Below are 57,671 nucleotides of genomic sequence, written 5' to 3' on the forward strand. Positions count from 1 at the left end.
CTGATCCCATCCCGAACTCAGAAGTGAAACGCAAACGCGCCGATGGTAGTGTGGGGTCTCCCCATGTGAGAGTAGGTCATCGCCAAGCGCCTAATTTAGGTTAACGTGTAGACGTTAACCTAAAGGAGCGGTAGTTCAGTTGGTTAGAATACCGGCCTGTCACGCCGGGGGTCGCGGGTTCGAGTCCCGTCCGCTCCGCCAACATTAAGAGATAAGCCTCATCGAAAGATGAGGCTTTTTTCGTTATGGTGTCGCGGATAATTCGTGTCAGTGACACTAACGCTTCGGGCTCGAAGCATGTGGTTATCGTCATACTCGGCCATCATGTAGACGAAATCCTTACCAGAATATGAAGCTTTCGCTTCAATGTTAAAAATCAAAACCTACTTTTTTGCCAATCTTTATTCCACTTTATCGATAGTGTTTCTTTCACGTTCTGAAAACCTCCTGTGCGCGACTTGGCAGTATTGACCTGTGACACTGATCTCGGACAAATTAAACGGTATAATGCTTTATGTCTTTCATGAGTAACGAAAATGAATTGTCGTCTTGGGTGTGGTGCTTGTTGTATTGCGCCTTCAATAAGCAGCAGTATTCCGGGTATGCCAAAGGGTAAGGCGGCGGGTGAGCGTTGTGTGCAATTGAGCGATGCCAATTTATGTTTGATTTTCGGCTCGCCTGATCGTCCTGCTGTTTGTAGTGATTTCGATGCATCTGAAGATGTTTGTGGTCATTCGAACGAAGAGGCGCTTTGGTTGATTACCCAACTCGAATCTCAGACCTCTCATTAAGTTTATCGCTGACAGGTGAAATATGCAGTTAACTCGTTATACCGATTTTGGCGTTCGTACCCTGATGTATTTAGCGGTTCAGCCAGATAGAACAACTTTATTTAGGATTGCTGAAATTACGCAGGTGTTTGATCTGTCACCAAATCATGTTTCTAAGATAGTGCATCATTTAGGCAAGATGGGTTACCTTGAAACCATCCGCGGTAAGATGGGCGGTTTCCGTTTGGGTAAGCCTGCGAGTGAGATTAACCTAGGCCAGTTAGTTCGAGTGTTAGAAAATTCACTCGCACCGATTGATTGCAGCAAACCTTACTGCCGATTTACACCAGCCTGTAAGCTTAAAGGCGTGTTAGCCCAAGCTGTTGAAGCTTATTTGAATGTGCTTGATCAATATACTTTGCTGGATATTGTGAGTAACCGTGATGAGTTAGTTGCCTTGCTGCCAGACTTTTCTATTTCAGTACTGCAACTGGATTAGTACCACTTTTAAGTGCAATACCGATGGGGAGCAAACTCGATGCTGGCACCAGATCAATCCCCTCGGTTTTAAGTCTGTGTAGGTTAGCCTCCAAGAAGCGCATAGTTTCCGGATAAGGATGGGCAATCGCCACCAAGCTACCTTGGGTATGTGCCTGACTTATCATTAAGTTAAATTGTCTCTCGAGTGCATTGGCACTAGTATCATTGTCTAGAAACAGTTGGCGTTTTAGTAAAGGAATGCCTAGCTTATCTGCGTTATCCCCAGCCTTAGTGAATCGTGTTGTCATACTATCGACAAAATACAGCTGCTTTTTTTTGAGTGTTTCCATGACCCAGAGCATGGGATCGTCCAGTTGAGTTAATAGACTCCCCATGTGGTTATTGGCACCTTTAGCAAACGGAACGCTGTTAATCGCATCAATAACACTGGTGCGAATTTGTGCCTCAGTCATCGTATTGGTTAACCCCCCCAGTCCTAACGTCTTACCATTAAGCGCCTGCATGGGAAGATGTAGCATAATTTCGTGGCCTTTTTGGTGTCCTGCGTTAGCGAGTTCTTTGCCAAGTGGGGTATGAGGTAATACGGAGAGTGTTACTGTGCTGGGCAGTGCCAGCACGGCTTTATCTGTATGACGATAACCTATGTCATCAATAATGAGGGCAATCTGAGCAGCATGACTTTGAGAAATGCTTAGGGCCAATAGGGCCAAGGAATAAAGTAAGCGCACAATTTCTTCTTATTCGTCATGGTGCTGTATCCATGCAATGGCAGAGGTCACTTGATGATCTTGGGCCAGTGATGCATGGGCTGATAGGGCGTCGATTATAGCTAAATTACCAACGCCGGAACCAGTTTCGGCGGCAATTTTTATGTCGGGGATGATCCCAATGTTGTGAATGTTTTCACCTCTAGGAGTATTGTACTGGGCAATTGTGAGTTTAATCGCGTTACCATCTTCTAAGATGGGGATCAGGCTTTGTACTGTACCTTTGCCAAAACTGGTCTCACCTAAGAGTTTAGCACGACCATTTTCTTGTAATGCGGCGGCGAGAACTTCGGATGCAGAGGCCGAGCCTTTGTTGATTAACACTAGCATAGGCACGTTAGTCAGCATGGTTTGCGGTGAGGCATAGTAGTCAGAGTTGGCGTCGAAGAAGCGGCCAGAGGTTGAGACTATGCGTCCTTTAGCGAGAAATAGATCCGCAATTTTAACCGCTTGGTCGAGTAGGCCGCCGGGATTATTACGTAGATCTAAGATAAGTCCTGTGAGTGGTTTGTTTTGCCATTGGCTGAGCGAGCGCACCATATCTTCGGTAGAGTTTTCTTGGAAGTTGCTTAATCTGACATAGCCAATATTGCCATCAAGCAGTTGAGTGCTGACCGACTCTATAGTGATATTGCTTGGCTTGAGTGACACTTTAAAGGTGGCATCGTCATTACTGTGTTTTAGCTCTAAGTTAATACTCTGATTATTGAGACTATGTCTTTTTATTTCAGTAAGGATATCGGCTAGATTCGTTTCAGTCGCCAGGGTGTTGTTAAGTTTAATAATAATATCGCCCGCACGTATTCCCGCTTGCTCTGCGGGAGAATGGGCAAAGGGGGCTATGATGCTGATGTGGTCTTTTTGGGCCGCGACTTCGAAACCGAAACCAAAATACTCGCCGCGATTAGAATCTTTAAGATCGAGTAATTCTTGATGATTCAAGAAGCTGGAATAGGGGTCGAGATGTTCAAAAATGCCTTTGATGGCGGCCTGCACTAGCTCTTCTTTGGGAACGGTTTTGATATAGTAAGTTTCAACCGTTTCAAGTACATCTTGTAGTAATGGATAGTCAAAGTTGTCGCGGTAGGATTTCGCGTTCTCTTGGCTGGAGAGGCTGATGGATAGGCCTAAAGTGAGACCTAATCCAACGCAACTGATATAGCGGATCATGTATTTCATAACGGTCCCCTGTGATAAGGGGACCGTTATGATTAGCGACAGTATTTCGCTGGATCGACGGCTTGCCCTTTATGCCTTATTTCAAAGTATAGGCCAGGCTCGCTCTGTCCACCTGAACGTCCGACTAAAGCAATCGCTTCACCGCTTTTTACCATCTCACCAGGGCTTTTTAGTAGGGTTTGAGCGTGACCGTAAAGACTCATATAACCTTTCCCGTGATCGATGACCATAACAAGACCAAAACCGCGTAACCAGTCGGCATAAATGACTTTACCACCTGAAACGGCTCGAATATTTTGCCCTTCTGGTGCAGACAACATAGTGCCTTTCCACACTACTTGACCGGAGCGTTGGCTACCAAAGCTAGCACTCACACGACCTTTTGTCGGCCATTTAAGTTTGCCACTTTGTTTACCAAAGCCTTCCATCGAGGGATTATCTTTCATGGCCCGCAGCGCTTGTTCAACGACGCGCTTTAAGCTGGCCTCTTCAATTTGCAACTGCTCAAGCTCTGCACCCTTAGAATTTAAGGTTCGTTGCAGCTCTTTGATGGTCAGTTGACGCTGATCTTGCTCTTGGCTCAAACGTTTAGCTTGTACTTGTTGTTCGGCGACGAGTTTGGTTAATTGCTTTTGCTTACTCGTTTGCGACACCTTGATCTCATCTAGCTCGGTCAAGGTTTGCTTTAATTCGTTGATTGACTTCATCCGCGCTTTATTGAGGTATTGGTAATAAGCCAACATACGCTCGATAGTGGCGGGACTTTGCTGATTAAGCATCATCTTAGTGTAATCGTGATTACCGGCAAGATAGGCGCTCGACAGCTGTTTCGACAGTGTTTGTTGTTGAGTCACTTTAAGCGTTTCTAACTCATCTTGACGTTGTTTTAGCTCGGCAAGTTTAGTGTCGATTTGCGCTAAGCTATTTTTGGTGCTGTTGACTTTTTTGGCAGCTGACGCAATCGCTTCTTCATCGCTACGCAGCAATGACAGCAGTTTTTCTCTTTGTTTACTGGTGGTTTTTAATGCGCTTTGTTGTTGATTTATTTGCGTTTGGATTGATTTTAACTCGGACTTACGCTTCTCCAAATCAGAAGCGTGTGCCGAGAAAGATAACATCATAAAGCCAGCAATAATGCTGGCTTTAACAAGGAGTCGAGTGCTCACTAGGTAACGGTTACTCTTTTATGTGGATTAAGGGTTTGCCCGTCATCTCAGCTGGAATGGCTTCGCCGATCAAGGTCAAGATGGTAGGTGCAACATCGCTGAGTTTACCACCTTCATCTATGGTCGCATCGCGTCCAACAAAGACGAAAGGCACGAGTTCACTGGTGTGGGCCGTGTGAGCCTGACCTGTGGTTTCGTCGGTCATTTGCTCGGCATTGCCGTGGTCGGCGGTAATAATACATTCTCCGCTCACTTTCGCCAGCGCATCAACCACACGGCCGATACAAGCGTCGACAGCTTCACAAGCTTTAACGGCGGCATCGAAATTACCTGTGTGGCCAACCATGTCACCATTGGGGTAGTTACAGATGATCACGTCGTACTTGGTTGATTCAATTGCTGCGACTAACTTGTCAGTCAGCTCAGCTGAACTCATCTCAGGCTGTAGATCGTAAGTTGCCACTTTAGGCGAGTTGATTAGGATGCGATCTTCTCCCTCGAATGGCTCTTCTTTACCGCCGTTAAAGAAGAAAGTCACATGGGCGTATTTCTCAGTTTCAGAGATACGCAGCTGAGTACGACCTTGTTTCTGCAGCACTTCACCTAAGGTATTCACTAAGTTTTCAGATGGATAAGCGATAGGTGCTGTGATGTCGCCAGCATACTCAGTCAAAGTGACGAAGTGCATTTTCGGCATAACAGCGCGTTCGAAACCATCGAAGTCTGGGTGAATAAAGCTACGGGTGATTTGACGGGCACGGTCAGCACGGAAGTTCATAAATATCAGTGCATCGCCATCTTGCAAGGTCGCAACTTGGCCGTCTGCATCTGTAATTGCCGATGAAGAGACGAACTCGTCATTCTCGTTACGCTCGTAAGCCGCTTCCAATGCAGTAACCGCATTGTCGTATTGGAATTTTGACTTGCCTTGGGTAATTAAATCGTAGGCTTGCGAGACGCGATCCCAACGATTATCCCTGTCCATTGCAAAGTAACGACCAATCATCGAGGCGATACGGCCATGACCTAATGTAGTAAACAGATCATCAAAATGGCTCAAGCTGCTCTTAGCGCTACGCGGTGGTGTATCGCGGCCGTCGAGGAAAGCGTGCAGATAAACCTTAGTTGCGCCACGGGCAATGGCCATACGGCACATAGCTTCGATATGCTCTTCATGGCTGTGAACACCACCGGCAGAAAGCAGACCCATAATGTGCACTGCGCCGTCGGCTTTAATGGCCGAGTCAACCGCATCGCACAGGGCTGGATTTTGTTCAAACTCATGATCTGCAATGGCTTTACTGATGCGAGTGAGTTCTTGATAAACCACACGGCCAGAGCCTAAGTTAATGTGGCCAACTTCAGAATTTCCCATCTGGCCATCAGGTAAGCCTACATCTAAGCCTGAACCTGAAATCAAACTATGGGGATATTGAGCGTTGAGACGGTCGAGTACCGGAGTATTGGCGTGGAAAATCGCATTGTTATGCGTGTTTTCACGGTAGCCCCAGCCATCGAGGATCAACAACGCGAGCGGACGTTTAGCTGTCGTCATAGTGATACCTTTAAGTTTTATAGAAGCGATAGAAATCTGAAATTGGTCAAATATTACTACGTTAGCGGGGTATGAAAAAGCGCTTTACCCCGATTAAGGTCATCGAATCACTAATTCGTCCGATTCTGTGGCTGGCTTGTAACAAGCACCTAGGCAATTGCGCTAAAAGTGCGATCTCGAACTGTGACTAAACTGCTGCAATCTGCCAAGGCAATCGGTATACTCTGTGCCCTTATCGAATTTTCGCCATTTATGCGGGCAATCATCATGCAAGAATATATCGAATTTTTTAAAGCTCACTCAATGCTCAGTCTGGCTTGGGTGGGATTATTTGTTGTGCTTGTCGCGAGTATCATCAAATCGAGCATGTCAAAAATCAAAAGTATTTCTCATCAAGAATTAACGATTATGGTGAATAGACAGGATGCTAAAGTGGTTGATGTGCGCTCGAATGACGAGTTCCGCAAGGGCCATATTGTTGATGCACTTAACGTTACGCTCGCCGATATTAAAAATAATCAGATATCAGCCCTTGAAAAGTATAAAGCCAGTCCCATTATATTGGTATGCAATGCTGGCATGACCTCGTCTCAAGCCGCTCAGCTTTTGAGTAAGCAAGGTTTTGAAAACCTGTACAACTTGAAAGGTGGTATGGGTGAATGGCAGGCAGCAAATATGCCTGTTTCAAAAAGCAAAAGATAAGTTGTCGGCGGCAGTTATGATTTAAGCTGCACTCAATCCACAGGATAGTGCAGTAATAAAGTCATCATTGTTTGGCATACTGATCCTACGGTCGCTAAGGGCTTAATGTAAGTTTTTAGACTGGTTCGATCGATACCCGAATATGGGTACAAGTTGGGATGATACCGAGATCTGATATAGGCCTTGAGTAACATAAGCCCCGAGCCAATTTACGTTCATATAGTAATTGGCTTTCAAATAATAATTGGCTTTCAACGAAAAGCCGATACAACATTGATAGGATAGGTAGGAAATTATGGCTGAAGTAGCAAACAACGAACAACAAGCCCCACAATTCAACATCCAACGTGTTTACACTAAAGATGTGTCTTTCGAAACGCCTAACAGCCCAGCGGTATTCCAAAAAGAATGGAACCCAGAAGTTAAGTTAGATTTAGACACGCGCAGCGCTAAATTAGCTGATGATGTGTATGAAGTTGTCCTGTCTTTAACTGTGACTGCACAAAACGGTGGCGATACCGCTTTCTTATGTGAAGTACAACAAGCCGGTATCTTCTCTATCACTGGTTTGACTGAGCCACAATTGGCCCATTCATTAGGTGCATACTGCCCTAACATCCTATTCCCATATGCTCGCGAAACCGTGGGCAGCTTAGTCGGTCGTGGTACTTTCCCACAACTGAACTTAGCACCTGTTAACTTCGACGCGCTGTTTGCCCAATACGTGCAACAACGTCAAGCTGCTGCGACTGCACCAGCTGCCGAAGAAGCTAACGCTTAATTACATGAAAAACTCTGCCGATATCACGGTATTAGGGGCGGGCTCTTATGGCTCCGCCCTTGCCATTTCTTTAGCCAGCAACGGTCATAAGACCTTGTTATGGGGACACGATCCTGTCCACATGCAAACGCTCGCTCAAGACAAGTGCAACCAAGCTTTTTTGCCTGGTATTGCGTTTCCTGATTGTTTACAGATCGAAGCCGATTTAGCCAAAGCCTTAGCTGCCAGTAACAATGTGTTAGTGGTCGTGCCAAGCCATGTGTTTGGAACTGTGCTTGAGCAAGCTAAACCGTTACTCCGTAGCGATGCGCGCATCGTATGGGCAACGAAAGGGCTCGAACCTGAAACCGGACGTTTGCTGCAAGATGTGGCCCGTGATGTGTTAGGTGAGCAATATCCGCTGGCGGTGTTATCTGGGCCGACCTTTGCGAAAGAATTAGCCATGGGTTTACCTACGGCCATTTCGGTCGCGGGCACTTGTCCTACGTTCACTAACGATCTCGTTGAGCTGTTACACAGCCCTAAACGTTTGCGGGTTTACGCCAACGACGATTTTACCGGACTGCAACTTGGCGGCGCGGTAAAGAACGTGATCGCGATTGGCGCGGGCATGTCCGACGGTATCGGCTTTGGTGCCAATGCCAGAACAGCCTTGATTACCCGTGGTTTAGTCGAATTGACGCGTTTAGGCGAAGCCTTAGGTGCCAATGCGGCGACCTTTATGGGAATGGCGGGGTTAGGCGACTTAGTGTTGACCTGTACCGACAACCAATCCCGTAACCGTCGTTTCGGTTTAGCCTTAGGTAAAGGCTGTGATGTGATGACAGCACAGGCTGAAATTGGCCAAGTGGTTGAAGGTTATCGCAATACCAAAGAAGTGTTTACGCTTGCGAAACGCCTCGGGGTTGAAATGCCGATCACTGAGCAGATTTACCAAGTCTTGTATCAAGGCAAAGCGCCGGTCGATGCTGCTAAAGAGCTGCTCAGCAGAGAAAAGAAATCAGAAACGCCTACGCAATAAACCGCGAGCCGTGATGATGCTGTAATGCCGAATAAAAGAAAGGGTGCTAAAATAGCGCCCTTTTTTGTGTCCGGACTTCTGGTGTGCAAGATGTATCCCCGGTCATCAGGGCCCTTGATGTTCCCGACATCAGACGGGCATTTCCTCCATCCCTGGAGGTCAGATGGTGAAAGAGGGGATTTGTGCCTAACGTTTGAGCTAATCTTTGCTCCGTTTAGCTGTTGCATGACTTGCTGGCTAAAGGTTAGCGAGTCAGCAAACTGCCCGTTAGCAGCCAATATCAATCAATTATCTGTGTGGAGTAAGAGCGTGAAACATCATGATGTCATTATTATCGGAGCCGGCGCCGCGGGATTAATGTGTGCAGCGACCGCAGGTTACCGAGGCCGTGATGTACTCGTACTCGACAATGCCAAGCAAGCCGGGCGTAAAATCCTCATCAGCGGCGGCGGGCGTTGTAACTTCACCAACCTTAAGGTCGAGCCCGCTAACTTCCTCTGTGGCAATCCCCACTTTGTTAAGTCGGCACTCGCGCGTTATCCGTCGCAGCAGTTTATTGAATTGGTCGAGCGTCACGGCATTGAATACCACGAACGTGATCACGGCCAATTGTTCTGCAATGACTCGGCTAAAGAGATAGTCACTATGCTATTGACTGAGTGTGAATGGGCGGGCGTGACGATTAAGCTGCGCACCGATATTCTGGCCGTTAAAAAGACCGAGACAGGGCGCTTTGAGCTCAACACCTCTAACGGCGAACTGAGCTGCGACTCACTGGTTATCGCCACGGGTGGCTTATCCATGCCAAAGCTGGGCGCCACGCCTTACGGTTATCAACTGGCCGAGCAGTTTGGCCTCAAAGTATTGCCAACTCACGCGGGTCTGGTGCCGTTTACCTGGCATAGTGAAGATAAAATTCGTTTCGAGCCCTTGTCGGGAATCGCAGTGCCGAGCCGCATTACTGCCAAAGATGGCACTGCATTTAGCGAAGCGCTGCTATTCACTCACCGTGGCTTATCTGGCCCCGCCATTTTGCAGATTTCCAACTATTGGAAAGCGGGCGAAACCATAGAAATTGATCTCTTGCCGAATATGGATTTGGCGCAATTGCTAGAACAACAGCTCGCCGCACATCCAAAACAAAGCCTGCGCAACACCCTCAGCCAATGGTTGCCTAAACGGCTGGTGGAAGTGTTATTCGATGAAGCCCTGTTGAATAAAGCGTTAAATCAGCTAGTGCACGCCGAGCGCGCAAAACTGGTGGATGATATACACCACTGGACAGTATTGATGAACGGCACCGAAGGCTACCGCACCGCAGAAGTGACCTTAGGTGGTATTGATAGTAATGAGTTGTCATCCAAAACCATGGAAGCCAGCAAAGTCGCAGGACTCTACTTTATCGGCGAAGTCATGGACGTAAGTGGTTGGTTAGGCGGGTTTAATTTTCAATGGGCCTGGGCATCTGGCGTGGCTGCAGGACAAGCGGTTTAGTTTGTTATTTAAGTAAAAGGCAATTTGCCATCGAGCTGGTAATTCTTAAATGTAACGTATTTTCTTTGCAGAGTATTATCAATAAATGGTTTAACGACTACGATACCTAAAATTGTTTGATCTAGAACTGTATCAGCTGATTGGAGTTATTTACGCTTACGTGATCGGTAAAGTTCTTTGCAGTGAACTGATTAGCAAGCATATTGTTTGTTACATGTACCGTTCTGTACGTTTTTTAGAATTTTAATGAACAATGTTTTCATGCCTCGATTTTATATAAGGTGATATTTCTTAGTGAACTTATCTACATATGCGTTTAAGATTTGGGCTCAGAAAGCAAAGTTTAGAGTATAAAAATGAAGGCATTACTTTCCATTAAACCTGAGTTTGTAGAAAAAATCTTTTCTGGTGAAAAGTTGTTTGAATACCGAAAAGCTGTTTTTAAGCGCCCAGAGGTCAAATCGGTCGTTATTTACTCAACTATGCCAGAAGGCAAGATTGTTGGTGAGTTCAAAATCGGTAGAATTTGGGCCAAATGCCCAGAAGAACTTTGGGAGCAAACGAAACAAGCTTCAGGAATTAACAAGCAGTTTTTTGATGAGTACTTTACTAATCGAGAGGTCGCATATGCAATTGAGATCACTGAGCTGAAAAAATACCATGAGCCAATTGATCCATATAAGAAAGATCGTAGTTTTAAAGCGCCTCAGTCTTTTAAATATCTCGATTTTTCATCAAATCTTTGTTTTAACTAAGATCTATAAGCCAGTATTTAGCTTATTTTTTTATGTTAAATAATGTAGAGCTACCTATGACTAAAATAATATTTTTTTCGGGTATTCATGGCGTTGGTAAGGGAACATTGTGTCGTACCTTAGAAGAGAAGCTTGGTTATCCAATCTATTCATGTAGCGACTTGATTAAGCAAAATTCTGAGTATGTTGAAATAGGTAAAGCAGTCAGCAGTGCAGAGAAAAATCAGTTGGCTCTGTTAGCCGGTTTAAAAAATATTCAGGAAGATATTATTTTACTCGATGGACACTTTTGTCTTGTCGGGAAAGAAGATCAGATAATTGAATTAGATTATGAGACTTTTGATGCTATTAATCCAGATAAAATAGTCAATCTAAGTTGTGACGAGGATATTGTACAACAAAGGTTAGTTGCTAGAGACGGAAAAGCTCTATGTGTTGAAGTATTGAAGTCGCTTCAATCTGCAGAATTTAGCCGAGCAACATTTTTCGCAAATACTAGACATATACCACTAAATAATTTTGTGTCTGGTAGTGATACAAATAAACTAATCGAGTGGCTTATAAAATGAAAGCACCACGAAAGTGGTGCTTTTATTTAGAAAAGTATTTTTTTATCTAGTTCAGATTGGTCGATGATAGTATCAAATTGCTTGTCAGTGAGTTTCAACACTCCCCAATAGTTGTTGCGATCTAAACCTGCAACATCCGCTAATTGTTTTCTGTTAGGACGCTTTGGCAATGCAGCGTTATATGTAAAATTAATCACGAATCGGTACTGACGCTTTTGGTAAATGTCCCGTAACTCTTTTTCTGTGAATACACTGAATTTGATGCATTCTCTAACGAATTCGTCTGCAGTTTTATATTTATCAATAGTATGTACGTCTTCAACAACGCAGAGTGATGTCGCAACACTTCTATGCTCGGCGGGACCCATATGATCACTAGTTCGATAAATAACTACTATGTCACCGCGCTTAAATTCTAAAACACCCTCCATTTTGCATATATAAATTTTGTGTATACTGTTTGAATGTGAGATATCCTTCACAATATTATCAGATTCGTTGTGTAGCTTAGAATCAGGAAAGAGTTTGGTATGAAAATCAGGATAGACACTAAGTAAATATTTATTTTTTCCTGTCGTGTTTACGAAGGGGTAATCTTTATCAACATCATTAACCCTTACACTCAGTTTTCGAAGCAATACATCTTCAACACCATTTGCTGTCTGTTTTTCACCGTATTTCGTAAATCCATATTTCTCAAACAATGAGACTAGGTACTGATGTTTTCCCCCGAAGACAGTCACATAAATATCATCTACAAGAGGATTACTAGCTAATGCGTAGTCGAAGATCTTTTTTAAATAACGATCGCCTCTACGAGTCTGCTGTGGGTTGAACTTAAACGTTCCTACTTTCATATGGTTCGTATTTGGTAACAATGGAGTAGTATCATTGCCAGGACCATTTTCTAATTTGAAGTATAAAAAACCTTCAATAGTACCAATATCGTTATAAAGAACTAAGGCGTTGTTATCAGCTTTTCTCTCAAACCAATCTGAAAACTCTTTATAATCTGCCTTAAGCGAATCAAAAAAAGGGTCTTCTAAATTTATGTCCGCGAATTTTAGGGTCCTTAAATTTTCCATTTCATGCTCCTAATCCATATGTTTCACGATGTCGTTATAGATAAAATAATGTATTTTGCAATTTTTTCATTCGGTCATTGGCTCAATGTCAAAGAATTACAGCAAATTTTCTGAAATGGTGTCGCGACTAAATAAAGCACAACATTAACAAGAATTGCTATTTTTTTGAATAGCCTAACAACATTTTAATCGAATGAAAAATTATTAAAATTATCTTACTGAATAACTGCTATAGCTAAACATACAAGGGACTACATAAAATGAAATACAAATAGGAATGAATTACTAATCTTTTCTAAATATAAACTAGAGTTAAATTACTGAGTAGTAGTGCTTTTATCAGAAATATTCTTTTCACACAGACTTGAAATCGTTACGATAAATTAATCGCTTAGAGCACCATAGCATTTTACATTTATCGTTCATTTACCACTTCCTATGATGTCGGTAAAAGGGGCATTTATCTCGCTAAATCCACTCAACCAATCGCCAGTTTGGCTTTTGCGTAGCGCAGTTTTTTCACCCTTGGATTTGCGAGGAAGTAGGCGAGCTAAATTAAGAAGGTACGGCGATTCAATGGCCATAACATTGCGCAAAGCGGCTGATTTTTAAGAATGAGTCTGTGGTTAACAAACTTATCAATGAGTTGAACTATATAGATGTCATGTATAGAAAACTTGAAAAACGATACGTGTTTTCTCCGTCATGTATATTTTTTGTGGAAAATTATACATATTGAATCTCTTAAGTATAAAAAAGAGCGAAATTTATCTATATAAACTCGTTTGTTTTACTTACTACTGGCGCCACTAAATATTTAGAGCAACTGGTCGAGTGCGGATTTTTAACTAAACAAAAAGTGGGGCGCGCTAATTATTACATTAACGTCCCCTTGTGGCTGTTGCTGATTGCCCACAGCTAAACTGATTGTAACTATGGTGTTTTTTGCAGTGCCTGCCGTCTAACCAATTGCTAATTTGGTTTCTGCATAGCGCAGTTTCTTGGTCCTTGGGCTGGCGAGGAAGTAGGCGAGTACAAGTGGGCCTAGGCGACCCATGAACATTATAAAAATGATGATGGCTTGACCTAGAGTAGTTAAGTTGCCTGTTAAACCTCGGGACAAACCGACTGTGCCCAATGCTGACACTGCCTCAAAGACGATATCAATTAACGGTGCGTTTTCACTTAATACCAGTACGAAGATGGCTAGCCAAGTGACGCCAATGGAGATCATGGTTAGCGCCAAGGCTTTACTGACGGTATCTTTGGGGATCTCGCGCTTAAATACATAAATGGCTTCATCGCGGCGTAAATAGCCATAAGTTGCCAAGATGAGCACCATAAAGGTGACCACCTTAATACCACTGGCGGTGCTTAATGAGCCGCCGCCAATAAACATCAATACCAGCATGAGTAGCGTTGTACCATCTTCGAGTTGGTCAATTGCTAGTGTATTAAAGCCTGCTGTGCGCGGTGTAACGGCTTGAAACCATGAGGCTAACCATTTCCCGAGTTCGCTTAAGGGCGCCAAGGTATTGGGGTTGTTGTACTCAATAAAGTAAATCGCAATCACGGCGACGGCGTTTAGAATCATAGTGCCTGTGATCATCATGCGGCTGTAAACACTGAGTTTTGACCAACGTTTGTTCCTACGAAGATCTATCCACACCGAGAATCCAAGGCCACCTATGATGAGCAGGCCCGTGATGGTGAGATTAATGACAGGATCGGCAACATAGGGCATTAGGCTGTCGGCACTGAGGGCAAAACCTGCGTTGTTAAAAGCGCTGATGGTGTAGAAAAAACCGTGGAATAAGCTGGTTTGCCAACCGAGTTCCTGACTCCAGTACACTGAAAGAATGGCCATGCCTACGGCTTCAACCAGTAAGGAAAACACTAACACTGATTTTGCCGTTGACACTAGAGTCGATGTATCTGTTTGATTAAAAGCCTCTTTTGCGACTGTTTGGTGTAAAAAACCAATTCTGCCGCCAATGGCGATCAAGGTGACAATGGCGAAGGTCATCAGCCCAAGTCCACCGCATTGAATTAACAGCGCTATGACGATTTGCCCAAAGGGCGTAAAAACAGTGCCAGTATCGACAACGACAAGCCCTGTCACTGTTACTGCCGAGGTGGCTGTGAACAGACTTTGTAGCCAAGTAATAGAAGATTCGGTTGCTATCGGCAGTTTGAGTAAGCAAGTGCCTAAGATGATCAACAATGCAAAGCTCACGCTTAGGATGAAGGGCGGTGCGCCTAACAGCTTTTTAGTCGACTTGGGTTTATGCTCAATCGCCATGATGGAGGGATGCCATTGAACCAAGTTACACCAACCTTGGCGCTAGGTATTTGAGCTCAGTACGGCTACCGCAGAGCAGTAAGGCGTCATTCGTTTGCAGGATAAATTGACTATCAATTTTGCTGAAAACCGTCAGATCCCGCTTAACCATAATGGCGGCGACTTTGCCTTTAGGATTGCGTATCACATTGCTTTTTGCATCATCTTTAACATCATCCTGTGCAGCGCCTAGGAGTTGGCTGACAGTAGTTTGATCAAGGTGAGGCTTGATATGGATTTCGACTACATAGAGACCATCACCAATCGGCAGGAAATTGTTCACCATAGGATAGTTGAGTGACTGGGCGACACGTATGCCCATTTCTTCCTCTGGATGTATGATGCGGGCGACGCCGAGTTTAGAGACGATAGTGTGATGGGCTTTAGTGCTGGCCTTGACCCAAATGACTTCTACTCCCAGATTTTTCAGTGCCAAGGTGCACAGCAAACTTGATTGCATATCTTCGCCAATTGCGACCAGAACGGCTTCACTGTTTGCGAGGTCTAGCTCACGTAGTGCGGCTTCGTCGGAACAATCACAAATAACCGCTTCGGTTAAGTCTTCTACGTATTTTTCCACCATTTTAGGGTCACTATCCACGCCAGTGACCGTGTGGCCTAAGTGGATCAATTCTAGGCTAGCGGCGACACCAAATCGCCCTAAGCCAATAACGGTAAAATGTGCCATTAAAATATCCTTTTCTATTTTATAACAAATGCTTATCTATTGTTTGTTAAGCGATAACCTAGGCCCGCTTCTGTCTTAATGAGCTGCTGCTCGCTGCTGTCATTGAGTTTTTTACGTAACTGACTGACTAAGATCCGCAGATAATGACTGTCTTCTTGATGGGTTTTACCCCAAATATCCCGCAGTAATTCAGTTTGTTTAACGAGCTGACCAGGGTGAGACATTAAGGTCTCCATCAGGGCAAACTCCTTTTTGGTTAAGGCGATTTCTTGCTGATCGAGCCAAAGCTGGTGGGTACTTTTTTGCAACTTAAGTGCGCCAAACTGCAGTAAATCACTTAATGGCGGTTCATCGACTAAATCGCGGACTAAAACCTTGATGCGAGCGATTAACTCCCTGATCCCAAATGGCTTGCTGAGATAGTCATTGGCGCCTGCTTCCAAAAGACGAATTTTTTCTTCCTCCTGATCGCGGGCGGTTAAGATAAGCACCGGCACTTTGTCACTCTGACGTAGGGTTTGCAGCAAGCTGATGCCATCACCATCGGGTAGGCCAAGATCGAGCACTAACACGTGTGGCTGCTGCGCGTGATATTGCGCTAGAGCTGACGCAATCGAGGCCGCGCCATGATATTCGAATCCTTCCGCTTCTAACGATATCCGCATAAAAGTGTGGATTTGCGCTTCGTCATCGACGACCAGCACCTTATAAGCCATTTATTCCTCTCCCTTTTTTATCGGCAATGCGATACGAATAAGGCTGCCATGAGCGACAGGTTCGGCGCTGATCTGGCCACCATGGGCGGTAATGATGCCCTTAGCAACAGCAAGCCCAAGGCCCGAGCCGCTATCGGTTGAGGGATGCTGGCGATAAAAGAGTTCAAAAATTGCCTGCGCTTGAGCGGGTTCTATGCCAAGACCCTCATCTTGGATATCTAACAGTAACGCATCGCCCTGCTGATACGCCTTTACTATGACTTGCTTATCAGAAGGCGAATAGCGCAGCGCATTATCCAATACATTAAAAATAGCTTGCTCAATCAATGAGCTGCATATCATCAGTGACGGTAGATCGGCGTCACTCTTGATGATAATGCGCGGCTGGGTGGCTGGAAAACGGGCAATAGCTTGGTGCAATACATTCATTATGGCGTCTTCACTCAAGCTAAATTTGAGTGCGCCGTGTTGTAACTTAGTGGCCTGTAATAGGTTTTCGATATATTGGTGCAGGCGATGGCTTTCGGCTGCTGCGCTATCAATCAACTCATCCTTTTGGTCTGGGCTGAGCTTAGGCATGTATTCCTTTAGGGTGGTGAGCGTGCCAATGATAGTGGCGAGTGGGGTGCGTAAATCGTGGGAAACCGACAGCAAAATACTGTTGCGTAACTGAGCTTGTTCGAGAGCATCTTGCTGGCGTCGATAGTGTTCGGCTAATTTGCTGGTGGTGAGGGCGACAAGCAGAAACACACTGAGATTGAGAATGTCCTCAAGATTAAACATCTGGAGTGAATAACGTGGTGTGGTAAATAGAAAATTAAAGCTGGTCGCCTCAAATACTGCCGCAAAATAGGCTAAGTTGGCGTTGCATTGTAGGGCTACGGCCACTACGGCCAATTGTAAAATCAGCAGTACGGCGATAGTCGAGTTTGAAAAGTGATCGATAAAGGCGCTGCTGAAAATGGCCGTCACTAGTACTATGAAGGTAAATAAAGTCGGGTGCGAACGCCAGTATTGTGTCATGGGAGCCGCTATGGATGAAGTCATGAATAGAAAGACGCATATAAAGAAAGTGCCTGTACTTTAGCAAAGGCATTTTAAGATAGCGCGTAAAAATGTCGTAAATTTTGTAACCTTGTGAGTGGCTTAGCTTGCACTTAGCTTAGGCCAGTCGAGCTTGTTCACATTACACTTTGGGTGAATGATAAGGCTTACCGCATACACTCATGTTGTAAGCCTTAACCCTGGCGCAGGCCATTACGTATGATGCCAAAGCGCCTATCCAACCACTAACCCTGAATTATTTACCTGCCTGTCATTGAGTTGCCCGTCATTGAGCTAAGCATCACCAAGGTATTGGTGGGGGCACTAAGCGTTTGCCACTATAGCCAGTAACAGCGGCGAAGCGGGGATCTTCGGCTTCCCAATCTGCCTGTGCTTTGACTATTTCATCTTTGCTATGGCCAACAAAGTTCCACCAAATGCTGACAGGATCAGCCAATGGCGCGCCGCCAATCAGCAGTATGCGACAACCCGCTTCGAGTTTTATGGTGATGGTTTCGCGTAGCATGCCAAGGTAGGCGAGGTGGTTATTATCAAAACTGTCATCCTCGATTTGGAAGCGGCCTTCCAGTGGCATGAGGGCATATTCGAAACTAGGGTCGAGATTCAGAGTGAGTTCAGCGTCATGGGCGGCAAACAGATCTATGGCAACGATAGGTGAGAAGTGTAATGTGGGCGCCTGTTTATGATGCCAACTGCCAATCAGTAGGGTGAATTCGACGCCTGACTCGTGCCAAGCCGGTAGCTCGGGATAGTGATCGAATCTCGGAGTGGTATCTTTGTGCTTTAGTGGTAAGGCTATCCATAGTTGGGCTGCGTGCATAGTGTGATGACCCGCTATCGACTCTTCGGTGTGGGCTATGCCGTGTCCGGCTGTCATCAGGTTAACTTGTTTTGGGCGGATCACTTGAGCACTGCCGAGGCTGTCCCTGTGCATGATTTCGCCTTCGAGCATCCAAGTAAAGGTTTGCAATCCAATGTGTGGATGTTGGCCGACGTTTAACTGCGGGCCGTCGGTGATTGGGCCAATATGGTCGAGAAAGCACCAAGGGCCGATAAGGCGGCGCTCTTTTTGTGGAATAGCCCGTGCGACAGGTATGCCGCCGACATCACTGATTTTGGGGGCAATCCGTTGAGCTTGAATGCGGCCATTTTCAATAGGACATTCCTTAGGGCCACCATAAAACTGTGCTTGTAGTTCACTCATGTTCGCTCCTTATTCCATTACTAGGGCATGCTCAGTTCAGTTTGGCTCGGTTCAGTGCTGCTAAGTGTGAACCTAGAATCTCGCATGGGGGTGATCTCATCTTGCATTCGAGCCGAAGGTTTTAGCTTCGGGTATTCCAGTCGATTTTGCAAATTGTGGCAGTGACCTGATAGAGGGCAACTGCACTTTTTAGTGGTTAACTTAACGTGTTTTAGGATCTTCAAATTGCCCTTCGATACACTTTGATAGCCTAATTCAAGTACGAATGTGTGACTGAGCCCGCGTGAATGGGACTTTTATCTGTCCTTTACTTTAGCAAGCCTGTATTTATGTGGGCATTAGCGTTTGATGTTTTACTCGAGCCTAAATACGAGTGTTTGACAAGTTTGGGGCTCGGTGATTTTTATCATCCATGTCTTACGTTGGATCTGCAAAATCGAGTCTATCTTTTATGGGAGCTTGTGTTGGCGGCAAAGCCTGTCTTCACCTTAATCCATTCAGCGTACAGGCTTAACACTCATAAATATATCATTGGTAAATATAACGTTGGACTGTGATTCAGCGTGATAGATCAAGGAGAAAGCGTGCTCGAAAATCAAATGATGTTACTGGCGGTATTTGAACGGGCGGCCTTGATGCTGATGACCTTGTTCTTTTTAACTCGCACTCGACCGTTTCAGCGTTTATTCCAAAAGCGTAATCATACCCCCGCAGAGTTGGTTTCTGTGGCGGCGATATTTTGCTTATTTGCAGTGTTTAGTACTTATACCGGTATTGAGGTTGAAGGCGCGTTGGTCAACGTGCGTATTATCGCAATTATTTCTGGCGGGATTCTATTTGGCCCTTGGGTTGGTATTCCTGCGGGCGTGCTGTCGGGGCTGCATAGATATCTTATTGATATGGATGGTGATACCTCTATTCCGTGTTTAATCGCTAGCATTATTGCCGGCCTTATGGCGACGTGGATTTATTACAAATGTCCCAAATCTAAGTTGTGGATTTATGGCATTGCGGCGGGCATGTTGTGCGAAACGCTGACCATGTTGTTGATTTGGTTGCTGACAGAGCCACACGAGGTGGGCGTTGAGATTGTGAGTCATATTGCCTATCCCATGATTGCGGGCACTGTGTGTATCGGACTGATTATCAAGCTAGTGCAGGACCTCGACGATGAGAAAGAGTTGATTGCCGCTAAGCAGGCTAAGCTCGCGCTGGATATTGCTAATAAAACCTTACCCTTTTTCCGCAAGATTGACCGCCATGCCTTAGAGCAAGTTTGCGCTGTGATCCGTAATGAAATCCATGCCGATGCTGTGGCGATTACCGATACTCGCGATGTGTTGGCCTATATGGGCGTTGGTAAAGATTACTACGAGGTCGATGGTCATCAAGCGATTAGCGAAATGACTCAAAGGGCGATAGAGCAAGATCAAAACATTATTAACAATGACTTACGCCAATATCATTTATCGGATTTTCATTCGGTCATCATAATCCCGCTGCGCGAAAACGGCACTGTGAGTGGCACGCTGAAGATTTACTATCGCAATACCTATCGTATCACTAGCTCGTTGCGGGAGATGGCTGTGGGTTTGTCGCAGCTGATTTCGACCCAGATGGAAGTGTCGCGTATCGAGCAACTGCAAGAGATGACCCGCAAGGCGGAGTTTACGGCGTTGCAGAGCAAGATTAATCCACATTTTTTATTTAATGCCCTCAATGCGATTTCTTCTTTGATCCGTATTCGGCCACAGCAGGCGCGACAGTTGATTGCTAATCTGGCCGATTATCTGCGCTATAACTTGGCTAAAGGCGATGAGCTGATTGATATCCAAGAAGAAGTGAAGCAAGTCCGTGATTATGTGGCGATCGAGCAGGCGCGTTTTGGCGACAAGCTTGAAGTGATCTTCGATGTCGACGATGTGCATTTTTGTGTACCTTGCCTCTTGTTACAGCCGCTGGTGGAAAACGCGATTTTGCATGGCATTCAGCCGCGTAGTGCACCGGGCAGAGTGACGATAGAAGTGAAAAAACTCGATGCAGGCATTCGCGTCGCCGTGCGCGATACTGGCTATGGGATCCGCCAAGAGGTGATTGATGGTGTAGCTGCTGGCCGTGTAGAAAGCAGCAGTATCGGGCTGATGAATGTGCACCAGAGAGTGAAGTTATTGTACGGCGAAGGTTTGCAGCTTAAACGGCTCGAGCCGGGGACTGAAGTCAGTTTTTACTTACCGGAAAATGAGGCGCAAGTATGTTAAAAGCCATCATAGTTGAAGATGAATATCTCGCCCGTGAGGAGCTAGAGTATTTAGTGAAGAGCCACAGTGAGATAGACATAGTGGCTAGCTTCGAGGATGGCTTAGAGGCCTTTAAATATTTGCAGGATCACGAGGTCGATGTGGTGTTTTTGGATATCCAAATACCGTCCATTGATGGCCTCTTGTTGGCGAAGAATCTGCATAAATCGACCCATCCTCCCCATGTGGTGTTTGTTACTGCCTATAAAGAATTTGCAGTAGAAGCATTTGAGCTCGAAGCCTTCGATTATATTCTCAAGCCCTACAATGAACCGCGGATCATCAGCTTATTGCAGAAGATTGAACAGGTGGGACGACAAGCACCAAAGCCGCAACATGAGGTCGCGAGTAACACTAGTCGAACCGTGAATTTAGTCAAAGGTGAGCGGATTATCGTTACGCCCTGCGAGCAAATTTATTATGCCGAGGCCGATGAAAAACTGACCTATGTCTACACCCGCACTGACCGTTATGTGATGCAGATGACCATCAGTGAGTTTGTGAGTCGTTTGCCTGCTGAAGGTTTTTTTCGCTGTCACCGTTCCTATTGCGTCAATATCAACAAGATCCGCGAAATCGTTCCTTGGTTCAATAGCACTTACCTGATTAGGTTGCATGATTTGTCGTTTGAGGTGCCCGTTAGCCGTAGTAATATTAAGGCTTTTCGACAGCTGATGAGGCTGTAATTGTCATTCATTCCTGCAGATCTGTATTTCATGCCTTAATTGATCGGCGCGAATCGCATCTCTCTTATAGTGGACTCAATTCCTGATCCCCTAAAGCGAGATGCATCATGACTAAAGAGATGAACCGTACTCGGTACCTGACCTTAGTTGGTACTATTATCACCCAGTTTGCACTCGGCTCAGTTTACACTTGGAGCCTGTTCAATGCGCAGTTGGCCGTTAAGCTCGACGAACCCGTCAGCCAAGTGGCATTTGTGTTTGGTTTGCTGAGTTTGTCTTTGGCCGTGGCATCTTCCATGGCGGGCAAATTACAGGAACGCTTTGGCGTACGTAATGTCACCTTAGGCGCAGGCCTGTTACTCGGCGTTGGCTTCTTACTCACTGCCCAAGCCAGTAACTTGATGATGCTCTACCTGTGCGCAGGGATTTTAGTGGGCTTTGCCGATGGCACTGGCTACTTGATGACCTTGTCTAACTGCGTGAAGTGGTTCCCTGAACGCAAAGGGCTGATTTCGGCGTTAGCGATTGGTGCTTATGGTCTAGGTAGCCTCGGATTTAAATACATTAACGTGCTGTTACTCGAAAACACTGGCCTTGAAACCACCTTCCAACTGTGGGGGCTGATCGCCATGGCGTTGGTCTTGTGTGGCGGTATGTTGATGAAAGATGCGCCTGCACAATCAGCCGCAAGTCAGCAAGCCGAAAGTCGCGACTTCACCCTCGCTGAAGCCATGCGTAAGCCGCAATACTGGATGCTGGCGCTGATGTTCCTGTCGGCCTGTATGAGTGGTTTGTATGTGATTGGTGTGGCTAAAGATATCGGCGAGAAGATGGTCGACTTGCCTGTACTGGTCGCCGCCAATGCTGTTGCTGTGATTGCTATGGCGAACCTCAGTGGTCGTTTAGTGCTGGGTATTCTGTCGGACAAAATCCCCCGCATTCGGGTTATTTCACTGGCGCAGATCATCACTTTAGTCGGTATGGTGTTACTGTTGTTCATTCCTTTGAATGCTAACCTGTTCTTCGTTGCGGTTGCCTGCGTTGCCTTTAGTTTTGGCGGTACTATCACTGTTTATCCCTCACTGGTGAGCGACTTCTTCGGCCTGAATAACCTGACTAAAAACTATGGCGTTATCTACTTAGGTTTCGGTATCGGCAGCATTATCGGTTCGATTGTCGCCTCGTTATTTGGTGGCTTTATTGCAACCTTCAACGTGATTTTAGTGTTGCTGGTGGTGGCGTTAGTCATGTCATTAACCATTCGTATGCCAGAGCCCAAAACTCCAGCGTCAGCTAAGAGAGCGACTAAGAGTACGCCTCGCTTAGTGAATATGACGGCTGAATCTGCATAGGCGTAAGCTAAGCTTTTCTTCTTTAGCCAAAAGCTAACATAAAAAATCCGCAGCCAAATGGCTGCGGATTTTTTACTGTTTATCCCGTATTTTATGGGCGAGGTTGTTACTCACGTTTAGGCTCGCTGACTTATCTATGTGATTACACTTTTGATGTTAGCTCAGTGCAGCCTCTTTTTTATCACACCAACAACAGGTAACTTGATAGCCTTAAAGCGTTATTCAGGATGTGTTGATGTTAACGGACCCTCTTTTTTGGTTAGTGGCGATACCCGCAGTATTGATTACGGGGATTTCTAAATCAGGTTTTGCGGGTGGCGTGGGCGGCTTAACTGTCCCGCTATTGGCGCTGGCCATTAGCCCTGCTACAGCGGCGGCAGTCATGTTACCACTGCTGATTTATATGGATTTTTTAAGTGTGCGTTCCTGGTGGGGGCAACATAATCCGCGTCATTTATGGATATTACTGCCCGCAGCGATAGTGGGGATTTTTATCGCTTATCTGTTGTTTGATAGATTAAACGAAGATTACTTACGGGTGATTCTAGGCTGTGTGTCCCTCGGTTTTGGTTTGTATGGTTTGATCCTTGGGGATAAAACTCAAGCATCACCTTCACCTCTGGTTGGGCGATTGTGTGGCTTAACCGCCGGATTTACGAGCTTTGTTGCCCATGCGGGCGGGCCGCCACTCAACGCTTATTTGTTGCCGTTGCGCTTGGCCAAGGCAGAGTTTTTAGCCACTGCCGTGGTGTTTTTTGCGGTGGTGAATCTGGTTAAACTTGTTCCTTACAGTTTGCTTGGGCAGATCAACCAAGAGAATATTATCGTTTCTCTGTTATTGGTGCCGCTTGCATGGTTAGGGGTAAAGTTAGGTTTGTTCATTCAAGATAAAATTGACGATAGGTTATTTAAACGCATCATCTTGATTTTAATGGTGCTGGTGGGTGTGCGTTTATTGTGGACGGCGTTATAGTTTTAAGCTTTAGGTTATATTAGTCTGCTAGAGTGCGCGGGTGTTGGGGCGTTTTGATCCCCAGCCGCCCTGAATTTACCTGATAAAAACTCAAAATTACGTTACTGTGAAATCTGCCTGCAATGAGTTTGAAGCTATGAAACGATTACTGATAGTTATCTTAGCCTTAGGCCTTGGCGCTTGTGCTAGCGCGCCAGAACCTAAGCCTGTGGTAAAGCAAGTTGAACCCGCCACGGTTTGGAATGATAGCAATATCTCCGAACTGCATTCTGAATGGCGCGGAGTACCTTATCGCCTTGGTGGTGGTACTAAGCGTGGCATAGATTGCTCGGCCTTTGTGTCTGTCGCCTATCAGAAGATGTTGGGTATGACCTTACCGCGCACGGTTGAAGAGCAACAAGCCTTAGGTAAACCTGTGCCGAGAAATCAACTGCGCAAGGGTGACTTGGTATTTTTCAAGACGGGCTGGAGCACACACCATGTCGGCATTTATGTAGGAGGCGATAATTTTCTCCACGTTTCCACTAGCCAAGGGGTGAAGATTTCGAGCCTGCACAACAGTTATTGGGCGTCTAAGTATTGGAATGCACGGCGGATTTAACCCTTTGATCGTTTTATCTTTTGAATGGCTCAACTTGCAGTGAGAGTGCCTGAGCCAATCTCCCTTTATGGCATGTTTTTATCGGCCCAATGCTGCTTTGCTTTGGGGAAGGCGTTTGTCATCAATGAACAATTTTTAAATTCCGAGTGTTTAAACGGTGTTGCGAGAACCTCATCACGTTTTAGTCGCCCCCTTTCCCGAGCATTTATGCTATTTTAGCTGCGGCTTAAGGTCGAAGCTGTCGCGGCTTCTTCCATGTTTGATGTCGACAATTTTCACTTCGGCATGTTTCATTTCAACATCATTGGGGATTTCCTATGAGCAAAGCAAAAATCGGTATTGTGACGGTCAGCGATCGCGCCAGCGCGGGAATTTATGAAGATATCTCAGGCAAGGCGATTATCGACACGCTCAACGACTATCTCACCAGCGAGTGGGAGCCGATTTATCAAGTGATCCCCGATGAGCAGGATGTGATTGAAGCGACGCTGATCAAGATGGCCGACGAGCAGGATTGCTGTTTGATTGTCACTACGGGCGGCACAGGACCTGCGAAACGCGATGTCACCCCAGAAGCGACAGAAGCCGTCTGCGATCGCATGATGCCAGGCTTCGGTGAGTTGATGCGCGCTGAGTCATTAAAATTTGTGCCTACCGCCATTTTATCGCGCCAAACCGCAGGGTTACGTGGTGATTCATTGATTGTGAACTTGCCCGGCAAGCCAAAATCGATTCGCGAATGTTTAGATGCCGTGTTCCCCGCCATTCCTTACTGTATCGACTTGATGGAAGGCCCGTATTTAGAGTGCAATGAGTCGGTTATCAAACCATTCAGGCCTAAGGCTAAGTAATCTTGCTATCGAGCCTGTAAAAAAATAAAGCCACTGAAAATCCAGTGGCTTTGTTGTTTGAGGAGCTTAGGGTTCATAACTGATTAATCTGTTGCTTTAGCTCGTACTCTGGCTCTGTCACTATTTTTTCAAGCACTTGTATTCGCTCAATTAGTGTTTGGTTTTGTAGGCTGAGTTGAGTCACTTTGTCCTCAAGGTGCCTATCGTCTGCGGTGCCCACTCTAAGTTGGCGCGCCTTTAGATAGTGTTTAAACATTTCAGTGGCGCTGAGGCCAATAATGAAGGTGACCATAATCACCATTAAGACAAATTCGTTTTCCATAACAAACTCCCGTAGCTACTGAGGTTTTCAACTTGGGAACGACTTGGTTATCGTCCCAAGTTTATCAATCGAAGCGCCCTATAAACCGAAGATCACTTTTTCACTCTTGAGCGACCTTTCCATGCCAAAGGCGAGCAATATCGCAATGGCGAGTGTGCCTAAGGTCGAAACCAGTAACTGCAACATGGGCAAGTCTTTACCTTTGATAAAGTCCATTAATGCCTGTTGCTGACCCGAGACGGGCAACCACTGCAGCATATCTGGCGCTATGTTGTAACTTGCGGCCATCGACAGGGCTAAGGGCACAAACAGCACCATAGTCAGATAGGACTGAGCTTCCTTAAAGGTTTTCGCCATAAAAGACACAAACAGTTGCAGACAAGCGGCCATTAACGCGACGGGGATGCCGACCACTAACATCAGCAGCATAAATTCTGTGGTGATGTTGACGCTAAAGCCTAATTCCTGCCATGGCACGAAGGCGTAGGCGATTTTAGACACCAGCAAGATCAGCACTAAACCGAGCAGAGCGAACAAGCTCACCGCAATAATTTTTGACAGTACTAATTGGCGAGTGGTCAGCGGATGGCTCAGTAGCAGGGCCAAGGAGTTACGTTCGCGCTCACCGGCACTGGTGTCGATAGCTAGGTTCATCCCCGAGATAAATACCGAGTAGATCATAGTGAAAATGGCGATACCTAAGATCATCCCACCTTTAGAGTCTGTAGTGGCTTTGTCTTGCACATTCACTTTAAGCGGTTGCACCACGCGGGGGTCAATACCGCGGGCGATTAAACGTAAACTGCCCATTTCAGCGCTGTAGGCCTGCAGTTGTTTCTCGAGTCTACGAATCGAGTTCTGCAGTTTCTCCTCAGAGTTATCGGCCACGATAGTGATTTCGGCGCTTTTGCCTTGGTTCATTTGCGCGGCATAGTCGGTGCTGATGATCAGTTCTATTGCTTTAAGGTCTTTGGCGTCAGAGCCATCGGCTGCGCCTTGAGTGATGCCCTTATTCGATAAAAATCTTACTAAATCCGGTGCTTTATCGGGATTTTTAATGGTGATTTTCAAATCATCGGGGCTGGTTAATTGGCCAATTAACACCATAAATAGGCCGCACATGATCAGCGGCGTGCCTATGGCGTAGTACAGACCCGCCATCACAGAGCGCTTATCGCGGGCGGCATCGATGAGTTCTTTACGAACCATAGCGATTATTTTATTCATGCTGTCATTCCCTTATCCATGATCTTATCTATCTGAGCTTGTACATCATTGATGCTGCCTGCATTCTTGTTAGTTTGAGTCATCATGCCGCTATCCCTTCATCCGTGCCGATAAGTTGAATAAAGGCTTCTTCGAGTGAGTCTTTACCCGTTTGGGTGCACAGTTCGGTGGGGCTGCCAATGGCGACGACTCTACCTTGGGCCATAACGATCACTTGGTCACACAGTGCGGCGACTTCCTGCATCACATGGCTCGAGAACAGCACGCAATGTCCTTGATTTTTAAGATCGATAAGAATGTCACGCAATAGGCGAGTGCTCATCACATCCAGCCCACGGGTCGGCTCGTCGAGGATAATATTGCTCGGGCTGTGGACGATTGCCTGTGCGAGGGCGGTTTTCATTCTTTGTCCTTGGGAGAAGCCTTTGCAGCGGCGATCGCTAATGTCTTCGAGGCGCAATTTTGCAATCACTTGGCTGGTGGCTTCTTTGGCGTCCTTGGATGATAAGCCGCTTAGCTCGGCAAAATAGCGAATGTATTCCCGTGGTGTTAAGCGTTCGTACAGACCAAAAGGGTCGGGGAATAGCCCGAGTTGCTGTTTAGCGCCAATAGGGTCGATGGCGACATCTATGCCTTCGATTTCAGCCTTGCCGTTATCGGGTTTCAGCAGGCCAAAGATAGTGCGTAAACAGGTCGTTTTACCTGCCCCGTTCGGGCCGAGTAGTCCTGTGATTTGGCCGTTTTGTGCGACGAAACTTAAGTCATTCAGCGCCTGCACGTCACCGATGCGCTTGGAAAGATGGGATACTTTAATCATGGCTTATTCCTTAGCTCCAGTGCTGGCGTGGTCATCTGTTGTCGTGGTTTTTGTGCTGGTCGCATTAAGCGGTTCTACCGAGCTGGCATTTAAATAAAAGCTGCGGCGCACATCTTTGTTCAAACATTCGCCGTCGAGATCGTTGACTGAGCCCGAGCGAACGAGATCGGCAATCAGGTTATTGGCGCAGGATTGATAGGCCACACCGTGGGTCGCATAAGGAGCGACAAAGTGCTTGGCATTGGTGAGTTTTTCCATGGCTAACTCGCCCCAGCTTGGTGGGGTGGCGGGGTCGATTTCGCCGGATAACAACAAGGTCGGAATGTTACTGTTAATGGGCTCGCTAAAGCTGTTATCGACCGCAGGGACTTTCCATACTGAACAAGTCGCCTCTAAGCCTTCGAGCATGGTTCTGCCCATAAAGGATTTTTTGGCCTGCTCGCGCATGGTTGGAGTAATGCGGTGCATATCTTCGCCACACACAACGGATGCGTGCATGCCCATCGCCATGCCAGCATTGTCGATAGTGAGGGCATAGAGGCCGAGTATAGGTTGGAAGTTGTTTTTCGATGCTTGATGAATCGCATGGGGCAAGAGGGCGCGCACATTGGCTTGATACAGTGCCATGCGGATCGAGCCAGAGAATTTACCGCGCGTCATGGTTAACATGGTTTTTTCGCCCGTGACGGGATCGTAAACGTTTTCCATCACAGGGCCTGTGGCGAGCTTAGCGTCGACTCGCTCAAAGTCCGCTTGTAACTCGGGGAATTGACTGTTACAGGCGGCGGTTGCTTGGCAATCCTTAAACAATAAGTCGAAGCCACGATCAATCGCCGAGCCAATTTCCAATACGCTTTGCTGCATGGGCACTATGCCGTCTAAGGTCACTGTGGCTAAGTGATCTGGATATAAACGCATGTAAAGTTGCGCCATGCGAGTGCCGTAGGAGATGCCGTAAATATGCAGTTTTTTATAGCCTAAGTGCGCACGTACGGCTTCGAAGTCTTTAATCGCATTGAGGCTGCCGTATTGAGTCACGTCGGCATCAATTTTGGCTAAGCATTTTTGCGTTTCGGCTAAGGTATCGACATTATCGTCATCGAAGGACAGTGGAGATTGAGCTCCTTCATCGCAGGCCAGTACATTCGAACGGCCAGTGCCCCTTTGATCGATCAGTAAAATATCCCGCTGTTGGCGAACTTTGCTCAGCATGGCATCGAAACCTGCCGCGTTCTCTATGGCCGATTGTCCTGGGCCGCCGGCAATCGCCAGCAAGGCTTCTTCATGGTTGGCATTTTTCACCGCAGGCAAAACAACGTAATGCACTTGGATCTGTTTGCCATCGGGTTTGTTAGGGTTTTCTGGCACAGTCACAAAACCGCAGTTTAGGCGATCGGATACGCCTTCCACATAACAAGTGTCGGTGTCATTCGCCATGTTCCTAGCTATATCTGCCGTCGCTTGTGTCTCTTGGCTTTTAACATCACTCGCCCACGTCGCCGTACTTGCCATTGCCAGTATGAGGGCGCTCATTCTCAAAGTACGCGTGTGCCATGTGGCACTAGTCGCACCATGGCGTGGCTGAGTTGGCACAAGGCGTTGAACTGTGTTGCTTAACTTCCTGTGTGTCATGCTATGTATCATGCGCGCTTTCCTTTTTGCATTTCAGGACGAGTGTGTTAATTTAAATACCGGTGTATCGGTGTATCAATGTATTAATACAGTGTGTAAAGGCTAATGTTAGAACTTTTAAATGTCAACCCCAGCAGTGGTGAACCCATTTACAAACAATTACACGAACAAGTCGTGCGTTTAATTGTGGGCGGTCAACTGCAAGTGGAAGACGTATTACCCTCAGTGCGCCAGATTGCCGAGCATTTAGCGGTAAATCCCATGACAGTTTCCCGCGCCATTCAACAGCTGGTTGACCAAGGTTGGCTCGAACGTCGCCGCGGCCAAGCGACAAAAGTTGCGTTGCGAACTGAGACTATGGCATCGGGTATTAGTCTGCTCGAACCCCAGCTCGATGCCCTGTTGTCGCAGGCAAAGCAGTTAGGTGTCAGCTTGCCCGAGTTGCTGCAACTGCTAAATGAGCGCTGGCAAGATTAGAAAGTAATGTACCGATAAATAGCATAAAAAGGATGAAATTCGATGGACCCAAAGCGCACGCCAATACTTGAATTTAACCGAGTGAATAAAATCTTTCGCGGTAAAGGCGCGGGTGAAAAGTGGGCGCTTAAGGATTTATCGTTAACTTTGTCGGCGGGTATGGTGGTGGGGTTATTGGGGCAAAATGGGGCGGGTAAATCGACCCTAATGCGCTGTGCCTTGGGTGTGCTCACACCAGATTCTGGCAGTATTGTTACCTTAGGCGAAACGCCCGAAAACTTAACTTCAAAGGCAAAGGAGCGTTTAGGTTATGTACCGCAGCAACCCTTTGGTTATGAAGGTTTTACTATTGAACGCGCCCTCGATTTACACCGCAGCTTTTATCCCAATTGGGACATCCAATTAGAGCAAGATTGGCTAGTTCGTTTCGAGTTAGATGTGACCCAACAGGTGCAGCGTTTATCGGTTGGGCAAAGGCAATCATTAGCGTTAATTATGGCGATGGCCTATCGCCCTGAGTTGTTAATCCTCGATGAACCCGTTGCCAGCCTCGACCCTATAGTCCGGCGCAAGTTTATGGTCGATTTGTTCGATCTTGCCCTCGAATCTGGTTCTGCCGTGCTGTTTTCATCCCATATCACCTCTGATTTAGAGCGAGTTGCCAGCCATGTGGCACTGATTAAACAGGGCGAGTTAGTGCTGTTTAAGGAAATCGATGCCCTGCGTGAAGAAGTGCGTTTGTTAACACTCGCGCCCGAAACTGTTTTGCCCGAGTCAATTACAGTGCTGAGCCGTGTTGGCGATTCGGTGCTGGTGGATTTAGGTGAGCACAGCGCGTCAATATCAGGTGTGTTAAAGAATGAAGCTTTAAACTTGGAGCAGCTGTTTATGGAGCTACACAGATGAGTGCGGCGCACCATAAGCAGATACAAGTCGCGAAGGGCAAAGGAACGAGTCAGCGAATGAATCCTTTCAAGGGCATGCTGCGCTTTTGGTGTTTTGATATCGGCAGTGTGAGCTTTTTAGGTACGGCGATACTGGGGGTGATCTTAGCTTGTATCGCCGCAGTTTATGGTAAAAATGACAGTGCTGAACTGTTGTTTTCTATGGGGATTATCTCAAGTTCGGCGGCGGTTGCATGGCAACTCATACGTCTGATGGCGAATGAATGCGCACAGTTAATGCCCCATTATCGTCGCCATATCTACATTCAAAGTGTCACTGTTTTAGCTAGCGTTTTTGGCATAGGTGTCTTGTTCTGTTGGGCTTTAGGTTTGACGGCTAGCCTAGCGAGCTTAGTGCTGGCTTTGGTGATGAGTTTAACTTTTATTTGGCTTTGTTTACTCAGTACTCAGTGGTTTTATGCTTCGTTTTTACTTTTTGTCTTAATGCCGTTTATCCCATTGATTGCAGAGCACATTCCCCTTTGGCTAAGTGCTATTGCCCTGCTGATTTTAGGTATGCTGATTGCGCGTGCATGCGGTGTTTTACCTTGGCGCGCTGAGGCGAGGACGGTATATCTCAATGGTCTCGAAATGGGGTGGTTTTGGCTGCCGAATCTGCAATCGATGCGTATCTTGAGTCGCTTCGAGCGTTATTTGCATCCCACCAATTTTTTTATCGGCCCTATGCTCACCATTCTATTGTTATTACTGCCTATATTAGCCTTAGTGCTTGGGCTGTTGTCGCATCAATTTCATTTGAATATCCCTGTATTATTGTTTTTGGCGCAGTTCAGTGTGATTAGTTGTTCGCTGGTGCATTGGAGCCGAGTGCAACGCTCGCGCTCGACAGAAACCTTATTGTTGATGCCAGGGTTTGATGGTCGAAAAGGACTCATAGCGGCATTTTGCCTTGGACAGCAAAGACTCCTGAATGTGGTCGTCGGCATTATGCTGACGTGTAGTCTGCTGTTGGGCTGGCTCAATGGTGATCTGAATATGCAGTTAGTGGGTCATCTGGTGCTCAGCACTTACTGGGCCTGCGCCTTGACGTTAGGTCTTGGCTGTATGTGTCGCCGAGTTTTGCATATCACGCTCACTATGATGGTCGTCGCGGGGCATTCCCTGTGGGTGTCCATCAGCCTTACGTCTTTAAGTGATGGCGGCAATTTAACTAATTGGTTGCTATGGGATCTACTCTTAATACTGCTTGGGCAAGCGGTGCTGATTTGGGGCAAGAAAACCCTCTGGAAGGGCGATGTTATGAGGGCATGTTGACGTTTCGAGATTAAATTTTGTTCGCTCTGGCAAGTAAGTGAAACCAAGAGTGGTACGCCGCTAAAGCCTATTTACAGCGTGATTTGGGCGACATTTGCACAACATTAGAGCAAAAACTCTTAGTTTTTATTTGGCCTTCAGGTAGAATGCTGCAAAAGCGGTACACTTGTAAGCTAAAAAGGTGAGTCTCTTATGTCTCTCGATCAATATCATGTTATTCGACTACTACAGCAGCAGAGCGAGTCTTTAAAAGACGCAGTAGCGCTGGAAGGTTTTGAAATGGCCGCTCCTTGGTATCAGGTGAGTTGGCAAGCCTTCGACCAAATCAGCAGTAAAATTGCACAAGTGTTGATCGAACTTGGCGTACAAGTGCAAGACCGTTGCGTTATTCTGGCGCAAAACTGCCCGCAGTGGACTTGTGCCGATGTCGGCACTCTCAAAACTCGCGCCGTTGTAGTGCCAATTTATCCCACCAGTACCGTCGAACAGGCGAGCTTTATCGTTAACGACGCCACCGCTAAAGTGATTTTTGTCGACGACGCTAAGCAATACGCCATGGCGTGTGAGTTGCAAGCCTTATGCCCAAGCCTAGAGCATGTGATTGTATTCGATGCCAGCGTGACACTCGCTGCCGATAAGGCCAATCAGCATTGGCATCTAGATACCCTACTGGCGGGTGACACTCAGTTAAACATTGAGCAAGAAGCCGAGCTTAATCAGCGTTTACATGCTGCAAATCTCGATGATTTACTGACCTTAATTTATACCTCCGGCACGACGGGCGATCCTAAGGGCGTGATGCTGGATTACCGTAATATGGCGTCTACCATACGTCAGCACGATCAAAAACTGGCCTTCCATTCTGGCGATGTGTCTTTGGCATTTTTGCCATTGAGCCATGTATTTGAGCGCAGTTGGAGTTTCTACGTCTTGTGCCGTGGCGGCCATAACGTCTATCTGCAAAATACCCAAAGAGTGAAAGAGGCGATTAGCGCCGTGCGTCCACATACCTTGTGTGTGGTGCCGCGTTTCCTCGAAAAAGTGTATAGCGCCGTACAAGATAAAGTCGCCAAATCAGCCGACGGTCGTAAGAAGTTGTTTGCTTGGGCGATGCGCGTCGGCCAACGTCAGTTCGAAGTTGGCCAAGGTCGTGCTAAGGGCGGATTGTGGTTGTCGCTGCAATGGCGTTTGGCGCACAAGCTGGTGTATAGCAAGCTGCAGGCTGTGCTTGGTGGCCGTTTGAAGTTTATGCCTTGCGGTGGCGCAGCCTTAGATGTGAATGTCGGTAGTTTCTTCCATGCGATTAATATTCCAGTACTTTGTGGGTACGGTATGACAGAAACTAACGCGACTGTGACCTGCAATACCTTAGGTAATCGAGTGCCGGGTTCCAATGGACAACCTTTGCTGGAAACCGAAATTAAGTTAGGTAAGGACGATGAGATTTTAGTCCGCGGCGCGACTGTGATGCGCGGCTATTACAATCGTCCTGAAGATACCGCCGCTGCGTTTGAGGATGGTTGGTTAAAAACCGGCGATGCAGGGCGTTTCGATGCGAACGGCAATTTATTTATTACCGATCGTATTAAAGAATTGATGAAGACCTCCAACGGTAAATATATCGCGCCGCAAAGGGTTGAAGGCGCCGTAGGCTGTTGTCCTTTTATCGAGCAAGTGGCGATTATTGCCGATGCGCGTAACTATGTGACCGCTTTGATTGTGCCAGCGTTTGAGTCACTGGAAGCGTGGGCGAAGGACAAAGGGCTGAAGTATGAGTCACCTTTAGAATTGCTGCGCCATAGTCATGTGGTTGAGCATTTTGAGCAACGCTTAAAGCAGTTACAGCATGAGTTGGCCGGTTTTGAACAGATTAAAAAGTTCACTCTGTTGCCTGAAGCATTTTCGATGGAAGCGGGTTTAATCACCCCAACGCTCAAGCTGCGCCGCAAGATGATTTACCATAAATACGCCCATGAAATAAATGCTATGTACAACAACTAATTGTTAAGTTGTTGTTGCTAAAGGCCGCGGAAGCGGCCTTTTTTTTATCTACTACTTCCTGAAGTGCTTTTCTTCGCTTAAAATTCGCCCCGTTTACTGGTGCGCATGAGGCGCGAGGCGTCGGTATAAAAGGTGTAGTTAAATGGAACTTTCGATTCGTAGTTTATTCGCTGCAGTGAGTGCGGTGTTGTTATCTTCTTTAACTGTCATTCCTGCAGCTGACGCTGAGGATTACGAAAAAATCGTCCATGGCCCAGTGGACTTGCCTAACGGGCAATGGCTCAATTTCTATCAAAAAGATCATAAAGTGTGGGGCGAAATGCTCTATGGCGATGCGCCCGGCGTGCGTCTTGATGATTATGGTTCTGCTGAAGTGGTTGCGGTTTTTTACCTCGATTTTGATAAAGGTGGCACCAAAGAAGTGGTTGTCATGCTGAAAGATGCCGATGGTCAGCATTTACGGGGCTATGGTTTTGAAGGGGATGATCTCACAAAACTTCCCCGTCTACAGGTTGTGCTCGATGAAGTCGCACCAACCTTAACCTCGTTTACCGTGGGTAGCGTTCGTAAAGTACTAAGCCAAATTCCGCCGCAACAATACCGTATGACCTATGATGTTGACGCGATTGAAGATCCCGCCATTAAAGCGGTTGTCGATGGTTCTACTAAGCTCAAGCCGACCTTAGTGGGTTATCGTAATTCCGAAGGTTCACCCGTCGATGTGAAGACAGCCGTCGAATATAAATTACGTTATCCACTCACTCGCAAAGATAAAGATGCCCAAGGGATTGAGCGCCAATATAGCTTAGTGACCACCTTTGATCGCAGTGGTTATAGCGAAGAAGACGGCAGTTTTGTATTGGTGAGCGTGGCCTTTGAGGCCGATGATTTTGATTGGCTTAAAAGTGGTGGTGCCGTGATCCCTAAAACAGGCCCATCCTATGATTTTATGAGTATGGGCATGGGGAGCACTTGGGCAGGGCTTGCCAGTGAAAGTCATTATGCCCAAGGTGTGCTCGATGGCCCGTATGCAGCCTACGATGGTCGCAATGGTAGCGTGGTTTACTCTGGTAACTACAAACAGGGCAAAAAAGTCGGTAAGTGGATGGAGACAGAGAACCAAGCCATTTATTGGGAAGGCGAATATCTTGACGGTAAAAAGCAAGGTAAATGGATTGCACAGTCGATGTTCGATGAGGCCGATAACTTTGGTTTTGCCCATTACAATCAGGATGTGCTCGACGGCCCCTACGAAGTCTATGAGCCCGATTATGACTCCAGTGCAGAAGGCGATAAGCGATTAGTGGCAAAAGGTATTTATCTTAATGGCGTAAAAGATGGCGAGTGGCTTGAGGCTGATGGCAGCAAAGGCCAATATCAAAAGGGTGTCAAACAAGGTCCTTGGGTCGATAAAGTGACGAGCGGACATTTCCGTGATCAAGTTGGTGAAGGCGCCTATCTTGCCGGAAAACGCACTGGCCTTTGGGTATTTAAAGCCGAAGATGGGACTCGTACCGAAGTGAACTATGTCAATGGCTTACGTCAAGGAGAGTCTAAATCATTCGACAAAAATAATCTGATGTTTAATACCCGTCATTATGAGCAGGGTCGCCTTAATGGTCAGAGTATTTGGTATTCAAGTCCGAATGTCGTGGTGGATATCGCTAACTACCGCCAAGGAGAGTTGGATGGTCAGCAAATGCGCTTTAATCCCCAGAACGGTGAGCTGACTGAACTAACGAGTTATAAATTCAATGAAGCGGTGACGCTTAAGCCTTCGCACGATGAATGTATTATGCGTGAGAATCCCTACTCAGATGATTGTGAAGGGGTGATTAATGGTAAAAATGAAGAAATTTCATCGATAAAACACGGTGAGCAGCGCGAATATCATAGCAGCGGCTCCTTGTATAAATTGGCTTATTACACCAATGGCGCTGTAGATAAAGAATATCAGTTTGATTCCAATGGCCGTTTATTAAATTTAAAAACGTACAAAGCGGGTAAGGAATACGGCCCAAGTATCAGTTATTCCACTGATGGTGGTTACTCACTCTCCCGATATGGTCACCAAGTGAATAACCGTGTCTCTGGCCCCCATTACAGTTTCTATCCTAATGGGCAATTAAGAAGCCTGTGGAACTACTGCCAGCAAGAAGGCGAAACCTGGAACGGTGAACCTTATTTCTGGGATAACGCCATTGCGCGCTGCGGTATACAGCGCGAGTACTTTGATAATGGTGCCGTGAGTTGTATTGAAGACCTCGATAGCAATTATGCCGTGGATAAAGTGTGTTACGACATGAATGGCAAGATAGCGAATGAAATGCTGCGTATCGATGAACAGCATGTGATCCACAAGCGCTACATTAACGGTGTTATCTATTCCGAAGAGCCGGGTTTTGCCGATTACTCACATATCACTAAGGGCCGTAAGATTTATCACTTAGAGAACCCAAAAACTCATGGGGTGTATAAGTCTTATAAAAATGGCAAGTTAGAATACGAGAAAATGTATGATATGGGTAAGGCTGGATGCCTTAAAAAGTACGATGCTAACGGCAAGCAAACCCCAGAAACGGCGAGTTGTCAGTTTTAAAATGCTAGGTTTGGGCTAGTGGCTAGAACCTGTTTGGCTTAGGATAATGGATGAGTTTGGTGGTTGGTTTAATTACGTTAATCACCACGCTCTTCCATTCATAAAATAATAAAAAGGAAGTTTGCATGTCAGCCACAGAATACAGTCTCGAAATCAATCCAAGATTTACTGAAACCGACGGCCTAGGTCATATCAACAACACTGTGATCCCCGTATGGTGCGAAGCGGCGCGCACGCCAATCTTTGAGATTTTTAATCCCGAGTTAGATTTGCATCAGTGGAACTTAATCGTCGCGGGGTTTACCGTGGCATTTATCGCGCCGACTTACTATGGCAAGAGTGTCACAGTAAAAACCTATGTCAGCCGTATCGGTAATAGCAGCTTCGAGCTGACCCAAACCTGTTGGCAAGCGGGCAACAAGACCGCCGAAGTAAAAACCACACTCGTACATTACGATTACAGCAGTGAAAAAAGCCGCCCGATTCCTGAAGATATCCGCGAAATGCTCGCTAATCTGAGTGGTGAAAGCGCTTAGTCTGCTTACTCTTTCGGTCAGCGTAATTGCAATTGCGCTGCTGAAGGGTTAATTTGTCGACCCGCTAACTGTGATGCAGATCACTTGTCTGTATCGCTTAATTTTTATCGGTTCGGATTAACCATGAGATTCTATTTTACCCGCATGCGATCGAAGGACATTTGTCCACCAAGACAGCCACTTAAAAAGATTGTGTGGTCATGGATTGGGGCTTTCTGTGGCATTTACTTGGTCGCGAGTCTCGCAAATTATATGAGTGAAAACCTCGTCGACACTATGTTTGTCATTGGCTCGTTTGGTGCGTCGGCTGTGCTGGTCTACGGTGCACCGCTAGCGGAGTTTTCTCAGCCGCGTAACTTGATTGGTGGCAGTGTGTTATCGGCCTTAATTGGGGTCGCAGTGTACCAAGTGTGTGGCGATTATGTGGTGCTGGCCAGCGCCTTAGCGGTATCCCTGTCTATCGCATTCATGTACCTGACTCGGACTCTTCATCCTCCGGGCGGCGCAACGGCATTGATTGCCGTGATTGGCGGTGAAAACGTGCATCAACTCGGCTTTCTTTACGCGTTAATGCCAGTGTTCCTCGGCTCAGTATTACTCTTACTGGTCGCGCTGGTGGTCAATAACCTTTCCACCGATCCCAAGCGCCATTACCCTGTTTATTGGATTTAGCGAACTCGTTCTTAAATCTGCTTATTTCAAAAACTTCTGCACATACCAGCAGCTGGCTTGGATAGTAAAGTCTTGGCCTTTGGCCCACTTTAAGCCGTGGCGCACTAAGCGTTCGGCAAGGCCTTTACCGCGCAGCTCGTTGGGGACAAAGGTGCGGCTGAAATCGATATCCTTGCCTGATAATCGGTATTCCAACACGGCTTCATAGCCGTCGACAGGGATAATAAAACGCTGTCTATCCTGTTGATGTTCAATGGCGATCTCGATATTTTCGTTATCTGACATACATGCTTCCCTCAAGGTATGGCCTAAAGTGTGCTGGCAATTCGTTATTGATTTTAATAGCTTAAGCGATTTCGTGCTGTTTGAGAATCGCCAGCAGTTCTGCCGGTAACTCGGCTTTTTTGCCCGTTTTAAAGTTAAACATTACGGCGACTGAAGTGCCTAAGGTGGTTACTGCCTGCTGCTGTTTACTAAAAGCCTGATAATGCATGGTAAATCTATCGCTGTGAATATCGCTAATACTGACACTCACCAATAAAGTATCGGGGAAAGTCACTGGGCGTTTATAGCGAGCCTGATTTTCGCTGATTACGGGGCCAATACCTGATTTATACAGGGTATCTAGCGGGAAGAGACGATTGAAAAAGTCGATACGTGCCGTTTCAAAATAGCGGAAATACACCACATTATTAACATGTTGTAGGGCATCCATTTCACCCCATGCAACGGGGATTTGGGTAACGATAGGGTGCTGTGCGAGAAACTTTTCCATTGCCTGTTCTTGTACACCTTCTTGCAACTGTTGTTTAAATCCCATGATAAAAATCCCAAGTTAAAACGCTCGTTTAAGCGGCCAGACTAGCAGCATAAGATTGCTGCGACAAGTCTTGGCCTAAGCTGATACTGTGGCTGATAATGGCAAGCAATGCAGATATGAGTAATGTCTTTAAAGGGTTAGGTTGAGCTATGTATATTGGACAAGCGGCAAAGCAAACAGGGCTGTCGATAAAAGCGATTCGCTTGTATGAGGAGTGGGGGCTCATCGACACTCCCGCACGTCAGGGGCGTTATCGTATTTATAGTGCGGCGGATATTAGGCTGTTGTTGCTGATCAAAGAGGCCAAAGCCCTCGGTATTAAGCTTGTCCAACTAAAAGATTTACTCGAACAAGGCGATAAGCATGCTCAGTTAGCCACAGTGCAGGCTTTTTTGTTGGGTATTAAAGCGGATTTTTTACGCCAGATAAGTGAGTTAGAACATAAAGTCACTCAGTTAGATGCCTGTATTGATGGGCTCACCTCCTGTGAGTCGCAGCTGTTACCTTAGGCCTTGACTCTCCCCTTAGGGGCAGAGTTTATGCTATTTGCCACATTGACTGTTATGGAGTTTCATCGTGGCAAAAAAAATTTTAGTGATTTGTGCTAATCCTAAGGCGCAGAGTTTTTGTGAGCAGTTAGCGACAACCTATGCCCAAGCGGCGGCAGATAAACACTCAGTGAGAATCGTCAAACTAGCTGAGCTGAATTTTGACCCGAATCTGAGCTATGGTTATCGTCAACCTCAGCCACTCGAAGCCGATTTGCAGACGTTTCAAGCGAATATCCAGTGGGCAGAGCATGTGGTGATTGTCACCCCGATTTGGTGGGGCGGTATTCCTGCTAAGTTTAAAGGCTTAATCGATAGGACATTTTTATCTGGGTTTGCATTTCAATATGAGAAAGGTAAATTGATACCCGCTAAGTTGCTGCGCCATAAAACCTCGCGAATTATCATGACCATGGACACGCCGCCTTGGTATTACAAGTGGTTTCAAGGCGCTCCCGCGCTCAAACAGCTTGATACCGCCACCTTAGTATTTAGTGGTTTTAAGCGGGCTAAGTCCAATATGTTGGGGCCAGTGATGAGTGCTAAGGAGCCGCAATTGCAACAATGGCGAGCGTTGGTGCAGCGGCTGGGGAATTTAGGTTTATAGAATCTAGCGAAACAAGGAGTGGGGTGTGATTAAACAAGTGGGCAATACTCTTATTCAGCCAAAACACAGAGCGTCTTGCCATTGTGGTGCCGTGGTATTGGAGTTGTCATTGCCTAATGGCATCGAAAATCCACGCCGTTGCGATTGCTCTATCTGTCGTCGTAAGGGCGCAATGGTTGGCTCTGTGCCGCTGGCGGGGATTAAGATCCTCAAGGGTGAGGATGCGCTGAAACTCTATGAATTCAATACCAAAACTGCTAAACATTACTTCTGCTCTATCTGCGGTATTTACACCCATCACCAGCGACGTTCCAATCCCCATGAGTATGGTTACAACATTGGTTGCCTCGAAGGGGTCAATCCATTCGATCTCGAAAATGTGCCCACGAATGATGGCGTTAACCATCCTGCGGATCGTTAGATTATGAACATAGGTCAGTTTGCTACACTCACAGGGCTGTCGGCGCATACGCTCAGATATTACGAGAAAATTGGCCTACTGCAGTCTGTCGTGCGAAATGGCAGCGGGCATCGTGATTATGCGGCGAAAGAAGCGGAATGGATTGGGTTTATCAATCGCTTAAAAGAAACGGGCATGCCGTTAAAGCAGATATTGACCTATGCCGAGTTGCGTGTCCAAGGCGATGTAACCGCTGGCCAGCGACAGCAGTTGCTCGAGCAACATGCAACACAATTGGCTGAGCGTATTCGCCAAGAGCAGGAGCATTTGGCTGCCCTTAAGCAAAAAATTCACTATTACCAAACTCATTTTTAGTGGCTAAGCTCAGTCGCTAACATTTGTGGTTAAATGCTAAAAAGCTAATATTATTTACTTTTCTATTTGCTTGCGCCTCTAGTCGGCGAGTTAAACAGAGGGTTAGTTTTACTGATCCGCATTGCCTGTGTCATCCATCAATGAACCATTGACTTAGAGTTAACTCTAAGGTTTAGGCTGCTTGCTGTGATTTAATCCAACAGGAGCTAAAAATGAGTAATCAAAGATATGTGCAGGGCCTCGCTAAACTGACTGAAATCGACGGTGAGGCGGGGGAGAAAGTCATCCGCAGTCTTGCCGATATTTGCCCTGACTTAGGCAATTACATTATTGAATATCCTTTTGGGGATATTTATCAGCGTGAAGGGCTCGACCTTAAGACGCGGGAGCTAGTGACAGTTGCCGCACTCACGGCGCTAGGGCATTGCCAGCCACAGTTAAACGTACATATTAATGGCGCATTGAATGTGGGTTGTACGCCGCAGGAAATTGTTGAGGTGATATTGCAAATGTCGGTTTATGCTGGCTTTCCTGCTGCACTTAATGGCATGTTTGTCGCTAAAACCGTATTTTCTGAGCGGGAGTTAAGCGTCGTTTAGTTAATCCTGAGTCAGGTTTATTGATTTGTAAAAGTGACGATAAGGCCGCTTTGATTTCCTCTCAAGTTCATTTTAGTTGGATTTAAACTGGCGATGGGGTGTTGCAGAGCTTTCATTCGACTCTAAGCAGAGCGTTCGACTTTGGCTAGAGATAGCCAAAGTGACCAATGTACCGAGATTGAGTGGCACAGTTGCCATCACTGTGCTTTGCACATTACAGTGGCAAATGTTGCCCGTCTTACTATTTCAATGGAATGTAAAATAATAATGAATTTAATCGGTTACATTGGGGCGGCTCGCCAATACTTGCGAAAGCTCAGTTTACCATCACTGAGTGACATCCGTTTAGGTTTGGGCAAGTTCTGGCGCTGTCTTATCCTAGGGGTTGCTAAGTTATCCTTTGCGCAAAAGCTGTATCTTATTGCTTTGATATTGGCTTTTAGTAGCGAGTTAATGGGGTTGGTCGCTGTGATTGCCGTAATCGCTATGGCCATCGAGTTTTGGCCTGTGTTCGAGCGGGTTTGGCACAGTTTGGCGGGCAAAGCTGTGTTGTTGCTGTTTTATGCGATGATTGCCAACTTTGCTTTGGGCTGGTCTGGCGCGATAGTCAACGAAGTGGTTGGGGTCTCAGCAAGCGATCTCAATTACACCCATAACTTAGCGATTCTACTCTATATGCCCGCTTGGTTTTTGATGGTAAGCGCGATCGTGCTGCTGGCATTGCAGTTGATTATTCCTATCTATTTAATATTGATTTTTTTGCTTAAACCTTTGGGTGTCAAGTCGTTACGGCTTACCTCGCATACTTCATTCCGTAAAACGACTTTTTTGATCCGTATCGTGCTAGCGACTGTGGTTTTGTATCACTTGAGCCTGTTAATTGATTTAGAGACTCGCATTGAAACCTCATTTGGCAGCTTTATTACCTCTCCCCAAGAAGCCGCTAAGCATGCGCCTCGCGAGCCTAAATCGGGACGGTTGCCGGATGCGACCGATGTGCTGACGGTACCGATTGTAGAGCTAACTCAGACTGCTCTTGACTCTGAAAGCGATAAATCGAGCAAGGCTGAGAATAGTAATGATGACAGCGAGCTGGAAGAGGAAGATCGCAAAAAGGCCTACGCCTCAGTGCGAACTCAATATCAGTACTTAGTGCGGCAATGGCTAGCAACGTTCGCATTTTCACTTGAAGCGAATGGCCGCTCGCGTTGTAAAAAGCCTGCCGAGTCGAATGTGATTGAATTAAATGATTACGAGATTTTGTTGATCACACCCGATAAGAATGCGGATTATGGTTATCGTTTTGAGGTGGAAAAATGTATCTCGGCCGCGTTTCCGCTAGCGGTGAAGGGCAATTGAGTCAATTAATAAAAAAGCGACCACAAGGTCGCTTTCGTTTTATAGGCTAAATCAGCTTGAGCTGACTGAGTCGACTATCGTGTTATTCAACCATCACGTTATTCAATAATTGCATTATTCAATCAGCAGCTCATCGAAGCTGCTGATTTTGCGGAACTCGCCAGTGCGTTGCTTGCTGTCGCGAACCATTTGGCAGGTCATCATACCCGCAGCGTCGGCAGCCTTTAATTCTTCAATGACATCAGACACAAATAGCACTTGTTTGGGGCTTAAGCTGATGGTGTTGAGGATATTGCAGTAAGCCTGCTTATCTAATTTGTTGCCCGTGCGGGTGTCGAAATGGCCGTTAAACATTTCAGTTAAATCGCCGCCGTCACTGTGGCCGAACAACAGTTTTTGCGCGTCGACAGAGCCGGATGAAAAACTGTAAATACGCAGATTTTGTGCGCTAAAACGTTTCACCGCTTCAATAAAGTCCGGGAAGATATGGCCCTTAAATTCGCCATGGGCATAGCCTTGTTTCCAAATTAACCCTTGTAAGGTTTTAAGTGGCGTGGCTTTACGGTCTTCGTTGACCCACTGTTGCAGGATCTCAGTTACACGCGCTAAGTCAGCCTCGGGCTCTAGGGCGATATCTTTAGTGTCACAAATACAGTTTTCAACCAATACATTGTGTTGGTTCTGTTCTAAAAAGTCTGGCAAGGCTTTGACAGAATAGGGGAATAGTACATCTTGGATAAAGTTTAGGTCTGTCGTGGTGCCTGCTGTGTCTACGACTATGGCTCTGATACCCATAATGTTTTGATACTCCACAATATGTTGGCTAAAAAATGCAACTCCGATCCTAAGCGTTATTGGTGAAATTGGCTAGTCTATTTCACCCAAACACATGGGCAAATTGTGGGTGATATCACTAAGCGATAAGATTGAAATTTGATTAATCTAGTAATTTTAAAAGCTTATCCACTGATTATCCGAGAAAACACTAACTTGATACTGGATTTCATCTCGTTTATTGCGCACAAGTTTGTGGTAGACATAAGACTATGGTCTTAATAGCTAAGGGAAATTTAGGCTGCTATTGTAGTTAAAGTCTCTTTACTCCTTTATACCTTGCATGCTGTGGTTTTCGGGAGACGAGACAGCATATTTCACCTGCGAATAGAGAGACCTTACATGAAATATTTACCCGCACTTGGCTTTGGTATCCTATTAGCCTTATTGAGTTTTATCAGTTTCTCATTGGTCGCCAGCGCAGGTTATATGTTGGACATGTTGAGTGCGGTGCCTCACATCTCGCATAACAGTGTGGAGTATCTTTTATTGGCGGCTCATGATGCGAGTTTGCTGATATTGCTTGCAGGTTTAGTGCTTTATGCTTACCACAGGACCTTTCCTAAACTTCCCTTCGATTGGTTTACCGCTGTGCTTATCCAAATGCCGCTTGGCTTGGCGGTACTGGTATTAGATGGTTTTACTTTAAACCTGTTTTCATTCAAAGGTTTTGCTCTAACGTTGACCACTTTAGCCGCTTCATTTGGGGTGTTAAGCCTCTTTTGGTTGCTTCAACGCAGAGCTAAGCGTTTCGAGGCGAGGCTTAGTAAATAAGCAGAATTTACAGAACATAGCGTAGGCGCAGTGCCGTTTGTTCAACAGGGGATAACGCGAGCCACTGTTCTCGGATTTCCACGGCCTCTTGCGGATAGTCGGTAATGAGCACATCGGCTCCCAGCGCCAACATGCGCCGCATTTGCCGTGGATTATTTACTGTCCATACATGCACTTGCTTACCTCCTTTGTGTGCACGGGCGATAAATTTTTCGTTAGTAATCGATTGATTGACCGCTAAGAATTGTGTATTCGCCTTAATGGGATCGCCAATGGATTGAGTGACGATAAGGCCAGTGTGAATGGAAGGGTCGAGTCGTTGCACTTCTTCAATGGCTCTTGCTTCGAGCGATGTAATCACCACTTGTTGTGTCATTTTCTCTTGTTGCAATAAGGCGACAACGGCCTGCGCCAAGCTGGGATCGGCTTGATTATATTTAAGCTCAATGTTCAAACCGATTTTGTTGCGTGCCTCATTAAGCATCTCTAGTAGTGTTGGTACAGATTCCCCTGCAAAAGCGGCACTGTGCCAGCTCCCCGCATCAAGTTGTTGCATTTCACTCGCATTGAGGTTGGCAACTCGCCTTGGATCGCCCGCTATGCGCATCAAATCAGCATCGTGCAATACCATTAAGGTGCCATCGGATGCCGTTTGCACATCGATTTCGGCATAATCCGCCTTTTCTGCAATCGCTAAACGCAAAGCCGCAAGGGTATTTTCTGGTGCCCTAGCAGCGCCAGCACGGTGGGCAGTAATCAGGATTTCATCCCTTTGTGGTTCACTATTGAGGGCATATACCCCTAATCCCAACATGATTAAAAAAGTGCCGACCAACACCCCGCTTATTGTATAAAGCGACAGTTCAGACGTTCTTTTTACCGTTTGTCGCCCAAGGCGTTCTAACCCTGCGGGTTTTTCTCCCAGTTGGCGGTATAACAGCAAGATGATAAAGGCTTCGCCAAACATTCCGAGTAAGGACCATGCCGCACTGAGCATAAAAATCAGTGCAGAGACGAGGGCCAAAATGGCTAATTCTGCCGAAAGTGTCAGCGTAACCCTATCGAGTAAGCTATCGGTTCCCCAGGAGATCAGCAGTATTAAGGGATACGCCAAAGCACCTATCCTCAACCACCAACCCGCAGCGTGCCACATAATCGGGCGTTCATTGCCTACGCTTAATTGCCAGCTGCGTTTGAGTGCCGTCAAAGCATCGGTCGTTTCACTCACAATAATCGTCAGTGAAAAGGCCGCTTTGGCCCACAGATATAAGGCAACAAGGACATAGATTATCGCTAAGAAGGCCATACTCGTTAAGGCGAGATACCAGTCTATGGGCTTGAAATACAAGTAGTAATTAATATCGTGTCCCTGTAGAAACACGCTGAAAATCAGATATCCTAACCCGATAAAAGGTACGCTGAGCAGCAGTAAGCAAGCTGCATAAATGCTACCAAGGCGAATAAATACGGGTAAGCGCGCTGTCGCGAAAATCAGCGCCCGCACTGGGCCAATGGGAATATCGTATAACCCAGATGCTGCGAGAATCGTGACTCCAGCACGTTGGGTAAAAAACACGGTAAAGCTGCTGAATAGAGTAATGACCATAAACAGCAAGCCATAGGGAGACATGGCAAAGGCGATTAAGTCGTAATTGGTTATGGTGACATTGCCCGTTTTGGCAATCAGATGGCGCAGTAACCAACCAAAAGACGGGACGATAATACCCGCCGACACTAAGGTGAATAACAGTTCAAATTCAATGAGTTTTCTACCGCAGCGACGAATGGCTTTAAGCGTGTCATGCCAGTAACTGTGTTCAGGATTGAGCATGCCGCTTCCTTATTCGTGCGAGTTAGGACTGTAATTTAGCAGCGTTTCAGGTTTAAGGTTAGTCATTCGTGTAATGTTTTGAGCTGGTGAGTCAGTTGTTATTATCCATAACGCAATAAATACACTGATTATTTCAAGTTTCCGAGCTGCGCCTATGTCGGGTCGTTTGTCATTGAGCTTTCTTCAAAGTGTAATAATAGATAGCTCGTTAAGTTGGTTCACTCGATTTAGTATCGTCGCCAAGTTTATTGGTATCGCAATCTTTCTCTATTTTAAACATTGGGTTGAGTATATTCGGCTGTGAGTGTGCTGATGGTGATACCTTCTATTCTTATTTTTGATATTTAATATGTTTTAGTGAGTCGACTTTATAAATAAATTACTTATCCCAGAAGTGCACAATATCGCAGATTAAGCCTGTCTATGTTTTGTTGCTTATTCAATATTTTGATTTTTTTGTGGATAAAAATCAAAATATTGAGATGTAAACTTGGTGATTAATCTAGGTAAGACCTGCGTATACATGTTTGCCTCGTTAAAATCCGTGAATCAGATTTACCTCGTCTGGTTTACATACTAAAATTTCACGCAATTTACCCGTGTCAAAGGGATTGCGTTGGTAACAGTCGTTCTTTTATGTAGTTCTACATGATAAGAATTTGCTTATAAATAAAAGAGTAGTAATAAATTGTCTTATAAAAAATTTAATGCATTTTTGAACGCAAACATGCGGACCTTTGAAATGGTTGGTGTTCTAATGCGCATATTTAGTTTCTCACTTGTCAGTTGGCTTGGCCCTGAAAGTCCTTTTATGTTTGTATGGATTTTCAACACGATAGATGCTGTTTTGCTAACATGGTGTGCCGCTTTACGCAAAGATGCCGCTTACACGTTACTCAATGGTTTTTGGATTTTGATTGGTATTGTAGGGATCGCAAGAGCTGGCGGATTGATTCACTAAGTTTTCTGGTTCATGTCAGTGAATCACTCTACCCCAGACTGATTCATCACATCGCCAAAACATGCCCTTAAGCCCTGTTATCGGGTATTGGAGGGCATTTTTTTTACCCTAAAATGAATCAAATTCCTTAAGAACTGATTCAAGCCATCTTGATGACGCCACATTATCAACATAACGAGTTTGTGATGGCGGCGCAGTTTCCTGTAACTCAAATTGCATAAGGCTAATGGCTAAACTAGATCGTCAATATGCGCGGGAGTTGATGAGATTAAGCACTGGCATCTAAGTCACCGTTTGTGACAGGGATGTCACGGTCGAGCCCTCAAGGATGAGTTTATGGCGCGTCACTGGAAAGCTAGTGCTTAATCATTTTCTGATTATTTGCACATTGCCGCACACTCAGTACAGGGCTACTTAGTTGACACAATCAATCAATCTCGATATTGTTGATACAGTCAACTATATCGAGAGCCTTCTATGTCGTCATTGTCACTCAGTGAAACTTTGCACAGATTAGTGCATGCCTACAAAAAGCAATTGCGTAGTGATATTGCTGCACAAGAGATTGATTTACCTGTCACTCATATCCGTGCCTTGAAGGGGGTTTGTCGTAATCCTGAATCAACGGCCCAGTCTATCGCCCTGCGTATGCAGCGGGATAAAGCACAAATTACCCGTGTTCTTAATGAGCTACAGCAGAGTGGGTTGATCACTAAAATCGATAACCCTAAGGATGGCCGCAGCCAGTTGCTGCGACCCACGGCTGAGGGGGAAAAGATCATGACTCAGATCAATGCCTCAGAACGTAAAACCGTGGCGCGCATGACGCAGGCGCTCAGTTCAGACGAAGTTGATACTTTTATTAAACTTGCCAATAGGATCAGTAAAAGTGTGGATGATGCTGCTGCCGCCAAAAGTGAAACTGATTGCCTTACTCAAAAAAGACCATCTAGTAAGCCAAAAGATACGGCTGGAAAAGGAGCCATTGAGTTGCGCTTAACGGCAGAAAACGCAATAGGAGAAAATCATAATGAATAAACCTGCACCACGTGAGCTAGAAGTGATCCGCTCGACTTATATCACTCCGCATATGTTACGCATCACCTTAGGCGGTGCGGGATTGGCTGGATTTCCTGTCGATCAAGAGAGTGCCTATATCAAGTTGTTATTCCCACAAGCGGGTGAGCGTCCATTAATGCGAACTTACACTATCCGCCAGCAACGCGATGATGAAATCGATGTGGATTTTGTGCTGCACGATACTGACGGCCCCGCATCGAGTTGGGCGAAAACGGTGCAGGTGGGCGAACTCATTCAAATTGGCGGACCCGGACTTAAAAAACTGATCAACTTTGAGGCGGATTGGTTTTTACTCGCAGGTGATATGACAGCCTTACCCGCAATTAGCGTGAATCTGGAAAAATTGCCAAACAATGCAGTAGGTTACGCTGTGGTAGAAGTGCTAAGTGAAGCAGATATTCAACCTTTAGTGCATCCTGAACGCGTCGAGCTGCATTGGGTGATCAATCCTGAAGCCGATCCCGAAGGTCGCCCTTTGGTCGAGCGAATTGCCCAATTACCTTGGCTTGCTGGCGAGCCAGCCGTGTGGATTGCCTGTGAATTTAACAGCATGCGCGCGCTAAGAAGACACTTTAAGCAAGCGCATTCACTGCCCAAGAGCCATTTTTACACATCGAGCTATTGGAAAATTGGTTGTAATGAGGGCGAGCATAAGCTGGTAAAACAAGAAGATGAACAGTTAGAAAATGGGGCCAGTGTTTAAATCAAGATAAGGTCGCCAAGTTTGATTTAGCGACCTTATCTAACCTTTCGCTTATGCCGTTTTTGCTGCTGATGCACCTATTATTGATGCATTTAGGCTACTGGTGAACTAGCTTGCCATTCTTCACCACATCTTTGCAGGGATTGACGCCATAGCTGTAGGCCAACTGCGCAGGCGTGGCGATATCCCACAGACAAAAATCGGCTTGTTTGCCAACGACTAAACTGCCAACAGTGTCTTCAATTCCTAGTGCTTTGGCGGCATTTAAGGTGAGTCCTGTTAGGGCTTCTTCTGGCGTTAAGCGGAACAAGGTGCAGCCCATATTCAGCATCAACAGGGTTGAGCAAATGGGGGATGAGCCTGGGTTGAAATCGCTGGCGAGCACCATAGGTACGCCGTATTGGCGCAATAAATCGATAGGTGGTTTTTGGGTTTCCCGCAAAAAGTAAAACGCGCCGGGCAGCAGTACGGCGCAGGTGCCGCTTTCACTTAAGGCTTTTACGCCTGCCTCATCTAAATATTCGATATGATCCACAGACTTAGCACCAAGATGTGCGGCCAGTGCGCTGCCGCCCATATTGGTTAACTGCTCGGCATGGAGCTTAATCTCTAAGCCCGCCGCTTTGGCTGCGTTGAGCACCCGTTCGGTTTGCTCAAGGTTAAAGGCGATATTCTCGCAGAACACATCCACTGCATCGGCAAGATTTTCGGCGATCACTGCGGGTAGCATCTTATTGATAATTAAGTCGACATAGCCGTCGCTATTGTCTTTATATTCTGGCGGAATCGCATGGGCGCCAAGGAATGTGGTCTTCACATCTACGTGGTGATGTTTGCCGAGCTCGCGGGCGACACGCAGGATTTTCAATTCAGTTTCAGTATCTAAGCCGTAACCCGATTTGATCTCAACCGTAGTCACTCCTTCTTTGGCTAGCGCGTTTAAGCGCTGGCGGCCGAGTTCAAATAATTCTGCTTCATCCGCTTCGCGGCAGGCCTTAACGGTCGAAATAATGCCGCCACCTGCACGAGAAATTTCTTCGTAACTGGCGCCCTGTAGGCGTAACTCAAATTCATTGGCGCGATTACCGGCAAAGATTAAGTGGGTGTGGGCGTCAATTAATCCTGGGGTGATCCAACCGCCTTTGCCCCTGTAAACGGGAATGGACAAAACATCGAAGGCGGGCAGTTCGCTGCGGGGGCCAAGCCAAGCAATTTTGCCATCTTTTACTGCGATGGCCGCGTTGGTGATCGCACCATAAGGTGCTGATACGGAAGGGTCCATTGTGGCTAAGTTAACGTCTATCCAAACCTGATCCCAAGACATGTATTCCCCTCGCTGTGCTGGCAGATGTTAACCAAGTGATTAACGGTTTATTAAATTTATGTGAGCTGTCTTGTATTTACTTGTATATACAAGCTAGGATTGTAGCCGCAATTTTGAACGTTTGAAAGAGTGAATAGTACCTAGATTCTAGCGCTTTATATTGAGGAAATGTTTTGGCTACTCCTAAGTTTGCAGAAATTAAGCAATACATTATCTCCTCTATCGAGTCGGGTGAGTGGGAAGAACATGCTCGCGTGCCTTCTGAGAATCAGCTTGCCGATTTGTTTACCTGCAGCCGAATGACGGCGCGACGTGCGTTAACCGAACTGACGGATAGCGGTGTGCTTGAGCGTTCTCAAGGGCTAGGCACCTTCGTCGCAGGGTGTAAATCCCAGTCGTCTATGTTGGCGATCCGCAATATTGCCGATGAGATAAAAGACCGCGGCCACGGCTATAGCGTGCAGCAATGGGTGTTAGAACAAGTCGTGGCGAGTACGAGTATCGCAATTTCCCTTGGGCTTGAGCACGGTGCGACAGTCTTCCATTCGATCTTAGTGCATTGCGAGCAGGGCTTACCGTTGCAAGTTGAAGAGCGTTATGTGAATCCTGAGTTGGTGCCCGATTATTTATTGCAGGATTTTACCCAGCAGACACCCCACGAATATTTGTCCCAAGTGGCACCGCTGACCGAGGCGCATCACACGATTGAAGCGATTATCGCCAGTGAAGAATTACAGCAAAGGCTCGAAATCCCCACCACTGAGCCCTGCCTACAGATTTTACGCCGCACTTGGTCACGCCAAGGCGTCGTGAGTTTCGCAAAATTAGTTCACCCAGGTAGCCGCTTTAAACTCGGCGGCCACTTAACCTTTAGCAAGTAACGCCAGTGGCGTGATTAACAGATGTAAATCAGTAACTTTGATAGCTGTACCCTTATAAGTTAAAAGATAAAAACACAATAAAAACAATAGTGCTAACCCGTATTAGCGACTTAGCGAATACGAGTTAGCACCACAGGTTGAAAGAGGAAAATTCAATGGATAAGCGCCACGACCCAAGCCGCCGTATTATTGCACCGCATGGCACACAATTAAGCTGTAAGAGTTGGCTCACAGAAGCGCCAATGCGTATGTTAATGAACAACTTACATCCCGATGTCGCCGAGCGCCCAGAAGACTTAGTTGTCTACGGCGGTATTGGCCGCGCCGCCCGCGATTGGGATTGTTATGACAAAATCATCGAAGTCTTACAACGCCTCGAAGACGACGAAACCTTATTAGTGCAATCGGGTAAACCTGTGGGTGTATTTCGCACCCATGCGGATGCACCGCGCGTACTGATTGCTAACTCAAACCTAGTGCCACATTGGGCGAACTGGGAGCATTTCAACGAGTTAGATAAGCTAGGTTTGGCCATGTACGGCCAGATGACGGCGGGTTCTTGGATCTATATCGGCACTCAAGGCATAGTCCAAGGCACTTACGAGACCTTTGTGTCGGTCGCAAAACAGCACTTTGAGGGTATCTCTAAAGGCAAATGGATCCTCACTGGCGGGTTAGGTGGCATGGGCGGCGCACAAACGCTGGCGGGCACTATGGCTGGCTTCTCAGTGTTAGCCTGTGAAGTCGACGAGACCCGCATCGATTTCCGCCTGCGTACTCGCTATGTTGACAAAAAAGCTACTTCGCTCGATGAAGCATTAGCCATGATTGAAGAAGCGAACCAAGCTGGCAAGCCAGTATCCGTTGGCTTACTGGCGAACGCCGCCGATGTGTTTGCTGAATTAGTTAAACGCGGCGTTACCCCAGATGTCGTGACCGACCAGACCTCGGCACACGATCCATTAAACGGTTATCTGCCGCAGGGCTGGACTATGGCTGAGGCTGCGGCCATGCGTAAAACCGACGAAGCGGGCGTAGTGAAAGCGGCGAAAGCCTCGATGGCGGTGCAAGTACAAGCCATGCTCGACCTGCAAACCGCGGGTGCAGCAACGCTCGATTACGGTAACAACATTCGCCAAATGGCGTTTGAAATGGGCGTTGAAAACGCCTTCGATTTCCCAGGTTTTGTACCTGCTTATATTCGTCCACTGTTCTGTGAAGGCATTGGCCCGTTCCGCTGGGTGGCGTTATCTGGCGATCCCGAAGATATTTACAAAACCGACGCTAAAGTCAAAGAACTGATCCTAGATAACCCACACTTGCACAATTGGTTAGACATGGCGCGCGAGCGTATCGCCTTCCAAGGTCTGCCTGCGCGTATTTGCTGGGTTGGCTTAAAAGATCGCGCTCGCTTGGCGTTAGCTTTCAACGAAATGGTCAAAAATGGCGAGTTGTCGGCGCCCGTGGTAATTGGTCGCGACCACTTAGATTCTGGCTCTGTTGCCAGCCCGAACCGCGAAACCGAATCTATGTTGGACGGCTCAGATGCGGTATCCGATTGGCCATTGCTGAACGCGTTACTCAACACCGCTAGCGGTGCAACTTGGGTGTCTTTGCACCACGGCGGCGGCGTCGGCATGGGCTTTAGCCAACATTCGGGAGTGGTCATTGTGTGTGACGGCACAGATGCGGCGGCAAAACGGGTTGGCCGCGTGTTGTGGAATGACCCAGCGACAGGCGTGATGCGCCATGCCGATGCGGGCTACGAGATTGCGAAAAACTGCGCCAAGGAGCAGGGCCTCGATTTACCTATGCAAGACTAGCCGATGCTAACGACTCAATAACAATAATAACTAAAAGCTTGGAGCTAAAAATATGAAATCTGTGAATCACTTAGTGTTAACGCCGGGCAGCTTGAGCCTAGCGCAATTGCGCGAAATCAGCCGTCATAAGTTGACACTGGAACTCGCACCTGAGGCCATTACTGATATCAACACCAGTGCGCAAATCGTGCAGAAAGTGTTGGATGAAGGCCGTACCGTTTATGGCATCAACACGGGCTTTGGCTTGTTGGCCAATACCAAGATAGCGCCCGAAGATCTGCAATTGCTGCAACGTTCTATCGTGTTGTCACATGCCGCTGGCACGGGGCAATACATGCAAGATGCCACAGTGCGCTTGATGATGGTGTTAAAAATCAACTCGTTAAGCCGTGGTTTTTCAGGCATTCGTTTAGAAGTGATTAACTTCTTAATCAGCTTAGTGAACGCCGAAGTGTATCCCTGCGTGCCAGAAAAAGGTTCAGTCGGCGCCTCGGGTGACTTAGCGCCACTGGCGCACATGTGTTTGCCTATGCTGGGTGAAGGCGAAATGAGTTATCGAGGCGAGTTAATTTCTGCTGCCGAAGGTTTAGAAATCGCTGGTCTCAAGCCAATCGATTTAGCGGCCAAAGAAGGGCTGGCTTTGCTTAACGGCACACAAGCGTCGACTGCGCTGGCGCTGGAAGGGTTGTTCCATGCCGAAGACTTGTTCGCAGCAAGTTCAGTGATCGGTGCTATGAGCGTCGAAGCCGCTATGGGCAGCCGTAGCCCGTTTGATCCTCGCATCCATGCGGCGCGTGGTCAGAAAGGTCAAATCGATTCGGCCATGGTCTTCCGTCATCTACTGGGTGAAGAGTCTGAGATAAGCTTAAGTCATGCTAACTGTGAAAAGGTGCAAGATCCTTACTCACTGCGCTGTCAGCCACAGGTGCTGGGTGCTTGCTTGACCCAAATTCGTCACGCGGCTGATGTGTTAGGCACAGAGGCCAATGGCGTAACCGATAACCCACTGGTGTTCCAAGACACGGGCGATATCATTTCGGGTGGTAACTTCCACGCCGAACCCGTGGCTATGGCGGCGGATAATCTGGCGATTGCAATTGCTGAACTGGGCTCCATTGCCGAGCGTCGTATCGCGCTATTGATCGATTCTAGCCTGTCGAAACTGCCCCCTTTCCTTGTGAAAAACGGCGGGGTGAATTCGGGCTTTATGATCGCCCAAGTGACGGCGGCGGCATTGGCGTCTGAGAACAAAACCTACGCTCATCCGGCATCAGTTGACAGCTTGCCAACATCGGCAAACCAAGAAGACCATGTTTCTATGGCGACCTTTGCGGCCCGCCGCTTGCGCGATATGAGCGAAAATACCCGTGGTGTACTGGCAATTGAATTGTTAGCGGCGGCTCAGGGTTTAGATTTCCGCGCGCCTTTAGCCCCAAGTGCTGCAGTGGCTAAGGCTAAAGCCGAATTACGTGAAGTCGTCGCTTATTACGATAAAGACAGATACTTCGCGCCAGATATCGAAGCCGCGACAGATTTGTTGTATACAGCGAGCTTTAACACTTATCTGCCAGCAGGAACGCTAGCCAGCTTTTAGGCGTTTGTTTTAGTTTAATGGCTGAACAGGTGTTTACTCCGCGGGAATAGGCTGCACTGAGGCGCTTTTGTTATCGCGCCCAGATTTTGCGCCTCAATGTGCTAAAAATAAGCGTTAAAAGGCAAAATTTAAGGTGCAGGCAGATTGCTTGTGCCTTTTTCTTTGGTTTTTATCTGCTTTTCCTCGATCTTTGTCTTTGCCATTTTGGTGTGTTTAACACCGCAGACTCTGCACTTTTTGCCCTAATCTTTACATTGTCAGTTTTTGTGGCTGTCTATCCCTCTATAAACCGTTACCTTTGTGTTTTTATTCGCCATCATTATGCATATTTGAATGCATATAATAATTTTTAATAACCATAACCCTATGGTGTGGGACAATATGGGGTTGTCATGTTGGACAAATTGTCTTTTGTGGTTTATTAGTTTTTAATTCCTTAAATTGTGCTTTTATTATCATTTGTTGGTCTTTGGTGCTTTATTTGAAATGTTTTTTGGAGTTAAGTTCTGTGGTTGTTTATTTGAGATCTTGATCTCATGTCATTATTTGTTATCTATTTCTTCTTTGGGGATAATCTTAAATTAAGTGTGGTCTTTAGTAGGACTCACTCAATCGGTTGCCATTTTTACCACAGCAACCACTAGACTCATAACGACAAGAGTGTGAGAGGACGCAATGAACAGACGCCAGTTTTTTAGACTGTGTGCTGCCGGAGCTGCCACCTCAGCAATTTCAGCGTTGGGATTGATGTCCGAAAAGGCCTATGCGGCCGTTCGAGAATTCAAACTCATTAGCGCGAAAGAAACCCGCAATAACTGCTGCTATTGCTCAGTGGGTTGCGGATTGCTGATGTACAGCAAAGGAAGTAACGGCAAAAACGCCGAACAAAGTATTTTCCATATCGAAGGGGATGCAGACCATCCAGTCAACCGCGGGGCCTTGTGTCCTAAGGGTGCTGGTCTAGTGGATTATGTGAACAGCCCTAATCGTCTTAAATATCCTGAGTACCGTGCGCCAGGCAGTAATGAATGGACTCGTATCAGCTGGACTGAAGCTTACCAACGCATCGCCCGTCTGATGAAGAATGACCGTGATGCTAACTTGATTGAAAAGAATTCTGCTGGGATGACGGTTAACCGTTGGCTTAGCACTGGGATGATGACCTCGTCGGCGATGCCGAATGAAGGCGGCTATATCACCCAGAAATTTGCACGGGCACTGGGCCTAGTTGCAATCGATACTATTGCGCGTAACTGACACTCTCCAACGGTAGCAAGTCTTGCTCCGACATTTGGACGTGGTGCCATGACCAACCACTGGATCGATATTAAAAACTCTAATTTGATCATTATTATGGGCGGTAATGCTGCAGAGGCTCACCCTGTCGGATTCGGCTGGGTTACAGAAGCTATGCAACATAACAACGCTAAACTTTTGGTGGTCGATCCTCGCTTCACCCGTAGCGCCGCTGTAGCCGATTACTATGCGCCGATCCGCTCGGGCACAGATATCGCCTTCCTGCTCGGGGTGATCCGCTATCTTATTGAAACTAAACAAGTGAACTACGACTATGTGAAGGCTTATACCAATGCCAGTTACATAGTGCGCGAAGACTTCTCCTTTAGTGAAGGTCTGTTCAGTGGTTTCGATGAAGAAACAGATAGCTACAATAAAGAGTCTTGGTACTACGAGTTAGACGAACAGGGTTACGCGAAAATCGATCCTAGCTTCGAACATCCACGCTGTGTGTGGAACTTAATGAAGCAACATGTTGAACGCTATGACTTTGAAACAGTAAGCAATATTACCGGTACGCCGATTGCGGACTATGAGATCGTTTGCCAACAAATTGGTAGCACTCATACCCACGATAGAGCCGCGACCTTTATGTATGCCTTAGGTTGGACTCACCACAGTAAAGGGGCGCAGAACATTCGCTCTATGGCCATGGTGCAGTTGCTGCTGGGTAACATTGGGGTGTTGGGCGGTGGTGTTAACGCTCTGCGCGGACACTCGAACGTGCAAGGCGCGACCGATATGGGTTTATTGTGTCAAAGCTTGCCCGGTTACCTCAAGTTACCGAACGAAAAAGACATTAATCTTAAAACCTATCTCCACAACTATACCCCTGTCGCTCTGCGTCCGGGTCAAACCAACTATTGGCAAAATTACCCTAAATTCTTTGTTTCGCAAATGAAGAGTTTTTGGGGCGATAACGCCACGGTTGAAAATGACTTTGGTTATGACTGGTTGCCGAAATGGGACAAGCAGTACGACTTTACTAAACACTTAGATATGGCTTTCCACGGCGAAGTGAATGGCTACATTATCCAAGGTGTTAACGCCATTAACTCTATGCCAAACCGTAATAAGGTACTCAAAGCCTTGAGTAATCTTAAATACATGGTGGTGTTGGATGCCTTGGCAACGGAAACTGCAACCTTCTGGCAAAATGCCGATGGCTTCAATGAAGTCAATCCCGCTGAAATCATGACGGAAGTGTTCCGTTTACCTACGACGTGTTTTGCCGAGGAAGAAGGTTCCATCGTCAACTCTGGCCGTTGGATGCAGTGGCATTGGAAGGGAGCTAACCCGCCGGGTGAAGCCAAGCCAGATGCTGAGATTCTCTCTGGCGTCTTAATGGCAATGCGTGAACTGTACAAACAAGAGGGCGGTAAGCTGCCTGAACCAGTGCACGCGATGAGCTGGAATTACCACAATCCTCACTCACCGCACGCTGAAGAAATCGCTCGCGAGCTTAACGGTAAGGATCTCGTGACTCAACGTCAGCTCAGTAGTTTTGCTGAACTGAAAGCTGATGGTAGTACCGCCAGCGCCTGTTGGATTTATGCGGGTTCTTGGACCGAAGAAGGCAACTTGATGGCTCGCCGTGACAACCATGATCCTTCCGGTAAAGGTGTTACTCCGGGTTGGGCATTTGCTTGGCCAGCAAACCGTCGTGTGCTGTATAACCGCGCTTCTTGCGATATCAACGGCAAACCTTGGGATCCAAAACGCACTATCGTCGAGTGGGTTGACGGTAAGTGGCACGGTATCGATGTGGGCGACTTCAATATGAAGTTAACACCACAGGAATCCGCTGGCCCCTTCATCATGCAACCCGAAGGTGTGGGTCGTTTCTTCGCCCTTAAATTATTGGCCGAAGGTCCGTTCCCTGAGCACTACGAGCCGATGGAGTCGCCTATTGGGTTGAACCCGTTACACAAGGTCACCAGTAACCCTGCGGTACGTATGTTACCGGGTGTGAAGGAAACCTTAGGTTCCCATAAGGACTTCCCTTATGTGGCAACTACTTACTGTGTAACTGAACACTTTAACTTCTGGTCTACGCATGCTCGTTTAGCTGCGATTTCTATGCCTGAAACCTTCGTTGAAATCGATGAAATGTTAGCGGCAGAAAAAGGTATCGCCAATGGGGATTGGGTCACTGTCAGCTCTAAACGCGGCAGCATTGAAACCAAAGCCTTAGTGACTAAACGGCTACAGCCGTTAAAGGTAAATGGCCAGTTAGTCCAT

At 46.6% G+C, this 57,671-nt stretch carries 55 protein-coding genes, 1 tRNA gene and 1 rRNA gene (1 of these 57 running past the window's edge); 38 read left to right on the plus strand and 19 right to left on the minus strand.

Features of this window, described 5'->3' with window-relative positions:
- From rrf to L5M51_RS15790, 4 genes are all read left to right on the plus strand, one after another.
- Positions 1–88, plus strand: a 5S ribosomal RNA gene (gene rrf, locus L5M51_RS15775); the annotation flags it as partial.
- A gap of 36 nt (positions 89–124) precedes the next feature.
- Positions 125–201 (plus strand) — tRNA-Asp (locus tag L5M51_RS15780).
- A gap of 335 nt (positions 202–536) precedes the next feature.
- Positions 537–791, plus strand: a complete 255-nt coding sequence (locus L5M51_RS15785) for a YkgJ family cysteine cluster protein (protein ID WP_173242460.1) — start codon at positions 537–539, stop codon at positions 789–791.
- 22 nt (positions 792–813) lie between these two features.
- On the plus strand, positions 814–1,269 hold the full coding sequence (locus tag L5M51_RS15790; RefSeq protein ID WP_105250838.1) for an Rrf2 family transcriptional regulator: 456 nt from the start codon (positions 814–816) through the stop codon (positions 1,267–1,269).
- Here the strand turns inward: L5M51_RS15790 and L5M51_RS15795 are convergent.
- Genes L5M51_RS15795 through gpmM form a run of 4 tightly spaced genes read right to left on the minus strand, consistent with a single transcriptional unit; the run spans position 1,244 to position 5,938 of the window.
- Positions 1,244–1,999: a divergent polysaccharide deacetylase family protein gene (locus L5M51_RS15795; protein WP_263173690.1), complete on the minus strand. Its 756-nt coding sequence runs from the start codon at positions 1,997–1,999 to the stop codon at positions 1,244–1,246. The genes L5M51_RS15790 and L5M51_RS15795 overlap by 26 nt on opposite strands.
- A gap of 9 nt (positions 2,000–2,008) precedes the next feature.
- Positions 2,009–3,217, minus strand: a complete 1,209-nt coding sequence (locus tag L5M51_RS15800) for a S41 family peptidase (RefSeq protein ID WP_219235774.1) — start codon at positions 3,215–3,217, stop codon at positions 2,009–2,011.
- A gap of 32 nt (positions 3,218–3,249) precedes the next feature.
- Entirely contained in the window at positions 3,250–4,383 is a 1,134-nt protein-coding gene (locus L5M51_RS15805; protein WP_113941204.1) for a murein hydrolase activator EnvC family protein, read from the minus strand.
- A 10-nt stretch (positions 4,384–4,393) separates the two neighbouring features.
- Positions 4,394–5,938 carry a 2,3-bisphosphoglycerate-independent phosphoglycerate mutase gene (gene gpmM / locus L5M51_RS15810; RefSeq protein WP_263173692.1) on the minus strand — a complete coding sequence of 515 codons (1,545 nt, stop codon included), beginning with the start codon at positions 5,936–5,938 and terminating at the stop codon, positions 4,394–4,396.
- A 267-nt stretch (positions 5,939–6,205) separates the two neighbouring features.
- On the opposite strand from gpmM, the gene L5M51_RS15815 reads away from it, so the two are divergent.
- The 6 genes from L5M51_RS15815 to L5M51_RS15840 all read left to right on the plus strand — a co-directional run bounded on the left by L5M51_RS15815 (position 6,206) and on the right by L5M51_RS15840 (position 11,260).
- Positions 6,206–6,640, plus strand: a complete 435-nt coding sequence (locus tag L5M51_RS15815) for a rhodanese-like domain-containing protein (RefSeq protein ID WP_105253030.1) — start codon at positions 6,206–6,208, stop codon at positions 6,638–6,640.
- 295 nt (positions 6,641–6,935) lie between these two features.
- Positions 6,936–7,421: a protein-export chaperone SecB gene (secB, locus tag L5M51_RS15820; RefSeq protein ID WP_006083777.1), complete on the plus strand. Its 486-nt coding sequence runs from the start codon at positions 6,936–6,938 to the stop codon at positions 7,419–7,421.
- Between the two features lie 4 nt (positions 7,422–7,425).
- Entirely contained in the window at positions 7,426–8,442 is a 1,017-nt protein-coding gene (gene gpsA / locus L5M51_RS15825; protein ID WP_105250843.1) for an NAD(P)H-dependent glycerol-3-phosphate dehydrogenase, read from the plus strand.
- A gap of 309 nt (positions 8,443–8,751) precedes the next feature.
- Positions 8,752–9,936, plus strand: a complete 1,185-nt coding sequence (locus L5M51_RS15830) for an NAD(P)/FAD-dependent oxidoreductase (RefSeq protein ID WP_263149115.1) — start codon at positions 8,752–8,754, stop codon at positions 9,934–9,936.
- Positions 9,937–10,292: 356 nt separating this feature from the next.
- Entirely contained in the window at positions 10,293–10,691 is a 399-nt protein-coding gene (locus tag L5M51_RS15835) for an ASCH domain-containing protein (RefSeq protein ID WP_259590927.1), read from the plus strand.
- A gap of 56 nt (positions 10,692–10,747) precedes the next feature.
- Positions 10,748–11,260: an ATP-binding protein gene (locus tag L5M51_RS15840; RefSeq protein ID WP_263173696.1), complete on the plus strand. Its 513-nt coding sequence runs from the start codon at positions 10,748–10,750 to the stop codon at positions 11,258–11,260.
- Between the two features lie 26 nt (positions 11,261–11,286).
- Here the strand turns inward: L5M51_RS15840 and L5M51_RS15845 are convergent, their stop codons facing one another.
- On the minus strand, positions 11,287–12,345 hold the full coding sequence (locus L5M51_RS15845) for a hypothetical protein (RefSeq protein WP_263173698.1): 1,059 nt from the start codon (positions 12,343–12,345) through the stop codon (positions 11,287–11,289).
- A 775-nt stretch (positions 12,346–13,120) separates the two neighbouring features.
- On the opposite strand from L5M51_RS15845, the gene L5M51_RS22840 reads away from it, so the two are divergent.
- Positions 13,121–13,267, plus strand: coding sequence for a hypothetical protein (locus L5M51_RS22840; protein ID WP_411569255.1), 147 nt, complete (start codon positions 13,121–13,123; stop codon positions 13,265–13,267).
- Between the two features lie 39 nt (positions 13,268–13,306).
- On the opposite strand, the gene L5M51_RS15850 is transcribed toward L5M51_RS22840, so the two are convergent.
- The 5 genes from L5M51_RS15850 to L5M51_RS15870 form a co-directional block, all read right to left on the minus strand.
- A complete protein-coding gene (locus L5M51_RS15850) occupies positions 13,307–14,671 on the minus strand; it encodes a TrkH family potassium uptake protein (protein WP_263173700.1) in 1,365 nt (454 codons plus the stop codon).
- 1 nt (position 14,672) lies between these two features.
- On the minus strand, positions 14,673–15,374 hold the full coding sequence (locus L5M51_RS15855) for a potassium channel family protein (protein ID WP_105250904.1): 702 nt from the start codon (positions 15,372–15,374) through the stop codon (positions 14,673–14,675).
- 32 nt (positions 15,375–15,406) lie between these two features.
- Positions 15,407–16,090, minus strand: a complete 684-nt coding sequence (locus L5M51_RS15860) for a response regulator transcription factor (protein ID WP_131524531.1) — start codon at positions 16,088–16,090, stop codon at positions 15,407–15,409.
- Positions 16,091–17,137, minus strand: a complete 1,047-nt coding sequence (locus tag L5M51_RS15865; protein WP_113941211.1) for an ATP-binding protein — start codon at positions 17,135–17,137, stop codon at positions 16,091–16,093.
- Between the two features lie 298 nt (positions 17,138–17,435).
- A complete protein-coding gene (locus tag L5M51_RS15870; RefSeq protein ID WP_173242476.1) occupies positions 17,436–18,359 on the minus strand; it encodes a pirin family protein in 924 nt (307 codons plus the stop codon).
- A 584-nt stretch (positions 18,360–18,943) separates the two neighbouring features.
- Between L5M51_RS15870 and L5M51_RS15875 the strand changes: the two genes are divergently transcribed.
- The 6 genes from L5M51_RS15875 to mog all read left to right on the plus strand — a co-directional run bounded on the left by L5M51_RS15875 (position 18,944) and on the right by mog (position 25,119).
- Positions 18,944–20,617 carry a sensor histidine kinase gene (locus L5M51_RS15875; protein WP_287478759.1) on the plus strand — a complete coding sequence of 558 codons (1,674 nt, stop codon included), beginning with the start codon at positions 18,944–18,946 and terminating at the stop codon, positions 20,615–20,617.
- Positions 20,611–21,342, plus strand: a complete 732-nt coding sequence (locus tag L5M51_RS15880; RefSeq protein ID WP_173497261.1) for a LytR/AlgR family response regulator transcription factor — start codon at positions 20,611–20,613, stop codon at positions 21,340–21,342. Before L5M51_RS15875 ends, L5M51_RS15880 begins: the two co-directional genes overlap by 7 nt.
- A 107-nt stretch (positions 21,343–21,449) precedes the next feature.
- Positions 21,450–22,694 (plus strand): MFS transporter, encoded by a 1,245-nt coding sequence (locus tag L5M51_RS15885; protein WP_105250909.1) that lies wholly within the window; start codon positions 21,450–21,452, stop codon positions 22,692–22,694.
- Positions 22,695–22,929: 235 nt separating this feature from the next.
- Positions 22,930–23,667 carry a sulfite exporter TauE/SafE family protein gene (locus tag L5M51_RS15890; RefSeq protein ID WP_113941215.1) on the plus strand — a complete coding sequence of 246 codons (738 nt, stop codon included), beginning with the start codon at positions 22,930–22,932 and terminating at the stop codon, positions 23,665–23,667.
- 136 nt (positions 23,668–23,803) lie between these two features.
- Positions 23,804–24,268, plus strand: coding sequence for an NlpC/P60 family protein (locus L5M51_RS15895; protein ID WP_105250911.1), 465 nt, complete (start codon positions 23,804–23,806; stop codon positions 24,266–24,268).
- A 317-nt stretch (positions 24,269–24,585) separates the two neighbouring features.
- Positions 24,586–25,119, plus strand: a complete 534-nt coding sequence (mog, locus tag L5M51_RS15900) for a molybdopterin adenylyltransferase (protein ID WP_106648670.1) — start codon at positions 24,586–24,588, stop codon at positions 25,117–25,119.
- Between the two features lie 73 nt (positions 25,120–25,192).
- Here the strand turns inward: mog and L5M51_RS15905 are convergent, their stop codons facing one another.
- The 4 genes from L5M51_RS15905 to L5M51_RS15920 all read right to left on the minus strand — a co-directional run bounded on the left by L5M51_RS15905 (position 25,193) and on the right by L5M51_RS15920 (position 29,129).
- Positions 25,193–25,441 (minus strand): hypothetical protein, encoded by a 249-nt coding sequence (locus L5M51_RS15905; protein WP_198573888.1) that lies wholly within the window; start codon positions 25,439–25,441, stop codon positions 25,193–25,195.
- A 78-nt stretch (positions 25,442–25,519) separates the two neighbouring features.
- A complete protein-coding gene (locus L5M51_RS15910) occupies positions 25,520–26,668 on the minus strand; it encodes an ABC transporter permease (protein WP_198573887.1) in 1,149 nt (382 codons plus the stop codon).
- An 82-nt stretch (positions 26,669–26,750) separates the two neighbouring features.
- On the minus strand, positions 26,751–27,485 hold the full coding sequence (locus tag L5M51_RS15915) for an ATP-binding cassette domain-containing protein (RefSeq protein WP_263173706.1): 735 nt from the start codon (positions 27,483–27,485) through the stop codon (positions 26,751–26,753).
- Positions 27,486–27,488: 3 nt separating this feature from the next.
- Positions 27,489–29,129 carry an alpha/beta hydrolase gene (locus L5M51_RS15920; protein ID WP_198573885.1) on the minus strand — a complete coding sequence of 547 codons (1,641 nt, stop codon included), beginning with the start codon at positions 29,127–29,129 and terminating at the stop codon, positions 27,489–27,491.
- Positions 29,130–29,222: 93 nt separating this feature from the next.
- On the opposite strand from L5M51_RS15920, the gene L5M51_RS15925 reads away from it, so the two are divergent.
- From L5M51_RS15925 to L5M51_RS15955, 7 genes are all read left to right on the plus strand, one after another.
- Positions 29,223–29,594 (plus strand): GntR family transcriptional regulator, encoded by a 372-nt coding sequence (locus L5M51_RS15925; RefSeq protein ID WP_168826852.1) that lies wholly within the window; start codon positions 29,223–29,225, stop codon positions 29,592–29,594.
- A 42-nt stretch (positions 29,595–29,636) separates the two neighbouring features.
- A complete protein-coding gene (locus tag L5M51_RS15930; RefSeq protein WP_263173709.1) occupies positions 29,637–30,500 on the plus strand; it encodes an ABC transporter ATP-binding protein in 864 nt (287 codons plus the stop codon).
- Complete coding sequence (locus L5M51_RS15935) at positions 30,497–31,813, plus strand: VIT1/CCC1 transporter family protein (protein ID WP_263173710.1); 1,317 nt, start codon at positions 30,497–30,499, stop codon at positions 31,811–31,813. Before L5M51_RS15930 ends, L5M51_RS15935 begins: the two co-directional genes overlap by 4 nt.
- Before the next feature lie 192 nt (positions 31,814–32,005).
- Positions 32,006–33,814, plus strand: a complete 1,809-nt coding sequence (locus L5M51_RS15940; RefSeq protein WP_173242490.1) for an AMP-dependent synthetase/ligase — start codon at positions 32,006–32,008, stop codon at positions 33,812–33,814.
- Positions 33,815–33,956: 142 nt separating this feature from the next.
- Positions 33,957–36,413 (plus strand): toxin-antitoxin system YwqK family antitoxin, encoded by a 2,457-nt coding sequence (locus tag L5M51_RS15945; protein ID WP_263173712.1) that lies wholly within the window; start codon positions 33,957–33,959, stop codon positions 36,411–36,413.
- Positions 36,414–36,538: 125 nt separating this feature from the next.
- Positions 36,539–36,949 (plus strand): acyl-CoA thioesterase, encoded by a 411-nt coding sequence (locus L5M51_RS15950; protein WP_173497266.1) that lies wholly within the window; start codon positions 36,539–36,541, stop codon positions 36,947–36,949.
- Between the two features lie 123 nt (positions 36,950–37,072).
- Complete coding sequence (locus L5M51_RS15955; protein ID WP_105250927.1) at positions 37,073–37,621, plus strand: HPP family protein; 549 nt, start codon at positions 37,073–37,075, stop codon at positions 37,619–37,621.
- Between the two features lie 21 nt (positions 37,622–37,642).
- On the opposite strand, the gene L5M51_RS15960 is transcribed toward L5M51_RS15955, so the two are convergent.
- Entirely contained in the window at positions 37,643–37,906 is a 264-nt protein-coding gene (locus tag L5M51_RS15960; protein WP_131524569.1) for a GNAT family N-acetyltransferase, read from the minus strand.
- Between the two features lie 61 nt (positions 37,907–37,967).
- Positions 37,968–38,396, minus strand: a complete 429-nt coding sequence (locus L5M51_RS15965) for an acyl-CoA thioesterase (RefSeq protein WP_263173782.1) — start codon at positions 38,394–38,396, stop codon at positions 37,968–37,970.
- Positions 38,397–38,590: 194 nt separating this feature from the next.
- Here L5M51_RS15965 and L5M51_RS15970 point away from each other — a divergent pair, with 194 nt between their 5' ends.
- The 6 genes from L5M51_RS15970 to L5M51_RS15995 all read left to right on the plus strand — a co-directional run bounded on the left by L5M51_RS15970 (position 38,591) and on the right by L5M51_RS15995 (position 42,329).
- Complete coding sequence (locus L5M51_RS15970) at positions 38,591–38,950, plus strand: MerR family transcriptional regulator (protein ID WP_105250930.1); 360 nt, start codon at positions 38,591–38,593, stop codon at positions 38,948–38,950.
- Positions 38,951–39,017: 67 nt separating this feature from the next.
- Positions 39,018–39,596: an NAD(P)H-dependent oxidoreductase gene (locus tag L5M51_RS15975; protein WP_263147188.1), complete on the plus strand. Its 579-nt coding sequence runs from the start codon at positions 39,018–39,020 to the stop codon at positions 39,594–39,596.
- A 25-nt stretch (positions 39,597–39,621) separates the two neighbouring features.
- Entirely contained in the window at positions 39,622–40,017 is a 396-nt protein-coding gene (locus L5M51_RS15980) for a GFA family protein (protein WP_105250932.1), read from the plus strand.
- 3 nt (positions 40,018–40,020) lie between these two features.
- Positions 40,021–40,371 (plus strand): MerR family transcriptional regulator, encoded by a 351-nt coding sequence (locus L5M51_RS15985; protein ID WP_263147186.1) that lies wholly within the window; start codon positions 40,021–40,023, stop codon positions 40,369–40,371.
- Positions 40,372–40,583: 212 nt separating this feature from the next.
- Positions 40,584–40,970, plus strand: a complete 387-nt coding sequence (locus L5M51_RS15990) for a carboxymuconolactone decarboxylase family protein (RefSeq protein WP_263173714.1) — start codon at positions 40,584–40,586, stop codon at positions 40,968–40,970.
- A gap of 267 nt (positions 40,971–41,237) precedes the next feature.
- Positions 41,238–42,329, plus strand: coding sequence for a hypothetical protein (locus L5M51_RS15995; protein WP_263173715.1), 1,092 nt, complete (start codon positions 41,238–41,240; stop codon positions 42,327–42,329).
- Positions 42,330–42,443: 114 nt separating this feature from the next.
- Here the strand turns inward: L5M51_RS15995 and mtnC are convergent, their stop codons facing one another.
- The gene (gene mtnC, locus L5M51_RS16000) at positions 42,444–43,124 is read right to left on the minus strand and encodes an acireductone synthase (RefSeq protein WP_105253037.1); all 681 of its coding nucleotides are present in this window, start codon (positions 43,122–43,124) and stop codon (positions 42,444–42,446) included.
- A 381-nt stretch (positions 43,125–43,505) separates the two neighbouring features.
- Here mtnC and L5M51_RS16005 point away from each other — a divergent pair, with 381 nt between their 5' ends.
- Positions 43,506–43,937 (plus strand): hypothetical protein, encoded by a 432-nt coding sequence (locus L5M51_RS16005; protein ID WP_263173717.1) that lies wholly within the window; start codon positions 43,506–43,508, stop codon positions 43,935–43,937.
- 7 nt (positions 43,938–43,944) lie between these two features.
- Here L5M51_RS16005 and L5M51_RS16010 read toward each other — a convergent pair whose 3' ends face one another.
- Positions 43,945–45,768 carry a glycerophosphodiester phosphodiesterase gene (locus L5M51_RS16010; protein WP_263173718.1) on the minus strand — a complete coding sequence of 608 codons (1,824 nt, stop codon included), beginning with the start codon at positions 45,766–45,768 and terminating at the stop codon, positions 43,945–43,947.
- Between the two features lie 688 nt (positions 45,769–46,456).
- On the opposite strand from L5M51_RS16010, the gene L5M51_RS16015 reads away from it, so the two are divergent.
- The 3 genes from L5M51_RS16015 (at position 46,457) to L5M51_RS16025 (ending at position 48,512) form a co-directional block, all read left to right on the plus strand.
- Complete coding sequence (locus L5M51_RS16015; protein WP_014610083.1) at positions 46,457–46,729, plus strand: hypothetical protein; 273 nt, start codon at positions 46,457–46,459, stop codon at positions 46,727–46,729.
- A gap of 477 nt (positions 46,730–47,206) precedes the next feature.
- On the plus strand, positions 47,207–47,767 hold the full coding sequence (locus L5M51_RS16020) for a MarR family winged helix-turn-helix transcriptional regulator (protein ID WP_113941237.1): 561 nt from the start codon (positions 47,207–47,209) through the stop codon (positions 47,765–47,767).
- On the plus strand, positions 47,760–48,512 hold the full coding sequence (locus tag L5M51_RS16025; RefSeq protein ID WP_263173719.1) for a siderophore-interacting protein: 753 nt from the start codon (positions 47,760–47,762) through the stop codon (positions 48,510–48,512). Before L5M51_RS16020 ends, L5M51_RS16025 begins: the two co-directional genes overlap by 8 nt.
- Before the next feature lie 97 nt (positions 48,513–48,609).
- Here L5M51_RS16025 and hutI read toward each other — a convergent pair whose 3' ends face one another.
- On the minus strand, positions 48,610–49,836 hold the full coding sequence (gene hutI, locus L5M51_RS16030; RefSeq protein WP_263173720.1) for an imidazolonepropionase: 1,227 nt from the start codon (positions 49,834–49,836) through the stop codon (positions 48,610–48,612).
- Between the two features lie 173 nt (positions 49,837–50,009).
- On the opposite strand from hutI, the gene hutC reads away from it, so the two are divergent.
- The 4 genes from hutC to fdnG form a co-directional block, all read left to right on the plus strand.
- The gene (gene hutC, locus L5M51_RS16035) at positions 50,010–50,717 is read left to right on the plus strand and encodes a histidine utilization repressor (protein WP_263173721.1); all 708 of its coding nucleotides are present in this window, start codon (positions 50,010–50,012) and stop codon (positions 50,715–50,717) included.
- 155 nt (positions 50,718–50,872) lie between these two features.
- Complete coding sequence (hutU, locus tag L5M51_RS16040) at positions 50,873–52,540, plus strand: urocanate hydratase (RefSeq protein WP_263173722.1); 1,668 nt, start codon at positions 50,873–50,875, stop codon at positions 52,538–52,540.
- A gap of 52 nt (positions 52,541–52,592) precedes the next feature.
- Positions 52,593–54,134, plus strand: coding sequence for a histidine ammonia-lyase (hutH, locus tag L5M51_RS16045; RefSeq protein WP_173242519.1), 1,542 nt, complete (start codon positions 52,593–52,595; stop codon positions 54,132–54,134).
- Between the two features lie 675 nt (positions 54,135–54,809).
- On the plus strand, positions 54,810–57,671 hold the 5' portion of the coding sequence (gene fdnG, locus L5M51_RS16050) for a formate dehydrogenase-N subunit alpha (protein ID WP_173496974.1). 153 nt of this gene lie beyond the right edge of the window; the window shows 2,862 of its 3,015 coding nt (coding positions 1–2,862); the start codon lies at positions 54,810–54,812; the stop codon falls past the right edge of the window.

It is taken from the genome of Shewanella sp. SM73 (genome assembly GCF_025653795.1).
Classification (GTDB): domain Bacteria; phylum Pseudomonadota; class Gammaproteobacteria; order Enterobacterales; family Shewanellaceae; genus Shewanella; species Shewanella oncorhynchi.

What these genes read in the sequence shown, in the direction of transcription:
- L5M51_RS15785 (WP_173242460.1), top strand. Translation starts at nt 537, where the DNA reads ATGAATTGTCGTCTTGGGTGTGGTGCTTGTTGTATTGCGCCTTCAATA.
- L5M51_RS15790 (WP_105250838.1), top strand. Translation starts at nt 814, where the DNA reads ATGCAGTTAACTCGTTATACCGATTTTGGCGTTCGTACCCTGATGTAT.
- L5M51_RS15800 (WP_219235774.1), bottom strand. Translation starts at nt 3,217, where the DNA reads ATGAAATACATGATCCGCTATATCAGTTGCGTTGGATTAGGTCTCACT.
- gpmM (WP_263173692.1), bottom strand. Translation starts at nt 5,938, where the DNA reads ATGACGACAGCTAAACGTCCGCTCGCGTTGTTGATCCTCGATGGCTGG.
- L5M51_RS15815 (WP_105253030.1), top strand. Translation starts at nt 6,206, where the DNA reads ATGCAAGAATATATCGAATTTTTTAAAGCTCACTCAATGCTCAGTCTG.
- secB (WP_006083777.1), top strand. Translation starts at nt 6,936, where the DNA reads ATGGCTGAAGTAGCAAACAACGAACAACAAGCCCCACAATTCAACATC.
- gpsA (WP_105250843.1), top strand. Translation starts at nt 7,426, where the DNA reads ATGAAAAACTCTGCCGATATCACGGTATTAGGGGCGGGCTCTTATGGC.
- L5M51_RS15835 (WP_259590927.1), top strand. Translation starts at nt 10,293, where the DNA reads ATGAAGGCATTACTTTCCATTAAACCTGAGTTTGTAGAAAAAATCTTT.
- L5M51_RS15840 (WP_263173696.1), top strand. Translation starts at nt 10,748, where the DNA reads ATGACTAAAATAATATTTTTTTCGGGTATTCATGGCGTTGGTAAGGGA.
- L5M51_RS15845 (WP_263173698.1), bottom strand. Translation starts at nt 12,345, where the DNA reads ATGGAAAATTTAAGGACCCTAAAATTCGCGGACATAAATTTAGAAGAC.
- L5M51_RS15855 (WP_105250904.1), bottom strand. Translation starts at nt 15,374, where the DNA reads ATGGCACATTTTACCGTTATTGGCTTAGGGCGATTTGGTGTCGCCGCT.
- L5M51_RS15860 (WP_131524531.1), bottom strand. Translation starts at nt 16,090, where the DNA reads ATGGCTTATAAGGTGCTGGTCGTCGATGACGAAGCGCAAATCCACACT.
- L5M51_RS15865 (WP_113941211.1), bottom strand. Translation starts at nt 17,137, where the DNA reads ATGACTTCATCCATAGCGGCTCCCATGACACAATACTGGCGTTCGCAC.
- L5M51_RS15870 (WP_173242476.1), bottom strand. Translation starts at nt 18,359, where the DNA reads ATGAGTGAACTACAAGCACAGTTTTATGGTGGCCCTAAGGAATGTCCT.
- L5M51_RS15880 (WP_173497261.1), top strand. Translation starts at nt 20,611, where the DNA reads ATGTTAAAAGCCATCATAGTTGAAGATGAATATCTCGCCCGTGAGGAG.
- L5M51_RS15885 (WP_105250909.1), top strand. Translation starts at nt 21,450, where the DNA reads ATGACTAAAGAGATGAACCGTACTCGGTACCTGACCTTAGTTGGTACT.
- L5M51_RS15890 (WP_113941215.1), top strand. Translation starts at nt 22,930, where the DNA reads ATGTTAACGGACCCTCTTTTTTGGTTAGTGGCGATACCCGCAGTATTG.
- L5M51_RS15895 (WP_105250911.1), top strand. Translation starts at nt 23,804, where the DNA reads ATGAAACGATTACTGATAGTTATCTTAGCCTTAGGCCTTGGCGCTTGT.
- mog (WP_106648670.1), top strand. Translation starts at nt 24,586, where the DNA reads ATGAGCAAAGCAAAAATCGGTATTGTGACGGTCAGCGATCGCGCCAGC.
- L5M51_RS15905 (WP_198573888.1), bottom strand. Translation starts at nt 25,441, where the DNA reads ATGGAAAACGAATTTGTCTTAATGGTGATTATGGTCACCTTCATTATT.
- L5M51_RS15910 (WP_198573887.1), bottom strand. Translation starts at nt 26,668, where the DNA reads ATGAATAAAATAATCGCTATGGTTCGTAAAGAACTCATCGATGCCGCC.
- L5M51_RS15915 (WP_263173706.1), bottom strand. Translation starts at nt 27,485, where the DNA reads ATGATTAAAGTATCCCATCTTTCCAAGCGCATCGGTGACGTGCAGGCG.
- L5M51_RS15920 (WP_198573885.1), bottom strand. Translation starts at nt 29,129, where the DNA reads ATGATACATAGCATGACACACAGGAAGTTAAGCAACACAGTTCAACGC.
- L5M51_RS15925 (WP_168826852.1), top strand. Translation starts at nt 29,223, where the DNA reads ATGTTAGAACTTTTAAATGTCAACCCCAGCAGTGGTGAACCCATTTAC.
- L5M51_RS15930 (WP_263173709.1), top strand. Translation starts at nt 29,637, where the DNA reads ATGGACCCAAAGCGCACGCCAATACTTGAATTTAACCGAGTGAATAAA.
- L5M51_RS15935 (WP_263173710.1), top strand. Translation starts at nt 30,497, where the DNA reads ATGAGTGCGGCGCACCATAAGCAGATACAAGTCGCGAAGGGCAAAGGA.
- L5M51_RS15940 (WP_173242490.1), top strand. Translation starts at nt 32,006, where the DNA reads ATGTCTCTCGATCAATATCATGTTATTCGACTACTACAGCAGCAGAGC.
- L5M51_RS15945 (WP_263173712.1), top strand. Translation starts at nt 33,957, where the DNA reads ATGGAACTTTCGATTCGTAGTTTATTCGCTGCAGTGAGTGCGGTGTTG.
- L5M51_RS15950 (WP_173497266.1), top strand. Translation starts at nt 36,539, where the DNA reads ATGTCAGCCACAGAATACAGTCTCGAAATCAATCCAAGATTTACTGAA.
- L5M51_RS15955 (WP_105250927.1), top strand. Translation starts at nt 37,073, where the DNA reads ATGAGATTCTATTTTACCCGCATGCGATCGAAGGACATTTGTCCACCA.
- L5M51_RS15960 (WP_131524569.1), bottom strand. Translation starts at nt 37,906, where the DNA reads ATGTCAGATAACGAAAATATCGAGATCGCCATTGAACATCAACAGGAT.
- L5M51_RS15965 (WP_263173782.1), bottom strand. Translation starts at nt 38,396, where the DNA reads ATGGAAAAGTTTCTCGCACAGCACCCTATCGTTACCCAAATCCCCGTT.
- L5M51_RS15970 (WP_105250930.1), top strand. Translation starts at nt 38,591, where the DNA reads ATGTATATTGGACAAGCGGCAAAGCAAACAGGGCTGTCGATAAAAGCG.
- L5M51_RS15985 (WP_263147186.1), top strand. Translation starts at nt 40,021, where the DNA reads ATGAACATAGGTCAGTTTGCTACACTCACAGGGCTGTCGGCGCATACG.
- L5M51_RS15990 (WP_263173714.1), top strand. Translation starts at nt 40,584, where the DNA reads ATGAGTAATCAAAGATATGTGCAGGGCCTCGCTAAACTGACTGAAATC.
- L5M51_RS15995 (WP_263173715.1), top strand. Translation starts at nt 41,238, where the DNA reads ATGAATTTAATCGGTTACATTGGGGCGGCTCGCCAATACTTGCGAAAG.
- mtnC (WP_105253037.1), bottom strand. Translation starts at nt 43,124, where the DNA reads ATGGGTATCAGAGCCATAGTCGTAGACACAGCAGGCACCACGACAGAC.
- L5M51_RS16005 (WP_263173717.1), top strand. Translation starts at nt 43,506, where the DNA reads ATGAAATATTTACCCGCACTTGGCTTTGGTATCCTATTAGCCTTATTG.
- L5M51_RS16010 (WP_263173718.1), bottom strand. Translation starts at nt 45,768, where the DNA reads ATGCTCAATCCTGAACACAGTTACTGGCATGACACGCTTAAAGCCATT.
- L5M51_RS16020 (WP_113941237.1), top strand. Translation starts at nt 47,207, where the DNA reads ATGTCGTCATTGTCACTCAGTGAAACTTTGCACAGATTAGTGCATGCC.
- L5M51_RS16025 (WP_263173719.1), top strand. Translation starts at nt 47,760, where the DNA reads ATGAATAAACCTGCACCACGTGAGCTAGAAGTGATCCGCTCGACTTAT.
- hutI (WP_263173720.1), bottom strand. Translation starts at nt 49,836, where the DNA reads ATGTCTTGGGATCAGGTTTGGATAGACGTTAACTTAGCCACAATGGAC.
- hutU (WP_263173722.1), top strand. Translation starts at nt 50,873, where the DNA reads ATGGATAAGCGCCACGACCCAAGCCGCCGTATTATTGCACCGCATGGC.
- hutH (WP_173242519.1), top strand. Translation starts at nt 52,593, where the DNA reads ATGAAATCTGTGAATCACTTAGTGTTAACGCCGGGCAGCTTGAGCCTA.